This window comes from Pseudomonas syringae pv. coryli str. NCPPB 4273 (assembly GCF_000972175.1).
Lineage (GTDB): Bacteria > Pseudomonadota > Gammaproteobacteria > Pseudomonadales > Pseudomonadaceae > Aquipseudomonas > Aquipseudomonas syringae.
On the sequence record NZ_AWQP01000048.1, the window covers coordinates 112,413 to 170,083 of the forward strand.

Here is a 57,671-nt window from a genome sequence, read left to right on the forward strand (position 1 = left end):
ATCGCCATCCTGCGTACCATCGGCGCCACGCCGCGGCAGATCATGGCGATCTTCGTGGTTCAGGGCACCGTCATCGGCATCGTCGGGACACTGATCGGCGGCATTCTTGGGATTATTGCAGCGCTAAACGTCAGCAGCCTGGTGGGCTGGATCGAGCGGGTCAGCGGTCAGCACATCTTCAGTTCCGATGTGTACTTCATCAGCAACCTGCCTTCCGAACTGCAGGCCGGTGACGTGCTGCTGATCTGCAGCGCCGGGTTTATCCTGAGCTTTCTGGCGACCATCTACCCCGCGTGGCGCGCCGCGCAGATCCAGCCGGCGCACGCACTGCGTTACGAATGACAGAGCCTGAGTCACCTTCGCCGAGGCCGCAGGGCGGCCCGCGAGGGTGGCGGGGCAGCGCGGATTTTCGCTGAAAGCCCCACGCAAACGCTATAAACTCGCCGCGTTAATTCATGATCCAGGTATCGCCATGCATCCCGCAGCCGAACACTCGCCGCTGGGCAAGTCCAGTGAGTACATCGCCACTTACACGCCGTCGCTGTTGTTCCCGATCCCTCGTGCCGCAAAATGGGCCGAGCTTGGGCTCACCGCGCAGACGCTGCCTTATCAGGGAGTCGATTTCTGGAACTGCTACGAGCTGTCATGGCTGCTGCCGTCCGGCAAGCCGGTGGTGGCCATTGGCGAGTTCAGTATTCCGGCCGAATCGCCGAACATCATCGAATCGAAGTCGTTCAAGCTGTACCTCAATTCGTTGAATCAGACGGCTTTCGCGAGCGTCGACCAACTGCAGACCACGCTCGAACAGGACCTGTCGGCCGCCGCGGGCAAACCGGTCAGCGTGCGTATTCGCAGCCTGGCGGAAATCGAAGAAGAAGGTGTCGCGGCATTGCCAGGCCTGTGTATCGACGACCTGGACATCTCGGTCAGCAGCTATGACCGGCCGCAGCCCGAGTTGCTGCGTTGTGATGACTCGCGGGTGATGGAAGAGAGCGTGCACAGTCATCTGCTCAAATCCAACTGCCCGGTCACCAGCCAGCCTGACTGGGGCAGTGTGGTGGTCGAATATCGCGGCGCGGCGCTGGATCATGCAAGCCTGCTGGCGTATATCGTCAGCTTTCGCCAGCACTCGGATTTTCATGAGCAGTGCGTGGAAAGAATCTTCCTCGACCTGCAGCGCTTGCTCAAGCCGGAGAAGCTCACCGTGTATGCGCGCTACGTGCGCCGCGGTGGTCTGGACATCAACCCGTACCGCAGTACTGAAACGCTCGACGTGGACAATCGCAGGCTGGCGCGGCAGTAATATTGTCTGAGGCCCGAGGAGCGAACGCAGAGCGTCCGGAACGGCATCCCCACGCGGAGCGTGAGGAACGACAGGTATCAGTAGTGCTGATGCTCCGCGTCGCACCGCGCATCAGCGGCCGAACGCAGAGCTATCAGAACGGCATCTCCCAATCAGACTCCGATATTGCCCAGCGTCTGCACGATGTTGCGCAGAGTGCCGGCGATGGTCGGATGCTCCAGCTCGAAACGCTCGACGGCCAGATTCACGCCATCAGCCAGGCTGCTGTCCTGCTCGTGGGTGGCCTGTTCCAGCTGAATTTTAGTTTCAATTTGTTGCATGAGCTCGTGCAGGTTTTCCCGCTCGGACTCTGACATCGGCGGGTTATGCTCCAGTTGCTCGCGCAGGGTATTGAGTTGTTCTTGCAGTTCGCGGGCGGGCATGACGTGCTCCTTGATTGATAAGTCTGTCTCATGGACTTCGCCGGAGAGCTAAAGGTCCATGTTCAATCAAGACTAATCCAGTCTGCGCCCGGCTGCATATGTATCAGGGTTTTTCGCCCTTGCTGCGTCGCAGGGCAATGTCGGCCAGGCAGGATTCCAGTTCGCCCAAGTGGTCGATCACCGAGTGCACCCCCAGCGAATAGAGTTTGAGTGTGGCCTGCGCGCGTCGCTGTTCACGTTCGGCATTGCTGAGTGCCTGCCATTGTGAAGGCGAGAGCCCGCACAGCGGTCCGCAGGATGCCAGGCCAATGGTCCACAGCCCGGCGTTCAGCCCGGACTGCAACAGGCGCGGGTCGCCGCTGATCAGTACGCAGCCATCCAGATGGCTGACTTTCAGGGCCATCAATGCCATCCAGCAAGCATCCGGTGCGGGCCAGCCTGCGGTCGGGCGGGGGGCGGGAATCATCCAGTCATTGACCGGCACAGCCAGTGCGGCGCTCACGCTTTCAGGCAGTTCATCGAGCCAGGCGCATGGCATGCTCTGGTCACGCAGCGTTTGCAGAATAGCCTTTGCACCCGGTGTGAACTGCGTGTGCTCATCGCCGGGTGTGCGCGAATTTGCGGCCTGCGCACCGAAGTCCACCAGGCAGCCGCTGAGGCCGAACAGCAGGGCAGGGAAGGTTGGCAAAGGCGTGAGGACCGGGGCGAGCATGGGGATCTCTCTGAAATATCGAGAAACGCTACCGATCTTTTGTGACACTTCGATGAATGTGCGATGACGGAGTTTATCCGGAACCCTTTGCTGACAGACCTGCCTTATTCTCGACAGAAGGCTTTATACTCCCTGTCCTAGCGTGTGGGGGCGTAGCACCCGCGTCATTATTTCGATATCTCGATCAGGAGTGTCAGCTATGCCCGTGACCGGTGCAGGCTTTATCAAACGTTTGCTGCAATTGTCCCTGTGTGCCGGCATCGCGCTGGTTCCGGTGGCCGTGCAGGCCGCTGAAGATGATCCGTGGGAAGGCATCAACCGTCCCATTTTCAAATTCAACGATACCCTTGACGCTTACACGCTCAAGCCGCTGGCCAAGGGGTATCAGTACATCGCACCGCAATTCGTCGAAGACGGTATCCATAACTTCTTCAGCAACATCGGCGATGTCGGCAACCTGGCGAACAACGTGCTGCAGGCCAAGCCTGAGGCGGCGGGCGTCGACACTGCGCGTCTGATCGTCAACACCACCTTCGGCCTGCTGGGCTTCCTCGACGTGGGTACCCGCATGGGCCTGCAACGCAACGATGAAGACTTCGGTCAGACGCTGGGCTACTGGGGTGTGCCGAGCGGCCCGTTCGTGGTCATTCCGTTCCTGGGGCCAAGCACCGTACGTGATGCGTTCGCCAAGTACCCGGACACCTATACCTCGCCTTACCGCTACATCGATCACGTCCCGACCCGTAACACGGCGCTGGGCGTCAACCTGATCGATACACGTGCCAGCCTGCTGTCTGCCGAGCGTATGGTCAGCGGTGATCGCTACACCTTCATTCGCAATGCCTATTTGCAGAACCGCGAGTTCAAGGTCAAGGATGGCAAGGTCGAAGACGATTTTTAATCGCTACTTTGCCTCTGCATGAATCAATAAAGGCGACCCTGGGTCGCCTTTATTATTTTGTAAAAGTGTGAACCGGTTCCGCCCGTTTTCATTTCATCGAGATGATTGAAAGCCCCAGTTTCTGTCCACCACCTTCTTCATCATTCACCCAGACCACCTCGGTTTCGGCTTCAAGCCCCTTGAGCGCAGGATGGTCAGAGTCAATGCGCACGCTGAGTTTGTCTCTCACCTGGAACGAGCGTGGCGCCTGAACCTGCATGCCCGAGCTGGAAAGGTCAATGCATACGGCAGGGATCACCTGACCGGCGTGGATCAGGTTGACGTCTGCCTCGACGCGCATGCGGATGTAATCCCGCTTTTCCTCGTAGTCGCGATCATTTCGACTCATGTACAGTCCTTCGTTTTAGTTGCTGATTTGTGAGTTCTTATAACTCTGGGTGATTTGCGATGTAAAGAGCGCAAAGTGAGGGTAGGAGCATGCTTGAAACACCCGTCGGATGGGAGTACCGTCTGCGCCTTGAAGGGCACCTCTGAAACACGACAGACTTATCAAGTTGTTGCGTGTTATTGCGGAGAGGCTAGAAGCGAATCCAGTAAGCGGGTTCCGGTAATCCCGGGCCGCCTACGCCAACCTGATCTGGCGCCGTTTGCCCCCATGCCAAAAACCAGTGCCAAGCTGCTGATTATCGATGACGACGACGTAGTGCGCGCAAGCCTTGCCGCCTACCTTGAAGACAGTGGCTTCAGCGTTCTACAAGCGAGCAATGGCTTGCAGGGAATTCAGATCTTCGAGCAGGAGAACCCCGATCTGGTGGTCTGCGACTTACGCATGCCACAGATGGGCGGGCTTGAGCTGATCCGTCAGGTCACCGCCATTGCTCCGCAAACGCCTGTCATCGTCGTTTCCGGCGCGGGCGTGATGAGCGATGCAGTCGAGGCCTTGCGCCTTGGCGCTGCCGACTACCTGATCAAGCCTCTCGAAGATCTTGCCGTACTCGAGCATTCAGTGCGTCGTGCGCTGGATCGGGCGCGCCTGCTTACTGAAAACCAGGTCTATCGCGAAAAGCTGGAAAAGGCCAATCGCGAGCTCGAAGCCAGCCTGCACCTGTTGCAGGAAGACCAGGACGCGGGTCGGCAAGTGCAGATGAACATGCTGCCGATCACGCCGTGGTCGATTGACGCATTCAAATTCGCGCACCAGATCATTCCGTCGTTGTACCTGTCCGGCGATTTTGTCGACTATTTCAGGGTCGACGAGCGGCGTGTCGCTTTTTACCTGGCTGATGTTTCAGGCCATGGCGCGTCATCGGCATTCATTACCGTGCTGCTGAAGTTCATGACCACGCGGCTGCTGTTCGAGTCAAAGCGTGGCGGAACGCTTCCTGAATTCAAGCCGTCGGACGTGCTGGGGCATATCAACCGTGGCCTCATCAGTTGCAAGCTGGGCAAGCACGTTACGATGGTCGGCGGTGTCATCGACGAAGAGTCAGGTAAACTGACGTACGCAGTGGGCGGACATCTGCCATTGCCTGTGCTGTACTCCGAAGGGCAGGCGCATTATCTGGAAGGTCGTGGACTCCCGGTAGGGTTGTTCAATGAAGCCACCTACCAGGATCATGAAATCGATCTGCCCGAGTCCTTCAGTCTGACCATGTTGTCTGATGGCATACTGGACTTGTTACCCGGTGATACACTCAAAGAGAAAGAAGCTGTCCTTCCCGAATTGGTCAAGGCGGCTGGCGGCAGCCTGGATGGCTTGCAGCGGGTTTTTGAATTGGCAACGCTAGGGGAGATGCCGGATGATATCGCCTTGTTAGTGTTAAGCAGGAATCTTGAATGAGTACCGGTAGAATCCAGTTCGCCGAGCAGGAAGGCACCTTCGTTCTCAAGTTCGTGGGTGAAGTGCGGTTGACGCTGTGTTCGGCCCTGGATGCGACTATAGAGCGCATCTTCACTGCGCTGAATTTCTCGGCGGTGGTCATTGATCTGACCGAAACGCGCAGCATTGACAGCACCACGCTTGGCCTGCTGGCCAAACTGTCGATTCTGTCGCGCCAGAAAGTAGGCCTGTTGCCGACCCTTGTGACCACTCACGAGGACATTACGCGCCTGTTGCAGTCGATGGGCTTCGATCAGGTCTTCAACATCGTTGACCGGCCTCTGCCGCGGCCTGAGTGCCTGACTGATCTGCCTTCACAGGACCAATGCGAAGAAGTGGTGAAAGCCAAGGTGCTTGAAGCGCACAAGATTCTCATGGGCCTCAACGACTCCAATCGTGAAGCGTTCCATGATCTGGTCAATGCACTGGAAGGTCAGCGCTAGGCACCAGTTGCGTCTGTCTATCTGATCTCAGAACGGCAGGCAGCAAAAAGGGCGACACCTGCGAAGGTGTCGCCCTTTTTCATGTTCAGGCTTTTTTGGCGGAGAGCAGTGCTTCCAGCTTTTCCTGATCGCGAGCGAACTGGCGAATACCTTCAGCCAGCTTTTCAGTGGCCATGGCGTCTTCGTTGGAAGCCCAGCGGAACTGGCTCTCGGTCAGGCTCTGACGCGCTTCGCCGGCGTTGCCCGGTGCAAGCTTGCGTTCCAGAGTGCCGGTGTCTTCGGCCAGCTTCTTGAGCAGGTCGGTGCTGATGGTCAGGCGATCACAACCGGCCAGCTGTTCGATCTGGTTCAGGTTGCGGAAGCTGGCACCCATGACCACGGTCTTGAAGTCGTTGGCCTTGTAGTAGTTGTAGATGCGCGTTACCGATTGCACGCCCGGGTCTTCTGCGCCGGTGTAGTCGGTGCCTGTCGACTTCTTGTACCAGTCGTAGATACGGCCCACGAACGGCGAAATCAGGAACACCCCGGCCTCGGCGCAGGCGACTGCCTGGGCGAAGGAGAACAGCAAGGTCAGGTTGGTCTGGATGCCATCCTTCTCGAGCTTTTCAGCTGCGCGGATACCTTCCCAGGTGGCGGCCAGCTTGATCAGCACCCGGTCACGCTTGATGCCGGCGGCGTCGTACAGACCGATCAAGCGCTCGCTGCGTTCGATCAGGGCGTTGGTGTCGAAGGAGAGGCGTGCGTCCACTTCAGTGGATACGCGACCCGGAACCACCTTGAGAATCTCCTGACCGATGGCGACTGCAAAGCGGTCGCAGGCCAGGCCGATGTCGCCCTTGCTACCGTCGAACGCTTCGCCCAGCATCTTGGCGTTGTTCGCGTCGGAAGCGGCCTTGAGCAGCAGGGAAGGGTTGGTGGTGGCGTCCTCGGGTTCGAGGCTCTTGATTGCGCCGAAGTCGCCGGTGTCAGCAACAACGGTGGTGAATTTCTTGAGTTGATCCAGCTTGGAAGTCATGAGCGTGCTCTGTCCTGTGCGGTTGGATGACATTACCCGAGCGCTGCCGACCACTCAAGGCCGCAGCGTGTACTGCTGCCGATGATAGGCCCTGAGGGACGGCATTGTCGTGAATACCTTTGTCTAGACTGTTTTTGAGCCTCGCACCGACTGCTTGTTCCCTCGATATGAATTTAACGCCTCTCAAGCGGCCTGCACGCTGCGGGATGGGTGCGACTATCAGACTATAGGTCCTGTGAAAGAGGGTTGCTGCATTGAGATGAGCCGGACTCGCAATCGGGCTCGCCTGTGGCGTCGAGCAACGCATTGGGGTAAAGATGCTGTTCAACTCGCGATCATCTGAAGGAACCAGCATGCATTCACGACGCTTCCCCATCACTGCCGCAATCGGACTTTCCCTGGTTTCCATGGGCCTGTTTTCCACTGCTGCCAACGCCGCCGAGCTGTCACCCGATCAGTTGTTGAAAAAAGCCCAGGCCGAACAACCGGCCTACCTCGACACGGTCCGGCAACTGGTCGATATCGACACAGGCACCGGCCAGGCACCCGGGCTGAAGACCGTCAGCGCCATGTTGGTCGAACGTCTCAAGGCACTGGGCGCAGAAGTCTCCACCACGCCGGCAGAGCCTTCGGCGGGGGACAATATCGTCGGTACCTTCAAAGGCAACGGCACGCGGTCTTTTCTGTTGATGGTCCACTACGACACAGTGTTTGGGCCGGGCACCGCCGCCAAGCGTCCCTTCAGACTCGACAGCGAGCGCGCCTATGGCCCTGGGGTGGCAGATGCCAAGGGCGGCGTAGCGATGATTCTGCACGCGTTGAAACTGTTGCAGAATGAGCAGTTCAAGGAGTTCGGTACGCTCACGGTGCTCTTCAACCCGGACGAGGAGACCGGCTCCAGCGGCTCGAAAAAAGTCATCGCCGAACTCGCTCGCCAGCATGACTACGTGTTTTCCTACGAGCCGCCTGACAAGGATGCCGTTACCGTCGCCACCAACGGCATCAATGGCCTGATTCTCGATGTCAAAGGCAAATCGTCACACGCTGGCTCCGCTCCCGAGGCCGGGCGTAATGCCGCCATCGAGCTGGCGCATCAGTTGCTGCAGCTCAAGGACCTCGGCGACCCGGGCAAAGGCACGACCGTCAACTGGACCCTGATCAAGGGCGGGGAGAAGCGCAACATCATTCCATCCAGCGCGTCGGCCGAGGCGGACATGCGCTATTCCGACCTCAGCGAGAGCGACCGCGTACTGGCTGATGGCCAAAGGATCGTGAAGAAGACGCTGGTCGATGGCACCGAAGTGACCCTGCGAATGGAAAAAGGCCGACCGCCGCTGGCCAGAAACCCTGGCTCCGAACAGTTGGCGAAAACCGCGCAGACGCTTTACCAGAAAACAGGCCGAACTTTAGAGCCGATTGCCATGCGTTTCGGTACCGACGCGGGCTATGCCTACGTACCTGGCAGTGCAAAGCCTGCGGTGCTCGAAACCATGGGCGTGGTCGGCGCGGGCCTGCATGCCGACGATGAATACATTGAGTTGTCGAGCATCGCGCCCAGGCTTTACCTGACCGTTGCGTTGATTACGCAGCTGTCGAAGGGCGATGCGACACCCTGAGGGCCTGTGAGGTGAGGGTGGCAAGGCGTGGTCTCCGGTCCGCGCCATCTGTCGAGGTATCGGGCTTTGCGATTGACCTGAGCGCCGATAAACGATTAACTGTATATGTATACAGTTAATCAGAAAAGGCTCGCCTCATGAGTGTTACCTTCCTTGGCCCGTTGTCGGCAGGGGGCATCAAGCTCCCGTTCATATCGCTGTCGTCCGTTGGCGCCAGATCGCCAGTGGTCGAGAAGCATGTTTCCATTGCCGAGCTTTGCGAGGTCCGTGAGCCGCACGCCTACCTGGCCAGGATCGAAGATCAGGGTATGCAAGGGGGCGGCATGTGCAGCGGGGACATGCTGGTGGTCGACCGCAGCCAGTACGCCGAGCACGGTGACATCGTCGTTGCCTCGCTCAATGCACGGCAGATCTGCCGGCGTTTGCACATGCGGGGTGATGTGGTGATTCTGGAATCGCAAAACCCGGATTTCCCGCCACTGCATGTCACCGACAACGATGACCTGATCATCCTGGGGGTGGTGACCTTCAGCCTGAAAAACCTGCTGGAGGGCCGCGCTGCATCATCAGCTCATCGATGAACAGACGCATGTCCTTGCATTGCACGCCGCTGCGTGATCTGCTTCCTACTCTTTGGCTTTTAGCGGAATACCGAGCGCATGCAAGAACGACTTGACCAGTTACGGCTCCCCAAGCCTGTACAGGGAGAAATCAGTGATCTGGTAAGAGCGCTCGACGCAACCAGCACCTGCGCCGACGTGGAAGCCGAAGCGGCGTTGCAGATCGAATACATTCACGGTCTTGAGACCAGCAGAAAGCTGCGTCCAGCCGATGCAGAAGCGCTTTACATCATTTTCGACGACGCAGTTCAGGCTCGTTTACAGGCACTTGCCGATTAGATTCGGTATTCCGCTATCCCCCTGACTGCGTGAACTTTACTTCAGACGTTATCTGTCCGCTTGATCGGGACGGGTTCCCGGCTCACCCTACGAATCTGCAATCAGCGGGCTCACGTTCAGGTTTGAATGGCTATGCGGTTATCAGGCTTCATCCTCGACAACATCGAGCCTATCGTGCGCGAGTGGACCGATTTCGCGCGCACCCTGTCCACCCTCGGCGAGCCTCTGGATACCACAGAGCTGAGAGATCATGTCGAGCAAATGCTGCGGGCTATCGCGACTGATCTGCAAACGGATCAATCGCTGCAGCAGCAGGTCGACAAATCGCAGGGCCACGCCGTTTCGCACGAAGACACTGCGGCGAAAATCCACGCAATCACCCGATTGATGTCGGGCTTCACCATTGACCAGGTGGTCTCGGAGTTTCGGGCATTACGGGCAAGTGTGATCAAGCAGTGGATGTCGCAAGAGGCGCTGGATACTCAGCAGCAGATCGAAGACATGATCCGCTTCAATGAAGCCATAGATCAGGCCCTTGCCGAGTCCATCACCAGCTACACAGGCGCGGTTCAGGCGTCACGCAATATCTTTCTGGGCATCCTCGGGCACGACTTGCGTACCCCGCTAAGCGCCATATTGCTGGGTGCCGACGTGCTGTTGCGCACCCATGATCTGGGCGCGCGGCCAACCAAGGTCGCCTCGAGGATCTATTCCAGCGTGAAGCGCGCCAACCAGATCGTTGGCGACTTGCTCGACTTCACGCGTTCGCAGATCGGCCCCGGTATCCCGCTGAAAAAGACCGAAATAGACATGCAACCCATCTGCGTTCGCATCGTTGAAGAATCGAGTACGGTCCACCCGGAAGCAGACATTCGCCTGACTTCAGACGAACCGGTCATTGGTCGCTTCGATGGTGATCGCCTCGAGCAGGTCTTCTCCAACCTCATCGGCAACGCTATACAGCACGGCAATAGCTCTGATCCCGTTGAAGTGACGCTGGCCGTCTCGGAGAGCGAGCTGCGCTTTAGCGTCCACAACACCGGCAGCCCGATTCCCGAAGACGTGCTTCCGTTCATCTTCAACCCGATGGACCGCTATTCACCCGAAAAGATGACCGACAACGGACCTTATTCAAGCCTGGGGCTGGGCCTGTTCATCGTCGACAGAATCGTCGATGCGCACGGCGGGCGTATCGAGGTGACGTCGAAAGCGGATCTGGGGACTACGTTTGCGGTCGTTATTCCGTTGAATGCGGAGTGAGGTCGCGTAGCGGCGATAGAGTTGCGAGGCAACTGAAGAGCATCCGGATCAGAGCTGCCTGTCCCTGATAACGCGCCCGTCATGGCCTGAAAGTCAGCGCAGGATAATCACACCCTGACGTGCCACACGGATGAGATGCCTGTAGGTGTCCGATCTGCTGCCGTCGGGGGGAAGACGAATGATCAACAGGTCATAAGTATCATCGTCCCATAGACCCATGTCTGCACACCCGTCAAAAAGCCGCATGGCCGGGCTCAGTACCGTCGCCAGGCCTGTCGTTGAAACGGGTAAGTTTTCAACGCCTGCCATCTCAGTTGCCAACTGCTCTGCTTTACCAAACCTCAGCGTCCGCCAGGCCAGACGAAAAGAGCTACGGTTGATCGTCACGCCGTTCTCGAGACCAATAACGGCATTTCGGTTTCTATCGGATATCACATGTATGCTCCATGCAAACACTCGATCCTGGCTAACGCATCACTTCATCGAGCTGATTCAGGCTCAGTCCCGATTGTAGAAAATCCAGTCCCTGTGGTTCTTCCAATCCAAGTAAAACAGTGGAGATCTGCCGGTAGGCGTTACGAAACAGCGAGCTGCCCAGGCTGATCCGGCGAACGCCGACTGTCCTGAGTCTGTCAATCGTCATACCGAAAACAGGCAGGACGTTGAGAGGTTTGCTGAGCGCTCTCTGAATCGCCTCAAGGTCCTCGATCGACTTCACGCCGGGTGCGAACAGACAATCGGCTCCAGCTTCTTCAAACGCGACCAGCCGTTCAATAACCTCGGTCAACGAATACGCGTGCGCTCCAAGCAGATAGTCTGTCCTGGCGGTGACGATGAAATCGGCATCGAGCGCGTGGGCGGCCTCACTGGCAGCGCGCACCCGATCGCACGCTTCTTCGATAGAGAAATACAGCGGGGTGTTCGGGTCATGATAGTCGGATATATCCTCAATGGACGCACCAGCGCAGCCGACGTTCAGGGCTCTTCTGAAATGCTCCTCGACCTTGCCCAGTGTTTTCGCCAGACCATTCTCCAGGTCTGCCGTCACGGGTATGTCCACTGCCCGAACGATGCGCTCAATCGCCGCAAATCGGTCTTCATTGTCCATCGAGGGAGATGAGTCGCGGTAGCCCTGTGCATAGGCAATCCCCGCGCTGGTGGTGCCGAGGCTGGCGTAGCCCAATTGCTGAATGAGGCGCGCGCTTCCCTCACACCATGCATTGGGCATGACGAATAACTCATCGCGTTCATGTAACTTTCTGAATGCCTGGCTGGTGTTCATAGCGCCTCCCTGAATGGCCAAGTATAGTCCTCTTCGCAGCACGCATGATTAAAAAAAAGTGAAGGGGCTTAAAAAAGTTTGAACAGACAACACGCAGCCCCTGTGGAATGCTTTTATCCACTTTATCGCAAGGACGTCGACTGATGAAAAGGATTGCTTCTGCTGCGTTGTTTATTGCGTCCTGTACCACCGCCTTAATGGTGAGCGCGGCGCCACTGCCTGCCAGTTCAGCCGCAAATATAGACGGTGTGGAAGTTCATACCGTCACGCTAAAAACTGACGCGATGAAAATGGCCCTCTGGCGTGATTCGCCGAAAGGGACCCACACTCAAACAATGAAAGAGTCACAAGTTGTTCTGTTTATTCATGGTGCAACCATTTCAGGTAATCTCTCGGCCGGGTACGCTATAGACGGTTATTCCTGGGCCCAAGACGTCGCCAATTCAGGGCGCGAGGCCTGGGTGGTAGACCTGCCGGGGTATGGTCGTTCTGATGATTATTCGGAAATGCGCGAGGCCAGCCCACACGCCAACGGTGAATCGGTGGGCAATGCCAAAAGCCTGGTGCCCGTGATTGATGCCGCCGTCGACTATGTATTGAAGTTTACCGGTGCTAAAAAGCTGACGATTATCGCCACGTCCAGGGGCGCGATACCGGTGGGGTATTACCTGAGCGCGCACGGCGAAAAAGTGGACAAGGTCGTGTTCAACTCGCCCATCGTCCGGCGTCATACCACAAGCCCGGAGATTGTCCGAGGCTTGTTCGGCAGTGCCGAAAGACCCGACAAGAGCTTTTATGAGATTCCGGTCGACAAGCGATTGTCCATGATAGAAGAAGACCGTCCGGCGGGCACCGAGACGCAGCTTGAACAAGGGTTTATAAAAAACTGGCCCGGTGATGCGGCGCTGGAAAGAGCGCATCAAAAGAACATGATTAAAGTACCCGGAGGCTTCGCCCAGGATATCTACGATGCCTGGCATGGCGTGTATTGGGACCCTGCCACAATCACGGTGCCTGTGTTAATCACACGCGGTGATTATGATCATGTGCTGACCACCGCGGCGGATATCGACTGGCTGTACACACACCTGAGCAATGCTTCCAGTAAACGGTACGTGCTGATCGATAAAGGCACCCACGCCATGTTATTTGAAAAAAAGCGTTTCGAACTCTATCGCGAAGTACGGGTTTTTCTGGAAGGCTCATATAACCGATTGTCACTGGCCTGTAGTTTTTGCGGCGGCCGCAACTAAAGCAAGGAGCAGATCATGTTGAAGAAAGCACGCATTGTTAAATTTCCAGGCGTTTTCGACGAGCAGGTATACAACGAGCGGGTTTCACGCAGCGGTTGTTTTCTCGGCAACTCGAAACTGGAGCAGATGGCCAATCAGGGTAAGCTTTCCAATGCTGTTGTCGGCGTCGCAGGCGCAGGGGGTATTGGCGGTGCCGTGGCCCTCGGTCTGGCACGGTTGGGTGTAAGGCATATCAAAATTGCCGATCCCGATTCTTTCGACATCAGCAATATCAACCGACAGTTTGGTGCTTCAGTGGAAACCGTCGGTCGTAACAAGGCATTAGTAGTTGCCGAACTGGTTCACCGGCTGGCGGGTGACGTGAGCGTTGATGTGTTTCCTGAGGGTATACAGAAGCACACCGCTGAAGCGTTTGTGGAGGACTGTGATCTGGTGCTGGATCAAATGGACTTCTACAGCATTGCCGAGCGCTACGCACTGCACAGGGCGTACCGTCACTCAGCCAGGTGCAAAGGCTTGCTGGCATCCTCGGTGGTCGGTTGGGGCGCCAACATCTACAAGTTCGACAAGGCAGGCCTGACGCTGGAGGATTTTTACGATATTCCGGAAGAGGCGCAGATGACACCTGAACTGGTCGAAAGGCTGGTCATGCTTCAAGCCTCTTATCAGCCTCGTTTTCCGAGCATTCCCGATATTTTCAGCTGGATGAAAGAGACAGGAAACGTGCCTATTCTTTCCGTGGCACCGACGGCCTCGCATTACCTGATTCTCTGTCGTTCAGCGCTGATGCTTTGCGACCTGGAGGGCGCACCGTACAGCACCGAACTTCCTCCCATGCCCAAGTATTACTGGTTCGACGGCTCTACGTTCGACAACGGTATTTATGAGTTCGACGGCACGTGGGCAAACCCCGAGGAGCATCGCAAACACTTCAATGTCAATTGAACCAGCTGGCCCCGATCGGGGCCAGCCCTTTGAGGAAGGCGCCGTGAACGAAGTGCTCGATACTCAGGAACGGCACAATATTTCCAGGTTCCTCCTGGCCTCCAGTCTGTGGTTCATTTGTGTGGGGATACAAAGCGTATTTCTGCCCTGGGTACTGATCAGCGTCGTTCATGCATCGGCCTTTCAATTTGGCATCGCCCAGATGTGCCTGATGTTACCGGTGCTGCTGCTGGTGATCTATGGCGGTTATGTTGCCGATCGCAAGCCGGTGCGCAGGTTATTGGTCTGCGTGTACCTGAGTGGCGCGCTGACGGCATTGGTCTTCGCCGTCTGGAGCTACCAGTCCGCAATAACCTACGCCAACGTGCTGGTGTATGCGTTGGCCTTTGGCGTGCTGTCGGCCTTTTGTGCGCCCGCCAGAGAACTTTACTTGAATGTACTGGGCAAGAAACAGTTGCAAAAGATCGTCACTATAAACATCGGGATTGAGTTCGGGATTCAGACAGTGGGTTTCGCCATTGGAGGTTTTGCACCGCAGGTGGGCGTCGGTCTGATGTTCTTGTTGTTGTCGCTTCTGTTCGGGATGTCGTCCCTGGCCGCCTCTTATATTTCGGTGACCACGCCCAGCAAGCCTCATTCCGGCCTGATCGCTGAAACCAGTACCGCGCTGCGGTTTTCCATTCAGCACCCGGTCATCTTCCCGGTACTGTCATTGAACGGCCTGATCGGTGTGTTCTTTCTGGGCTCGTTTTTCGTCATGCTGCCCCTACATATTTCCCGGTTGCCGGGGTACGACGCCTCGTTGTTGGCGCTGTTCAATATCGTGTTTATGGTCGGGTTGATCGCTTCCGTCATTGTCTTGACCGTCAAGGGCGGGATAGAAAATAAATTACGGGCACTGATCAGTTCCTGCCTGCTCGCGTCGTTACTGCTGGCGGTTATCCCGTCCGTGCTCACAGAGTGGATTCTGTTTTTAGGGGTATTGAGTTGGGGGTTTCTGGGCGGTATTGCCCTCAGCATGGGGCAGACGCTGATTCAGGAAAATGCCCCTTCAGGCAATAAAGCTCAGGTGTTAGCGTTACTGATGTTGTTTTTCATGGGGGGCAGTCCGATAGGTTCTTTCCTGCTGGGAACACTTCTCGAGTTCGTTGAAGCGCCCGTCGTAGGTGTCATCAGTGCAGTCGCAATGATTGTTTCAATAATGGCAGTTTCCTATACCTACACGCTATGGAATGCACAACATGAACGGATCGACACTGTCCTTTGACGAAGCCACGTCGAAGGATTTCAAAGGTAACGTGCAACTTGCAAACTCTGATATCGAACTCGCCTTGGTCAAGGCTGTTTGGCAGGAAGTGTACAGCGAGGAGTTAGGTTGGCTGGACGGGGATGACACCGATCCTCGCAATGATCGCTACCATGCCAACTCGGTCTACTTGCTCGCCACTGACGAAGAGGGAGCCGCCGTGGGGGTCATGCGCATGATTATCGACGGGGACCAAGGTCTGCCCATCGACAACTTTGCCGATATTTCCGGGATACGGGCAACCGCGCAAGGCGCGCTGATCGAATGTGCGCGACTCATGGTTCCGGCCAGGCACTGCGATCAGATATTTTCGGCTTACCCCTACGGTATTTTTGCTGCCTTGGTAAAAGCGGCTTTGCAGTATTGCCTGAAAGAAAAAAACTACGACGTCCTTGCCAATTGTTTTATCGATACACCGCACACACCGATCAAAGCACTGGCCCACATGGGGTTCCGTGACTTGAACATTCGCTTTCGAGACGAGTTGCATGAAACGTCAGAGTGTACGGTTCTGCATTTGGACATCAAGGACATGCTGTCGATATTTTACGGGCCCGAGAAAAGCCTGGGCCATTACATCATGGCGCGAGCGTAGTTTAATTTTTCTGGGCAAGGGAAGCAGGCATGAACCCATCAATGGCTATCTACGAGCGTGAGTCGAATGTGCGTTCTTATTGTCGCGACTGTGACGTTGTGTTTGCGACGGCGCAAGGGGCAGTGATCGAAGACGTCGAGGGGCGGCGGTTCATCGACTTTTTTGCGGGGGCCGGATCACTGAACTATGGCCACAATAACCCGCGTTTGAAAAAAGAGCTGTTGGACTATATTCAGCAGGACGGCATCACGACAACCCTGGACTTTCACAGCGCTGCGAAGTCTCGGTTTATCGAACAGTTCGAGCGGATTATCCTCACGCCGCGGGGGATGAACTACAAACTGCAGTTCACCGGGCCCACGGGGACCAATGCAATCGAGGCCGCCTTGAAGCTGGCCCGCAAGATCACCGGACGCACTTGCATCGCTGCGTTTACCCATGCATTTCACGGCGTCACGTTGGGCTCGCTGGCGCTGACCGCCAACGCCGATAAAAGAGCCGTCTCTGGCGTAGAGCTGTCAAACGTCGTTCGACTACCTTATGACGGATTTCTGGGGCGTGACATTGACAGCGCGCATATCATTGAAACGATGTTCTCCTCAGCAGGCGCAGGTTTCGAGCCGCCGGCGGCCATTATTCTGGAAGTTGTGCAGGGCGAGGGCGGTTTGAATTGCGCGCGGCCGCAATGGTTACAGAGAATTCAACAGCTGTGCCGGGCCTCAGGTGCGCTGCTGATCATTGACGATATTCAAGCTGGTTGCGGTCGTACGGGCACGTTTTTCAGTTTTGAATCTGCCGATATATCCCCCGACATCATTTGCCTTTCAAAGTCCATCAGCGGTTATGGTCTGCCGATGTCACTGGTGCTGATAAAACCGGAGCACGATCAGTGGGCGCCCGGTGAGCACAATGGCACCTTCCGTGGAAACAACACTGCATTCGTGACGGCTGCGGCGGCACTGAGCTATTGGCAAGACAACGCGTTCGAGCGCTCGATAGCGCAACGTTCCGCCGTCCTGCGCCTTGCACTGGAAAAAATAATTGCTCATTCACCCCCCGAGGCTGTCCGCATTGTCGGGAGAGGGCTGTTCATGGGATTGAGATTTGGCAACTCACGGCGCGCGAGCAGACTGTCTGCAGAATGCCTGTCCCAAGGTCTGCTTGTGGAAACCTGTGGCCCCTTGAATGAAGTGCTCAAGCTGATGCCGCCACTGACCATCGATCTGCCTGTACTAGAGCGCGGACTGGACATCTTGAAACGTGCCTACCTTTCTACCTTACACAACGAATCATCGCGAGGGATTGCCTGATGGATTTAATGGTTGGAGATACCCGTACATTGTCTGCCCGTGCGTTGGGCAATGAGTTCATCCTGCAAGAGCTTGCACAATTAAGAGACGAACTGATCCAGCAGGTTTTCGATCATCCTTTTCTGGTTCAGTGCCGTGCGGCAAGCATGCCGATAGAGCGGCTGAAGAACTTTCTCGTGCAACAAGGAAAATACAGCCGTTATTTCACGCGGTACATCTGCCAGTTAATGAGTCATCTTGAGGGTGATGAAGATATTCTGGCAGTGTTCGAAAATCTTTTCGAAGAACTGGGTTTTGGTGAAGTCGCCGAACCCACTCATTCGGCTATCTACCGTGAGATGTTGTGCTCCTTCGACCTGAACCTGGAGGCGCACGCCACGCTTCCTTCCACGCAGCACCTCATCGATACAATGATGAACTTTTGCAAACAGCCCAATGGTATTTATGGACTCTCGGCGTTGTGCCTGGGGGCCGAGGCCATTGTTCCTCATCTGTACAGTGACATTGTCACTGGCTTCTCGGGTCAGGGCGTTGCTGCAGAGAGGCTCAGGTTCTTCACGTTGCATATCGAATGTGACGATGGTCACGCGGACACCCTGTTGGCGATTCTGTCGCGTCTGGTGATGGAAAAACCGACTCGTTTTGAAATAGTCCGGCACGCCGCCGTCATGATGATCAAGGCGCGACTTGAGTTTCTCGATAAACTTTGAGGTGAGCATGAATAACCATACTTTTTCGTCCAGTGATTTCGTGCATGTCCCCGCCAGTCTGGCCGTTGGCGAGGACGTGGGCACGCTGTTACATGAAGGCGTCAGAACAACCACGCTGGACGCGTTCAGCAAAACAAGAAAGCACGAAGTTCATGTTGTCGACCTGCCGTCCAGGTCGATAAGCATGACTTTCGGTGCGCTACAGCCGCTGCAAGGGTCGGGCCTGCATCGGCATAACTATGAAACCATCATCTATATTATTTCAGGCACCGGTTTTTCGATGGTAGGAGAGACGCTCGTTGCCTGGACAGCTGGAGACGCCGTTTATATTCCCGTCTGGCGTTGGCACAAACACGTCAATACATCAGAGGACGCAGAGGTCACGTACATCGCCTGTGAAAATACGCCTCTGCTGCAGGCGCTTGGCGTCGCGTTGCGGGAGGAAGCTTCCTGAAAGAAGCTCGGTATCCGTGCAGCGGATGGGAGTCTGGACGTACCGAAGTTTTCATCCGTAAATGAACGGTCAGAAAGATGATCGGAACGTAGAAAATCGATTCAGCCCGCCGTTTTTTAACCCTATTTCCTCTGATGCTCAGGAATACTTTGCGAATACCCGCCAAATGGCCTAACTATAGAGGGAAGGAAAGCCGGGGTGCAGTGGAAAAACCCCGGAGCGGGAAAACACCCGGTCAGCAAAGTCGACCATCCGCTTTGCACCGGGTAAACAGGGAAAACGGATGTCTCGAATCTTTGATGTTGATACGCACCTCTGGCGCACGTTCAAATCGGTGAGCGAAACTCGAAGTATCACGCGGTCTGCGGTTGCGCTGTGCAAAACTCCACCTGCCATCAGCATGCAGATAAAAAAGCTGGAAGCACTTCTGGAACTGAAATTGTTCGTCAGAGGCGACGACGGTTTTCGGCTGACGGTCATTGGCGAAGAAGTATTGGCGGCCGCTGAAAAGATCCTCGCCATGCAGGACAATTTGTTCCGCTTGAAGAACAAGAACCCTGATAGCGAATTGCGTCTAGGCATGCCGGATGATTACGCACTCTTTTTTCTTCACGGGATTGTAAAAGCCCTGTCTCGATCAAACCCTGATCTCAAGATAAAGCTGGTCTGCAAGACGTCGTCGTTATTGATAGACGACGTCGACCAGGGTCGACTGGACATGGCCGTTGTCGCAGTGCCGGAATCTCGGGTCATGGAGCATTCTGAATACATCAGGCGTGAAGAACTGCACTGGATCGGCGATGCCAGGCTGATCAGGGCAGGGCATCCGATACCGTTGGTGCATTTTCCCGATGGTTGTATATGCCGAGAGGTCTCTGTCCAATCCTTGCAGTTTGCCGGGATGGCGTCCGAGATACGATTCACCTCAGAGTCCAATTTTGCCGTTTTCAATGCCATCAGTGCCGGTGTGGGTATTGGCGTGGGCGAGTTATCACTCATTCCGGGCGATACGCCTATTATCACAAGCTCGCTGCTTCCCGCATTGCCCGCCATACGGATGTCTGTAATCTCCAACAACGATCGCATTTCCAGAGCTGTCCTTTCCAGAATAAGCACCAGCGTTGTGAGGAGCGTCAATGCTGTCTGCGAGCAGAATATTCTTGGAAAAACACGCCCGGAAAATGCCTTTGCCGTTGGCGCTTTTTGACAGGTTCAGCTCCTGAGCCTGGAATCCGGCTGCAAATAACCACGTCATCAGGGCTGTCGCTTTCCTGATAAACTATCTGCCTTTCCCGATTGACCGCGTCTCTGCGTGCGGGCCACTGTGTGGTCCCGCGCATCGCTCGATTCAATTGAGCCATTTTCTCGCTGACCGCCTCTCAATGATGCATGTTGTTGAGGCCAGCCAAGGGATGGCGATAACCCGCCGCGTAAAAGACCAATCCACATGAACATCGAAAACAACGAAGCCTCAGAAAACATAGGCGATCCGGTTGCAACAGTGTCCCGCCGCTTCTCCGTCGCCCCGATGATGGACTGGACCGACCACCACTGCCGCTATTTCATGCGCAAGCTCTCAAAGCATGCCTTGCTCTACACCGAGATGGTCACCACCGGTGCCTTGCTGCATGGCGACCGTGAGCGGTTCCTGCGGCATGATGAAACCGAGCATCCGCTGGCATTGCAGCTGGGTGGCAGTACGGCGGCGGATCTGGCTGCGTGTTCGCGTCTGGCGCAAGAGGCGGGGTATGACGAGGTCAATCTGAACGTCGGTTGCCCGAGTGACCGGGTGCAGAACAACATGATCGGCGCGTGCCTGATGGCGCATCCCGAGCTGGTGGCGGATTGCGTGAAGGCGATGCGCGATGCGGTCGGTATTCCGGTCACGGTCAAGCACCGGATCGGTATCAATGGCCGTGACAGCTACGCCGAGTTGTGTGATTTCGTCGGCAAGGTTCAGGAGGCGGGTTGCCAGAGTTTCACGGTTCACGCGCGTATCGCGATTCTCGAAGGGCTGTCTCCCAAGGAAAACCGCGATATTCCGCCATTGCGGTATGACGTGGTCGCGCAGTTGAAGTCTGACTTTCCTGACCTGGAGATTGTGCTCAACGGCGGCATCAAGACGCTGGAGCAGTGCAGTGAGCATTTGCAGACGTTCGATGGGGTGATGTTGGGGCGTGAGGCTTATCACAATCCTTATTTGCTGGCGCATGTGGACCAGCAGTTGTTCGGCAGCACGGCGCCGGTCATCAGTCGTTACGATGCGTTGGAGTCGATGCGGCCGTACATTGCTGCGCACATTGCCAGCGGCGGCAACATGCACCACGTCACCCGGCATATGCTCGGTCTAGGCTTGGGCTTCCCTGGCGCGCGACGCTTCCGTCAGTTGCTGTCGGTTGACATACACAAGGCCGAAAATCCCATGCTGTTGCTGGATCAGGCCGCGGCGTTTCTGCAGGGGCATTGATCGCCTGTGCCGTGCGTTGATCTGAGCTGAATCAAAGGAACCGCTTATTCCAGTAGCGGCGTTGTCGGGCTGCGGTTATGTTGAGCGCATAATCCAACAAGGAAAACGCCCATGCACAAAGTCCTGGTTCCTTTCGACGGCTCCGAGCACGCCATGCGTGCCCTGGGCTATGTCATCGAGTTGTCTGGCGAGCTCACCAAGTCGCTCGAGGTACATATCCTGAATGTGCAGGCCAGCCCTATCGATTACAGCCTTTATCTGGCTCCCGACATGATTGATGGCGTCAAGGCCGGCTTGACCAATGAAGGCAAGCGGGTGCTGGCTGATGCGGTTGCGTTGTTGACTGCTGCTGGTGTGCCGTTTCAGGCCCACGTCGATCTGGGCAACGTGGCCGAACAGGTCGAGGCCGCAGTTCAGCGACTCGACTGCGACGCCGTCGTCATGGGCACCCGCGGGCTCGGCAACTTTGGCGGGTTGCTGCTGGGCTCGGTGGCCACGCGGGTGATCCACGAAGCATCGGTGCCGGTGACGCTGATCAAATAATCACTGCTGCGCCAGCGTGCGCGGCTGGCGCAGCAGTTCGATATTTTCTGCAGGCACCAGCTCGCGCAGCGATTTATACAGCGCGCGGGTCTCCAGCAGGTTCCAGATGCGCAGCATGGTTTCCAGAGCATCCAGCGGTTTGCTGATGAAATCCCGCGCGCCCAGCGCCAGTGCGCGCAGGCGGGTATCGCGTGTCGCGTCGGCGGTCAGGACCATGATCGGCAGGTAGTCATTGGCGGGTATGCGCCTGTTGAGCTGCTCCAGCACCGCGAAACCATCGAATTCGGGCATGTGCAGATCGAGCACAACTAGGTCGGGCTCGAAGCTGTTGAACAGGTCCAGCGTACGCAACGGCTCGGTGCTGCTCAGGACATTGGTCAGTCCCTCGCGGGCAAGCAGTTGCTCCATCAGGTCGAGGTTGGGCCGCTGGTCATCGATGATCAGAATGCGGAAGTCGCCGGTCATGTGGGCTCCGGTAAATACTGGTCCAGGAGGGCAAGGAACACCGGCACCTGGATGGGTTTGATCACAATGGCCGTGGCGCCGGCCTGTTTCAGTTCGCGATGGGCTTTATCACTGGTGTCGGCAGTGATCATCAGCACGGGCGTGTGGGCAGTAGCCGGCAGGTGGCGCAGACGTTGCAGCACCTCAAGCCCCTTGATGTCCGGCAGGTTGAGGTCGAGAAGAATCAGCTGTGGCGCATGCTGGCGCGCCAGATCAAGCCCCAGCTGGCCCTGCATGCTCGACAGCAACTGGATACCAGGCCTGCGTTGCAGCAGCGTTTCAATCAAGGCCATGCTCGACAGGTTGTCTTCGATGCACAGCAGCTTACCGTGATAGGCCGGGCGGGCAGGTGAGCGGACATCAGGCGTTAGCTCGAGAGAGGTGTCAGCTGGACGCGGCAGTTTAGCGGCAGGCGGCTGCACCCGCACAAGCGGCAGCGCCAATATGAATCGGCAGCCTTCGTCCGGCGTGTTCTGTACGGAAAGCGTGCCATGCATCATCTCCAGCATGCTTTTGCTCAGCGCCAGTCCCAGCCCGGTCCCTTCGACGCTCGGGTTGGCATCCAGGCGTTCGAACGGCTTGAACAACTGTCCGATACGCTCCGGCGCAATCCCGTAGCCGGTGTCCACTACGCTGACTGTCACCTGCTCGGCGGTCTGCTCGATTTCAATCCGCACCTGACCGGCGGGCCGGTTGTATTTGATGGCGTTGGACAGCAGGTTCAGCAACACCTGAATCAAGCGCTGGCGATCAGCGACCACGCCGATCTCGTCAGGCAGCACCGGCAAGGGCTTCAATTCGATATTGGCGTCGGCGGCCATCGGCGAGACCAGCACCAGCGCTTCTTCAAGCACGCTCGACAGGGACACGGGCTCGAGGATCAGGGAAACATGCCCGGCTTCGATTCTGGCGATGTCGAGCACTTCATTGATCAGCTTCAGCAGATGCTGGCCTGCCCGCAGAATATGGCCGATTTGCGGACGCTGGCTGGCGGGGGAGTCCATGTCCAGCAACTGGGCAAAGCCCAGAATCGAGTTCAGCGGCGTGCGCAGTTCATGGCTCATGCGCGACAGGAATTCACTTTTGGCGCGGCTGGCGCGTTCGGCTTCCTCGCGCGCAGTGCCCAGGGCAATTTCGGCAACGCGACGATCACTGATGTCACGGGTGATCTTGGAGAAACCGCGCAGCTCGTCATTGCTGTCGTATTGCGCGGTGATCACCACACTGGCCCAGAAACGGCTGCCATCCTTGCGTTGGCGCCAGCCTTCTTCGGTATACCGGCCATTGACGGTGGCCTCATGCAGCGCCATGTCGGGGTGTTGCGGACACTCCTGCTGCAGATAGAACACAGAAAAGTGCTGGCCGATGATCTCCTGCTCCGTGTACCCCTTGATACGTTCGGCGCCTGCGTTCCAGGTGGTGATGTAGCCGTTGCGGTCCAGCGCGAAGATGCCGTAGTCCTTGACGCCTTCGATGATCAGCCGCAAACGCTCTTCGTTGTCGCGCAGTGCGCGTTCACGTTCGGCCAGCAACTGACCGGCTTCGACCAGCCGGGTGCCGAGCTGGCCGATTTCGTCCTTTTCAGGCGGCTGGGGCAGCAGCGGATGCCCGAGCGCCAGACGCTGGGCGTTGCGTTGCACCTGATGCACCCTGGCGACGATGCCTTTGGACAGCATCAGCACGGCAAGAATGGCACCGAAGATTCCGCAGGCTGCGGCCAGCAGGGTCGACAGCAGCAGGCGCTCGCGGGTGGCTGCCGCAGCCTCGGTACGTTCGGCGAGCAGCGCGTCTTCACGCTCGCGCATGATGCCGATGCGTTCGCGTAACTGGTCGAGTACGTACTTGTTTTCGATCAGGATACGGGCGACGGTTTCCTGATCTTCGCTATTCATCGAGCGCAGTTTTTCCAGGCCTTCGACCTTGGTGTTGATCAGCGGCTCGATGTCTTTCAGGTGTTCGCGCATCTGCTCGTCACGCACATTGGTGTTGAGCCGGGCCAGCGCCGCCTCGATCAGCGGTTGCGCGTTGAGGTAGCCTGGCAGGAAGTCTTCCTGGTGGGTCAGCAGGTAGCCACGTACGCTGGCCGCACCTTCTGCGATCTGGGTGTGAAGGGTCTGGATATCGCCTTGGACGAGCAGCACACGCCGTACGTCTTCCTCTGCCCGAGCGGTCTGGCGCTCGGCGATATAGATCAACACCAGCGAGAACATGAGAATCGCCAGTGGCAGCGAAATAGCCACCAGCGCCTTGCCGCGTAGCGGAAGGTCTTCCCAGCGACTGCTGGCGTGTGCGGTCATTGCCAGTCGCTCGTCGATTGGCTCACCAGCCCCAGTGCCACACCGCGTACCGCCGCCTGCGTGCGGTCCGAGGCGCCGAGTTTGCCGATGACCTTTTCCACGTGGGCCTTGGCAGTGCCGGTGGTGATGCCAAGTTTTTCGCCGATTTCCCGATTGCTGAAGCCGCCCGCTACCAAGCCGAGTACCTGACGTTCACGCGGGGTGAGGGTTTCCGGCAGGGCGGCACCACTGGTGTTGCGTTCGGTCATGCGCCGCAGCAGGCGCGCGCTGACGGCGCTGTTCAGTGCTTCTTCACCACGCGCCACCCGTTGCAGGCCGTCGATCACTTCGTCGCGGCTGGCATCCTTGAGCAGGTAGCCCACGGCACCGGCACTGATCGCGGCTTCCAGGTGATCGGTGCTGTCATCCATGGTGAAAATCACCACTTTCAGATCCGGCATGCGCTGTTGGAGAATCCGCGCAGCGCCCAGCCCGTTGAGCACCGGCATGCGAATGTCGAGTATGGCGATGTCCGGTTGCAGTTCCAGGCACAGATCAATGGCTTGCTGGCCGTCGGCTGCCTGGCCGACCACTTCGAATTCCGGATGCCCCGCCAGCAGCGAGACGAACCCGGTGCGCGTCACTTCATGATCGTCCGCCAAAACCAGTCGCACAGTGTCAGTCATGTCATTGCCTTGTCTGCGGTAAAAGGAACGATGGCGCGCAGTCGGGTGCCGTGCCCGGGCCGACTGACGCAGGTCAGACGGCCGCCGAGCAGGCTGGCGCGCTCCTGCATGGCCACCAGGCCCAGTTTCTGGACGCCTTTGCCATTAAACGGTTTTTGGGTGATGAAACCACTGCCGTTGTCTTCCAGCAGCAGTGAAATGTGCTCGTCACTCAGTTCCAGGGCCAATTCTACGCGGCCGGCACTGGCGTGTTTGAGCACATTGTTGATGCCTTCCTGGGCAATACGGAACAGGGCGATTTCCAGGTGGCTGGGCAGGCGGGTCAGGGAGCGCGAGCGCCAGTGCACCGCGACTCCGGCTTCACGCAACCGGTCGGCGTCCTTGTCGACCGCCTGCAGCAGACCGAAATCGTCGAGCACGCTCGGCCGCAGTCCACTGATCAGCTGTCGACCTTCACCCACGCAGTGCTGTGCCAGCTTGAGAATGGCCTGCAGATCGGCGTCCAGTGGCTCAGGCAGCGCCGGACAGCGACCGGCAAAGCCCTGCAATCGCTGGTGCAGACCGGCCAGGGTCTGAGCTAGACCATCATGCAGGTCGTAGGCCATGCGCTTGCGTTCGTCTTCCTGAGCGGTGAACAACTGGCGGACCAGTTCGGACATGGTCTGCTCTCTGACCACCAGCGCGTCGAGCAGCCGATTGTTTTCCAGGTGCGCCGCCAGCAACGTCGCCAGCAATTGCAGCGACTCGATGTCTTCGTTGTCCGGCGCATTGATGCCCACGCTGTTGGCCAGCAGCAGGGTGCCAAATGAGCCTTCGTCGGCGCCACGCAACGGTAACAGCAGCATGCACGGCAGATCGGTATCGGGCCGCTCCAGCCATTGCGGGCCGATGGCCAGCGGGTCGGCAGCGGTTTCAAGCGTGGCGAGGCGTTCGGCACTGCCATGACTGGCGGTGGTCTGCACACCGTTGTTGGCACTCCATTCCAGCAGCAGGCCATGGTCCATGGCCACGAATGCGCACGCACGTTGCAGTACGCACTGGCGCATGGCCTGAGGTGGCAGATGGGTCAGCTCCTGACCGGTATCCACCAGCAGACGAAGACGTGCGGCGCGGCTTTGCGACTGGCGATACTGGTTACGGATGGCCAGTGCGCTTGCCGGATCATGGGGGGGACTTTGCATGGGGTGCTCCAGCGAGGGTTGATGCCCGCGCGGGCATAACAGAAGTAAGGCTATTAGAACTGTATCAGGAGGTGAAGCCTATCTGCCGATCGGCATACACAGTTAACCCCGGTTGGCCGATGGCGAGCCGTGGCGGGGAGGGCAAAGTGGCACTCACTGAATCCCTGAACAGATCCCCGTAGGAGAGTAGCGATGAAAACGAAATTGACCGCCCTGGCCCTGTTGCTGGCTGTAAGTGCACCGATGGTTCACGCTGCTGCCGAGCCGTCCGGCTACACCTACCGCATGGTGGCCGAGACGCCAAGCAATGTGAACGACAAGGAAATCGCCGGTCTGTTTGATCGCTGGAACAAGGCCCTGCAAACCGGAAACTCCACTACCGTCGCATCGTTGTACGCGCCGGACGCTGTCCTGCAGCCTACGGTCTCCAACAAGGTGCGTGCCACTCCGGCAGAGATCAAGGACTACTTCGACAAGTTCCTGGCGCTCAAGCCGATCGGCGAGATCAACTACCGGGAGATTCGTCGCCTGGGGCCGGACGCCGCTGCGGACAACGGTGTCTACACCTTCACGTTGACGGCGCCGGACGGCAAAAAGACCAAGGTGCAGGCACGTTATTCGTTCCTCTACCACCGCGTCGGCAACGAGTGGAAGATTCTCAACCACCACTCCTCGGCGATGCCGGAAGTGCAGCCCGAGTATCAGGTCAGCCGCTGATCCGTCGTCTGCCAGGCTGAAAACAAAAATCCGGAGCCAGTGCTCCGGATTTTTTTGCCTGTCTGAACCCCTCGCAATCAGGCCTCGGCCTGGGCGCCATTGACCTTGCGGCAATGAATCAGCGCATCGCGGATCATGAAGTTGACCAGTGTCGGCGACACACCCAGTTCCTTGGCGATGTCCTTTTGCGGCACGCCGTGGAGGCGGTACATCTCGAACGCATAGCGGGTGCGGGGCGGCAGCTCGGTCAGGGCGTCGGCAATTTTCTCCAGGCTGGAAAAGTTGATGTGCGAGATTTCCGGCGAGGCACCCTGAATCACCACGTTCAGCCCCTCGGCCTCGGGCCCGGTGTATTTCTGTTCCAGCGCCTGTTTGCGGTAATGGTCGATGGCCAGGTTGCGCACGATCTGAAACAGGTAACTGAGCTGTGCCTTGAAGGTGAGCGTGGCCTGCGGTGCCGAGCGCAGTCTGAAAAAGGCATCCTGCACGACGTCTTCGGCGCGCGAGCGGCAACCCACGATGCGGGCCGCAATCTTGACCAGCAGCAGGTAGTTATCGACGAATGCCTGGAGTAAGGGTGAGTCGCACTTACTTGTGATTACGTGTTCCGTCATGGAATTCACCTTGCTGCTTCGACAATGGAGGGGAGGGCCGCATGAAAGGAGCAGCGCCATCACATGGGGCGACAAATTAGCCTTAATGATAATTATTGTCAAATGCGAAAGCCAATCAGCGCACTTTAAAAGGGCGCTTTTGTCCTGCATGTCCTCGCCGCGTGCATCCGCCTAATTATTTGCAGACGCCATCCGTTCTCATTGGTGACAGGCCCGACCACGGTTGCGGCCAGGGAATACCTCAGGAGAACCCCATGCGTTCCGATCACGCGCATCGCCGCTGTTACATCCGTGCCCACAGACGGACGGTTTCGATATGAGCACGCCGGTGAGCCTGACGCTGTTCTGTCTGCCCTATTCGGGGGCCAGCGCGATGTTCTACAGCCCCTGGCGGCGCAAATTGCCAGAGTGGCTGAACGTGCGCCCGCTGGAGCTTCCCGGTCGTGGCATGCGCATGGACGAGCCCTTGCAGACCGACATCGTGCAACTGGCCAATCATCTGGCCGACGAGATCAGTGCCGAACTGGACAAGCCCTATGCGCTGTTTGGCCACAGTCTGGGCGGGCTGCTGGCCTTTGAGCTGGCGCACGCCTTGCGCGAGCGCGGTCTGCCTGCGCCGCTGGCGCTGTTCGCATCGGCGACTGCCGGCCCGGTGCGTCGCGATGTCAGCGAATACGCCACTGCGAAGACTGATGCGCAACTGCTCGACCGATTGCGCACGTTAAAAGGCACCAGCGAAAACGTCATCGCCAACCAGGAGCTCATGCAGTTGATGCTGCCGATCCTGCGCGCCGATTTTCTGCTCTGCGGCAGCTTTGTGTATGGCAGGCGCGAGCCGCTCAGCGTGCCGATCCATGTATTTGGCGGCAAGCAGGACAGCATCAGCGTCGAGCAGCTGCTCGACTGGCAGGAGGAGACCTGCACCGGCTTCTCTCTGGACATGTTCGAGGGCCATCACTTTTATCTGGTCGACGAGCAAACGCAGCTGCTCCGTCTGCTGCGGCGCTATTGCGAACAGCACCTGACCCGCTGGCGCAACAGCGCGTCACGGCAAATGAACCGGGCCGCCGGTTGACCCTGTTTGCCCCACGCGCGGCCTCCTTGCAGGGCGCGCGTCTTTTTTGAAATTCAGATTTTATCTGGCACGCCGAATCTAGCAGGAACCCCATCATGGATGCGTTTGAACTCCCCGACACTCTGGCTCAGGCTCTTCAGCGTCGCGCCTTGCACACGCCGGATCGGCTGGCGCTGCGTTTTCTCACCGATGAGAAAGACCAGGGCCTGGTGTTGACCTACCGTGATCTGGACCTGCGTGCGCGGACCATCGCTGCTGCGCTGCAACGTCAGGCCGTGCCGGGGGATCGGGCGATTCTGCTGTTCCATAGCGGGCCGGACTATGTCGCGGCGTTCTTCGGCTGCCTGTATGCCGGGGTCATTGCCGTGCCGGCTTATCCGCCAGAATCCAATCGTCGCCATCACCAGGAGCGACTGCTGTCGATCATCGCCGATGCCGAGCCGCGCCTGCTGCTGACCGGCTCCGATTTGCAGCCTGCCTTGCTGCAGATGGACGAGCTGTGCGTCGCCGATGCACCGCCATTGCTCTGTGTCGACACGTTGCCTGCTGCCCCGGCACAAGACTGGCAGGGCCCGCAGCTGCAGGCCGACGACATCGCATTCCTGCAATACACCTCGGGCTCGACCGCTCTGCCCAAGGGCGTGCAGGTCACGCATGGCAATCTGGTCGCCAACGAGTTACTGATCCGCCACGGCTTCGGCATCGACGTCAACCCGGACGACGTGATTGTCAGCTGGCTGCCGCTGTACCACGACATGGGTCTGATCGGCGGCTTGTTGCAGCCGATTTTCAGCGGCGTCCCGTGCATCCTGATGGCCCCCGCGTACTTCCTCGCCCGGCCGTTGCGCTGGCTGGAAGCGATCAGTGAATACGGCGGCACCATCAGCGGCGGGCCTGACTTCGCCTACCAGCTGTGCAGCGCGCGGGTCAGCGATTCGGCGCTGGAGCGTCTGGACCTGAGTCGCTGGCGCGTGGCGTATTCGGGCTCCGAGCCGATTCGCGAAGACAGCCTGAGAGCATTTGCCGAGAAGTTCGCCAGTTGCGGCTTCACGCCTGACAGCTTCATGGCGTCCTACGGCCTGGCCGAAGCGACGCTGTATGTGGCCGGAGGCAAGCGCGGCAAGGGTATTCCATCGTTGCGCCTGGACGCGCAGGCGCTGGCGCGCAATGTCGTAGAACCGGGCGACGGTCTGCCGGTCATGAGCTGCGGCACGGGCCAGCCAGGGCATGGCGTGCTGATCGCCGACCCGATCAGCCTGCAGGTGCTCGGCGAGAATCAGGTTGGCGAAGTCTGGGCCAGCGGGCCAAGCATCGCCCATGGTTACTGGCGCAACCCGGAAGCCACCGCCAAGGCGTTCGTGCAGCACGCCGGGCAGACCTGGCTGCGTACCGGCGACCTGGGTTTTCAGCGTCACGGCGAGCTGTACATCACTGGCCGCCTGAAGGACATGCTGATTGTTCGTGGCCACAACCTGTACCCACAGGACATCGAAAAGCTCATCGAGCGTGACGTAGATGTCGTGCGCAAAGGCCGGGTGGCGGCGTTTGCCGTCACTCAGGACGGTAGCGAAGGCATCGGCATTGCTGCTGAAATCAGTCGCAGCGTGCAGAAAATCCTTACGCCGGACGCGTTGATCAAAATCATCCGGCAGACCGTGGCCGAGGCGTTTCAGGAAGCGCCGAGTGTCGTGGTGCTGCTCAATCCGGGCGCGTTGCCCAAGACCTCCAGCGGCAAATTGCAGCGCTCGGCCTGCCGCACGCGTCTGGCCGACGGCAGCCTGGACAGCTACGCGGTGTTTCCTTCGAGCGATGCCACTCTTTCAGGCTGTGCCCCAAGCAGCGGCTCGGACCTGCAAGCGCAGATCGCCACAGTCTGGTGCGAGCAGTTGCAGTGCGAGCAGGTCAGTGCCGACGACCATTTCTTCCTGCTGGGCGGCAACTCGATCATCGCGACCCAGGTCGTGGCCCGCCTGCGCGAAACGCTGGGGATCGACCTGAACCTGCGACTGCTCTTCGAAGCACCGACACTGGCGGCCTTCGCGGCACAGGTCGAAGCGTTGCAGACCGCCGCATCGCAAGGCGACAGCCAGACGCAGAGCGCCATCGCGCGATTGCCCGGCAATGAGCATCTGCCACAGTCCATGGCCCAGAACCGTCTGTGGTTCCTCTGGCAGCTCGACCCGCACAGCAGCGCCTACAACATTCCCGGCGGGCTCCATCTGCGCGGTGAACTGGACAGCACTGCGTTGCGCACCAGCTTCCAGCGCCTTATCGAGCGCCATGAATCGCTGCGTACGCGCTTCTACGAACAGGACGGCGTGGCCCTGCAACGTATCGACGCGCCAAGTGAATTTCACCTCGACACACTCGATATCAGCGATCTGCCGAGCGCCGAGCGTCAGGCACGGGCCGTGGTGATTCGCGAACAGCAGGCGCGCTTGCCGTTCGATCTGCAACATGGCCCGTTGCTGCGCGTCACGTTGCTGCAACTGGACGAAGAAGAGCATCAATTGCTGGTCACGCTGCACCATATCATTGCCGATGGTTGGTCGCTGAATGTGCTGATCGACGAGTTCTCGCGCCTCTATGCCTCGGCTGTTCAGGGCCAGACGCTGGAGCTGGCACCATTGCCGCTGCGTTACGCCGATTACGGCCAATGGCAGCGCGAATGGCTGGCGAACGGCGAGGCCGAGCGCCAACTGGCTTACTGGCAGCAGCAACTGGGTGATGAACAGCCAGTCCTGACGCTGAACGCTGACCATCCGCGTTCGGCCCGCCAGCAGCACAGCGCCTCGCGCTACAGCCTGCGCTTGACTGCCGAACTGAGCGCCGCCGTGCGCAACACCGCGCAAGCCTGGCAATCGACGTCGTTCATGTTCCTGCTGGCAGGGTTTCAGACCCTGTTACATCGTTACAGCGGGCAAGCCGACATTCGCATCGGTGTGCCCGGCGCCAATCGGCCACGCCATGAAACCCAGGGCCTGATCGGCTTCTTCATCAACACCCTGGTGCTGCGCGCAGAGCTGGACCCGCGTCTGCCATTCTCGACCCTGCTGGCCCAGACCCGGCAGGCGGCGCTTGAAGCCCAGGCCCATCAGGACGTGCCGTTCGAGCAACTGGTCGAAGCGTTTCCGCAGGCGCGCGAGCACGGTCTGTTTCAAGTCATGTTCAACCACCAGCAACGCGACCTCGGCGCGCTGCGTCGTCTGCCGGGGCTGCTGGCCGAAGAGCTGCCGTGGCACAGCCGCGAGGCCAAGTTCGATCTGCAACTGCATAGCGAGGAGGACCGCAACGGCCGCCTGACGCTGTCCTTCGATTACGCTGACGAACTGTTCGAGAACGACACCATCGTGGCCATGGCTCGGCACTATGTACGTCTGCTGACGCAGGTCAGCCAGCAGGCCCAGCTCGCGCTGGGTGATGTGCAACTGCTCAGCGCCGAGGAGCAGGAGCAACAGGCGCAATGGAGCGCCGCGCCTTGCACGCCGGCCACGCTGTGGTTGCCTGAACGGCTGGACCGCCAGGCGCGGCAGACCCCGGAACGTATCGCACTGGTGTGGGAGGGCGGCAGCCTCGACTTCGCCAGCCTGCACGCGCAGGCCAACCGCCTGGCGCATTACCTGCGCGACAAGGGCGTTGGTCCGGACATCAAGGTGGCGATCGCCGCCGAGCGTTCGCCGCAGCTGTTGATCGGGCTGCTGGCGATCCTCAAGGCAGGCGGGGCTTACGTGCCGCTGGACCCGGACTATCCGATGGATCGACTCGCCTACATGCTGCAAGACAGCGGGGTCGAACTGCTGTTGACCCAGAGCCATCTGCTGGGCGACCTGCCGAGCGCCGAAGGCGTGTGCACCGTCGCCATGGATACGCTGCACCTGGACAACTGGCCGGTCAGTGCGCCGCGCCTGAATCTGCACGGCGACAACCTGGCGTACGTGATTTACACCTCCGGCTCGACTGGTCAGCCCAAAGGCGTCGGCAACACTCACGCGGCCCTGGCCGAGCGCCTGCAATGGATGCAGGACACCTACGCACTGGATGAAAGCGACGTGCTGATGCAGAAGGCACCGATCAGCTTCGACGTCTCGGTGTGGGAGTGCTTCTGGCCACTGATCACCGGCTGCCGTCTGCTGCTGGCAGGCCCTGGCGAACACCGCGACCCGCAGCGCATCGCGCAGTTGATCAATACGTATTCGGTCACCACGCTGCACTTCGTGCCGCCGCTGCTGCAACTGTTCATCGATGAGCCGCTGGCGCAACAGTGCAGCAGCCTGCGCCGTCTGTTCTCCGGCGGCGAAGCATTGCCCGGCGAGCTGCGCAACCGGGTGCTCGAGCAACTGCCCGGCGTACAACTGCACAACCGCTATGGCCCGACTGAAACCGCGATCAACGTCACCCACTGGCAGTGCCGGATCAGCGACGGCCTGCGCTCGCCGATCGGCCGTCCATTGGGCAATGTGCTGTGCCGCGTGCTGGACAGCGAACTGAATCCGCTGCCACGCGGGGTGGCCGGGGAGCTGTGCATCGGCGGCATCGGTCTGGCGCGTGGTTATCTGAGGCGTCCCGGGTTGACTGCCGAGCGCTTTGTCGCCGATCCGCTGGGGCAAGCGGGTGAGCGTCTGTATCGCACCGGGGACCTGGTACGCTGGGCCGCCGATGGCGCGCTGGAATACCTCGGTCGTCTGGATCAGCAGGTCAAACTGCGCGGTTTCCGCGTCGAACCACAAGAGATCGAAGCCCGTTTGCTGGCCCAGCCAGGCGTAGGCCAGGCAGCCGTGCTGCTGCGTGAAGCCGCTGCCGGGCCGCAACTGATCGGTTACTACACCGCCGAAGCAGGGCAGAACGTCGAGGCTGAGCGGATCAAGTCGGCGCTGGCTCTGGAACTGCCGGATTACATGGTCCCGGCGCAGCTGGTGCGCCTCGACAGCATGCCCCTGAGCCCGAGTGGCAAGCTGGATCGCCGCGCCTTGCCCGAGCCACAATGGCAGACTCGCGAACACGTCGAGCCGCAGACGGATCTGCAAAAACAGATCGCCGCTGTCTGGCGACAGGTGCTGGGCGTGCCGCGTGTCGGCTTGCGTGATGATTTCTTTGAGCTGGGCGGGCACTCGTTGCTGGCCACGCAGATCATTTCCCGCGTGCGTCAGGCGTGCGACATCGACCTGCCGTTGCGGGCGCTGTTCGAAACCAGCGAGCTGGGCGCGTTTGCCGCACAGGTTGAGGCCATTCAGCAGTCCGGCGCACGCAGCAGCCTGCAACCGATTGCCCGTGTCGACCGCAGCCAGCCGGTGCCGTTGTCCTACTCCCAGCAGCGCATGTGGTTCCTCTGGCAGATGGAACCGGACAGCCCGGCCTACAACGTCGGCGGCATGGCGCGCCTGAAAGGCGTGCTGAACATCGAGTGCTTCGAGGCAGCGCTGCAAGCTTTGATCCTGCGCCACGAAACCCTGCGCACCACGTTCCCGAGCGTCAACGGCGTAGCGTGCCAGCAGGTCAGCGAGCAGTCCGGCCTGCGCGTGCAGTGGCAGGATTATTCTGCGTTGCCCGCCGAGGCTCGTCAGCAACGCATTCAGGCACTGGCCGACAGCGAGGCGCACCAGCCCTTCGATCTGGAAACCGGACCGTTGCTGCGCGCGTGTCTGGTCAGGTCAAGCGACCTTGAGCATTACTTCGTCCTGACCCTGCACCACATCGTCACCGAAGGCTGGGCGATGGACATTTTCGCCCGCGAACTGGGACAGCTTTACGAGGCCTTCCTCGAGGGACGACTTTCGCCGCTGGAACCACTGGCGGTTCACTATCTGGATTACAGCGTCTGGCAGCGGCAGTGGATGGAAGCCGGCGAACGCCAGCGCCAGCTCGATTACTGGACCGCACAGCTGGGCAACGAGCACCCATTGCTGGAGCTGCCTGCGGACCGACCGCGTCCGCCGGTGCAAAGCCATCAGGGCGAACTGTATCGCTTCGACCTGAACGCCGACCTGGCCACGAAAGTTCGTGCATTCAATGCGCGCAACGGCCTGACCCTGTTCATGACCATGACCGCCACCCTGGCGGTATTGCTCTACCGCTACAGCGGCCAGAACGACTTGCGCATCGGCGCGCCGGTGGCCAACCGCATTCGTCCGGAAAGCGAAGGGCTGATCGGCGCGTTCCTCAATACCCAGGTGTTGCGCGTGCAGCTTGACGGGCAGATGAGCGTCGCCCAGCTGTTCGAACAGGTTCGCCACACGGTGATCGAAGGCCAGTCGCATCAGGACCTGCCGTTCGATCATCTGGTCGAAGCCCTGCAACCGCCACGCAGCGCAGCCTACAACCCGCTGTTTCAGGTGATGTGCAACGTGCAACGCTGGGAGTTCCAGCAAAGCCGCGAACTGGCGGGCATGACTGTCGAGTACCTGGTCAACGATGCGCGAGCCACCAAGTTCGACCTCAATCTGGAAGTCACCGAACTGGACCACCGTCTGGGTTGCTGCCTGACCTACAGCACCGATCTGTTCGACGAACCGCGCATCGCGCAGATGGCCGAGCACTGGCTTAACCTGCTGCAGGCGCTGCTCGCTGATCCACAACAACGCCTGAGTGAATTGCCGCTGCTGCAGGACACAGAGCGTCAGCATCTGCTCGACAGCCTCGGCGTCGAAGCGGGTGAACAACGGCTCGACCAATGCATTCACAGCCTGTTCGCCGAACAGGCACAACGGCGGGCAGACGCGCCGGCGCTGACGTTCGACGGGCAAACTCTCAGCTACGCCGAGCTGGACGCCAAGGCCAACCAACTGGCCTGGATGCTTCGCGAACGCGGCGTCGGCCCGCAGGTTCGCGTCGGTCTGGCGCTGCCGCGTTCGCTGGACATGGTCGTCGGCCTGCTGGCGATTCTCAAGGCCGGTGGCGCTTACGTGCCGCTTGACCCTGAATACCCGCTGGAACGCTTGCACTACATGATCGAAGACAGCGGCGTCGGGCTGCTGCTGAGCGATCGTGCCCTGTTTACCGCGTTGGGCGAGTTGCCTGAGGGGGTGGCCCGCTGGTGCCTGGAAGACGATCAGCCGCTGCTGGAGTCTTTTTCGTCCGATGAACTGCCGTTTATCAGCCTGCCGCAGCATCAGGCGTACCTGATTTACACCTCCGGCTCGACCGGCAAACCCAAGGGCGTGGTGGTGTCCCATGGTGAAATCGCCATGCATTGCCAAGCGGTGATCCGGCGCTTCGACATGCGCCCTGACGACTGTGAGCTGCATTTCTACTCGATCAATTTCGATGCCGCTACCGAGCGTCTGCTGGTGCCTTTGCTCAGCGGTGCGCGCGTGGTGCTGCGTGCTCAGGGGCAGTGGGACGCCGAAGAAATTTGTACGCTGATTCGTCAGCAGCAGGTCAATATTCTCGGCTTCACGCCCAGTTACGGCAGCCAGTTGGCGCAGTGGCTGGCGACCCAGGGCCAGACCCTGCCGGTGCGCATGTGCATCACCGGCGGCGAAGCGTTGACCGGCGAACACCTGCAACGCATCCGTGCGGTGTTCCAGCCCGAGCTGTTATTCAATGCCTACGGCCCGACCGAAACCGTGGTCATGCCGCTGGCCAGCCTGGCCCCGCAGCAACTGGAGGACGGTGAAGCCAGCGTGCCGATCGGTCGCGTGGTCGGTGCAAGGGTGGCGTACATTCTCGACGCCGATCTGGCGCTGGTGCCCCAGGGCGCGAGCGGCGAGCTGTACATCGGCGGAGCGGGCCTGGCGCAGGGCTATCACCAGCGCCCCGGCATGACTGCCGAACGCTTCGTGGCCGATCCATTCGCCAGCAATGGCGGACGTCTGTATCGCACCGGCGATCTGGTGCGCCAGCGCGCCGACGGTTTGGTGGAATACCTGCGGCGTATCGACCATCAGGTGAAGATTCGCGGCTTCCGCATCGAGCTGGGTGAAATCGAAACCCGCTTGCTGGAGCACGAAGCCGTTCGCGAAGCCATCGTGCTGGCGATGGACTCGCCGTCGGGCAAGCAGCTGGCGGGCTATCTGGTCAGCGACGTGGCCGGGCAGGGCGACGAGCAGCAGACGCAATTGCGTGAAGCGCTCAAGTCGCACCTCAAGGCGCAACTGCCGGACTATATGGTGCCGACCCACCTGATCCTGCTCGACAGCATGCCGCTGACCGCCAACGGCAAACTTGACCGCCGTGCCTTGCCTGCACCAGACCCGGAGCTCAATCGTCAACACTACTTAGCGCCCGCCAGTGAGCTGGAGCAACAGTTGGCGGCAATCTGGTGTGCGGTGTTGAACGTGGAAAAAGTCGGCCTCAACGATAACTTCTTCGAGCTGGGCGGCGACTCGATCCTGTCGATTCAGGTGGTCAGCCGTGCGCGTCAGCTAGGTACACATTTCAGCCCGCGTGATTTGTTCCAGCACCAGACCGTGCAGACCCTGGCCGCCGTGGCGACCACTCGCGAGCTGATTCAGGCCGAGCAGGGCCAGCTCGACGGTTCTTCCGGCCTGACGCCGATTCAACACTGGTTCTTCGACACGCCGATCCCCGAGCGTCAGCACTGGAATCAGTCGTTGCTGCTGGAGCCGCTCAGCGCGCTGGACCCGAACGTCCTTGAGCAGGCGTTGCGTGCGCTACTCGAGCAACACGATGCCCTGCGCCTGAGTTTCACCGAGCATGAGGGCACGTGGCAGGCAGAACACCGCGCAGTGTCCGCCGACACCACCCTGTTGATTCAGGCGCAGGTCAGCGACATGGCCGAATGCGCAGCCTTGTACGCCGACACCCAGCGCAGTCTCGACCTGCAAGACGGTCCGCTGCTGCGCGCCTTGCTGGTCGACGGTCCGCAGGGCCAGCAACGGTTGCTGATGGTCATTCATCACCTGGTGGTCGATGGCGTGTCATGGCGTGTGCTGCTCGACGATGTGCAAAACGCCTATCGTCAACTGCGCGACGCGGCGCCCGTGCGCTTTGCGGCGAAGACCAGCGCCTTCCGCGACTGGGCCGCGCGTCTGCAGGCCTATGCAGGCAATGAATCGTTACGTGAAGAGCTGCACCTGTGGCAGCGCCAGCTGGGCGGTCCTGCGACGAGTCTGCCGTGCCATAACCCGCAGGGCGGTCGGCAGAATTGTCATGCGCAGACGGTCAGCGTGCGCCTGGATGCCGAACGTACCCGGCAACTGCTGCAACAGGCGCCGAGTGCCTACCGAACCCAGGTCAACGACCTGCTGCTGACCGCGCTGGCACAGGTGGTCTGCCGTTGGAGCGGGCAGTCGTCGACCCTGATCCAGCTTGAAGGTCACGGCCGTGAAGACCTGTTCGACGACATCGACCTGACCCGCACGGTGGGCTGGTTCACCAGCGCCTATCCGCTGCGCCTGACGCCAGCGCCGGCTGCCGATTCGGCACCGGGCGACTCGATCAAGGCGATCAAAGAGCAACTGCGCCAGGTACCGCACAAGGGGCTGGGCTATGGCGTGCTGCGCTACCTGGCCGACAGCGCCAGCAAGGCTGCCATGCAGGCACTGCCGATGGCGCCGATCACCTTCAACTACCTAGGCCAGTTTGATCAGAGCTTCGCTGACGACGCGCTGTTCCGACCGCTGGAAGAGTCGCCAGGCGCGGCCCACGATCCGCAGGCGCCGCTGCCCAACGAACTCAGCATCGACAGTCAGGTGTATGGCGGCGAATTATTGCTGCGCTGGACCTTCAGTGCCGAGCGCTATGAACCCGCTGCCATCGACGCGCTGGCGCAGGATTACCTGGCCTGCCTGCAGGCGCTGATTGCCCATTGCCTGGCCGATGGCAGCGGCGGCCTGACGCCGTCGGACTTCCCGCTGGCTGCTCTGGATCAGGCGCAGCTCGACGCGCTGCCGGTTCCGCCAAGCCACATCGAGGACGTCTACCCGCTGACCCCGATGCAGGAGGGCATGCTGCTGCACACCCTGCTCGAGCCGGGCACCGGGCTGTATTACATGCAGGACCGCTACCGCATCGACAGCGCCCTGGACCCGCAGCGTTTCGCCCAGGCCTGGCAAGCGGTCATCGCCCGTCACGAAGCGCTGCGTGCCTCGTTCTGCTGGAACATCGGCGAGACCATGCTGCAGGTCATTCACAAACCGGGCAGCACGCCAATCGAGTATCTGGACTGGCGTGAGGTGCCGGCGGAGCAGCAGGAGCCGCGCTTGCAGGCCCTGCTCAAGTCCGAGCGCGAAGCCGGTTTCGCGCTGCTCGATCAACCGCCGTTCCACCTGCGCCTGATCCGCGTCGACGAGGCGCGCTACTGGTTCATGATGAGCAACCACCACATCCTGATCGATGCCTGGTGCCGCTCGCTGCTGATGAACGACTTCTTCGACATTTATACCGCGCTGGGCGAAGGCCGCGATGCGCAACTGGCCCCCGCACCGCGCTATCGGGACTATATCGGCTGGCTGCAACGCCGAGGCCTGACGCAGGCGCGTGACTGGTGGCGAGACAACCTGCGCGGCTTCGAGCGGCCCACGCCGATCCCCAGCGACCGGCCGTTCCTGCGTGAACATGCCGGCGACAGCGGTGGCATGGTGGTGGGCGACTGCTACACCCGTCTCGATCAACGCGACGGTGCGCAACTGCGCGAACTGGCGCAGCAGCATCAACTGACCGTCAACACCTTCGCCCAGGCGGCGTGGGCGCTGACCCTGCGGCGCATGAGCGGTGATCGCGACGTGGTGTTCGGCGTTACCGTGGCCGGGCGGCCGGTGGAACTGCCGCAGATGCAGCGCACGGTCGGGCTGTTCATCAACACCATCGCCTTGCGTGTCGGCATGCCGGCTGACGATCAACGTTGCAGCATTCGCCAGTGGCTCAGCCAGTTGCTGGACAGCAACATGCAACTGCGCGAGTACGAATACCTACCGCTGGTGACCATTCAGGAAAACAGCGAGCTGCCCAAGGGCCAGCCACTGTTCGACAGCCTGTTCGTGTTCGAGAACGCGCCGGTCGAGGTCTCGGTGCTGGACCGTGCGCAAAGCCTGAATGCCACCTCGGATTCCGGTCGCACCCACACCAACTACCCGCTGACCGCAGTCTGCTATCCGGGCGATGACCTGGGCCTGCACCTGTCCTACGACCAGCGCTATTTCGACGAATCCACCGTGCAGAGCATGCTCGGTGAGTTCAAGCGCCTGCTGCTGGCGCTGGTCGAAGGCTTTCATGGCGACATGGCCGAACTGGCGCTGGTCAGTGAGCAGGAGCGCGCTTTCCTGATCGACGGCTGCAATCAGAGCGACCATGCTTACCCGCTGGATAAAAGCTATGTCGAACTGTTCGAAGCGCAGGTCGCGGCGCATCCGGAGCGCATTGCGGTCAGTTGCCTGGAACGCCAGCTCAGCTATGCCGCGCTGAATATCGCCAGCAACCGTCTGGGCCATGCCCTGATCGAGGCTGGTGTCGGTTTCGATCAGCCGGTTGCCTTGCTGGCCGAGCGCGGCGTTGAACTGCTCGGCATGATCATCGGCAGCTTCAAGGCCGGTGCCGGTTACCTGCCGCTGGACCCGGCGCTGCCGAACTCGCGTCTGAGCGGCATCATCGACCAGAGCGCCACGCCGCTGCTGGTGTGCAGCGCTGAGTGTCTGGAACAGGGCAGGGCGTTACTTGATGCGCTGCCTGAGTCGAGTCGACCGCAGTTGCGGGTCTGGGAAAACGTGCAGCAGAGCGATTCCGCGCAGCACAACCCTGGTCGCTACAGCGCGCCGGACAACCTCGCTTATGTGATCTTCACCTCAGGCTCCACCGGGCTGCCGAAGGGTGTGATGGTCGAGCAGCGCGGCATGCTCAATAACCAGTTGAGCAAGGTGCCTTACCTGAGCCTGAGCGAACGCGATGTGATCGCCCAGACCGCCTCGCAGAGTTTCGACATTTCGGTCTGGCAGTTCCTTGCCGCGCCGCTGTTTGGTGCTCGGGTGGACATCGTGCCGAACGACATCGCCCGCGACCCGCAGGCCCTTTTGGCGCATGTTCAGGCGCAGCGCATCAGCGTGCTGGAAAGCGTGCCTTCGCTGATCACCGGCCTGCTCGCCGAACCGCAGGCAGCGCTCGACAGCCTGCGCTGGATGCTGCCGACCGGTGAAGCCATGCCGCCGGAACTGGCCAGCCAATGGCTGCAACGTTACCCGCAGATCAGCCTGGTGAATGCCTATGGTCCGGCCGAGTGTTCCGACGATGTGGCGTTCTTCCGGGTCGATGCGCAGTCCACTCGCAGCGCTTATCTGCCGATCGGTTCGCCGACCGACAACAATCGTCTGTACCTGCTCGACGATGCGCTGGACCTCGTGCCGCTGGGTGCCGTCGGTGAGCTGTGCGTAGCCGGTGCCGGTGTCGGTCGTGGTTATGTCGCTGATCCGCTGCGCACCGTGCCGGTGTTCGTGCCGCATCCGTTCGGTGCGCCGGGCGAACGTCTGTACCGCACCGGTGACCTGGCGCGGCGGCGCAAGGACGGCGTGCTGGAGTACGTCGGCCGGGTCGATCATCAGGTGAAGATTCGTGGCTATCGCATCGAGCTGGGCGAAATCGAAACCCGTCTGCTGGAGCATCCGGCCATCCGTGAGTCCGTGGTGCTTGACGTCGACGGCCCATTGGGCAAGGTACTGGCGGCCTACCTGGTGCCGCGCTCCGCGACGCAGGATCACGAGGCCCTGCGTGACGAGGTGAAAAACCACCTCAAGGCCAGCCTGCCGGACTACATGGTGCCGACGCATCTGGTGCTGCTGGAGGCCATGCCGCTGACCCCGAACGGCAAGCTCGACCGCAAGGCCCTGCCTGAGCCGGACGTCAGCCTGGCGCAGCAGGATTATCTGGCGCCACAGACCGAAATGGAGCAGCAGCTGGCGACGATCTGGGCCGATGTGCTCAAGGTCGAGCGCGTGGGTATTACCGACAACTTCTTCGAGCTGGGCGGGCACTCGCTGCTCGCGACCCAGGTGGTGACCCGTGCGCAGAAGCGCTTGCAGCGTAACGTGCCGTTGCGGGCAATGTTCGAGTTCAATACCGTTCAGGCGTTGGCGCAGCACCTGGAAAGCCTTGGCGGAGCACAGGTCGACGAGCAGAAATTCGACCGTCTGGCGGACTTGATGGCGGAACTGGGAGGGCTCTGATCAGCCTCTCGTCGGAGCGACGGGGCTGCGGATAAAAAACTCGTTACCGGGTGTAAATCCGCAGCTCGCTGGCGCGTTTTCAAAGGACCGAACACACACCTGAGGCGGCATGCACTGACGCCCATGCTTCGGGTCATTCAAGCCGCGTATTGAGGGTTGCACAGATGTCAGTCGCTACCAGGTTTATCGATGATCAGCCGACACGGGTTGCCCCGGCTGCGGCTGAGACGCTCTACCAGTTCGACGAATCGCCACTTCTGGCCCGACAGAGTCGCCAGGAGTCCAACGCACGCAGCTACCCGCGACGCATACCGCTGGCGCTCAAACGCGCCAAGGGTATTCACATCGAGGACGTCGAAGGGCGGCGCTTCATCGATTGCCTGGCAGGCGCGGGCACCCTGGCGTTGGGGCATAACCATGCGGTGATTATCGAAGCGATCCAGCAAGTGATCGCCGACGAGTTGCCGCTGCACACCCTTGACCTCACCACGCCGGTCAAAGATCAGTTCGTTCAGGACCTGTTCGGCCTGCTGCCCCCAGCGCTGGCCGATGACGCGAAGATTCAGTTCTGCGGCCCGACCGGGACCGATGCGGTGGAAGCCGCGTTGAAGCTGGTGCGTACCGCTACCGGACGCAGCACGGTGTTGTCATTTCAGGGGGGGTATCACGGCATGAGCCAGGGCGCGTTGAGCCTGATGGGCAGCCTGGGGCCGAAAAAGCCGCTGGGTGCGTTGCTCGGCACAGGCGTGCAGTTTCTGCCTTACCCCTACGATTACCGCTGCCCGTTCGGGCTTGGTGGCGAACAGGGCGTGCGCGCCAACCTGCATTATCTGGAAAACCTGCTCAACGACCCGGAAGCCGGCGTGCAATTGCCCGCAGCGGTCATTCTTGAAGTGGTGCAGGGCGAGGGCGGAGTCATCCCTGCTGATCTGGACTGGCTGCGCGGCGTGCGACGTATCACCGAAAAGGCCGGCGTGGCGCTGATCGTCGATGAAATCCAGAGCGGTTTCGCACGCACCGGCAAAATGTTTGCCTTCGAGCATGCCGGGATCATCCCGGACGTGGTGGTCATGTCCAAAGCCATCGGCGGCAGCTTGCCGTTGGCGGTTGTGGTCTATCGTTCATGGCTGGATACCTGGCTGCCAGGCGCTCACGCCGGGACCTTTCGCGGCAATCAGATGGCCATGGCTACCGGTTCTGCCGTCATGCGCTATCTTCAGGAGCACTCCATTTGCGAACACGCGACAGCCATGGGCGCGCGGCTGTCCGGGCATCTGCGTGCCTTGCAGCGTGACTTCCCGCAACTGGGCGATATTCGCGGGCGCGGCCTGATGCTCGGTGTCGAGCTGGTCGACCCATCCGGTGCGCGTGATGCACAGGGTCACCCGCCGCTATTTGCGCGTCTGGCCCCACTGATCCAGCGTGAATGCCTCAAGCGCGGGCTGATCCTGGAGCTGGGCGGTCGACATGCCAGCGTGGTACGTTTTCTGCCACCGCTGATCATCACCGCCGAGCAGATCGACGAAGTGGCAGAGATCTTTGGTCGTGCGCTGAACGCCGCTGTCGCCCAGGTTTAATTTTTCGACGTAGTGATACGTTCAATCCCTATAGCTGCCATGAATTGGCACGGCAGCCCTGAACACAATGGAGAGCAGCAATGACTTCAGTATTCGATCGGGAAGACATCGTCTTTCAAGTTGTAGTCAACCACGAAGAACAGTATTCCATCTGGCCCGACTACAAGGCGATCCCCAACGGCTGGCGCACCGTGGGCAAAAGCGGCTTCAAGAAAGAATGCCTGGCCTATATCGAAGAAGTCTGGACCGACATGCGCCCCCTGAGCCTGCGCCAGAAAATGGAAGCGCAGACGGCCTGATTGACGGTCTGCGCGGATACTTCGATTATCGTGCGACGCTCCGCGTCGCATGCCTTTCCGGACGCTCTGCGTCCTCTCTACGACGTAAAGCGTCGCGACCTGCATTTCCCACGCTGGAGCGTGCCGAACGATAATCTCACTCCTTACCAGCCAGCCCCCCGATAATTCCCTGAATATCCCCCTGCAACTCCGCCAGCGGGTCAGCGCCATCGATCCCCAGCACCAACAGCTTGCTACCAGCCGCTTCAATGGCGGTCTTGACCGGCGCGGGTGGCTGGCGGTGATCGAGCACCAAGGCCACGTCGTTATCCTTCAGGGTCGCGCTCAATTTGCTCAAGGCTTCCGGCGTCCATTGCTCGTCCGTCAGCGCCTGAGTGTCGATCAGTTCCAGATTCAGCCCGCTGATCAAATAGCTGAAGCGATCCGACAGGCTCACCACACTCAAATTATCGGCACCGGCCAGCGCGGCCTCGCTGCTGGCGCTGAGCTTGAGTAGCTGCTGCTTGAACGCCGCCAGGTTGGCCTCGATTTTCGGTTTGGCGGCCGGTGCCAGGCGCACCAGATCTGCTGCCAGCACATCGGCCATACGGCCCATGTTATTGCTCGCCAGCCACGGCTGACTGTTCAATCCGTCAGTGCCCTGACCCGGCTGTACGGCGATGCCCGGCAAGCTGCCGTCCACCGGCCGTGCGGCGTCGATCTCGACGATACGAATATTGCTGCGCCGTGCATTGGGGTAAAGCGGGTCATCGGCCCAGATCGAGCGCAAGCCGATCACCGCGTCGGCGTTGTTCGCCAGCCCGCGCAAGGCATCGGCACCACGCCCGGTGAAATACGCCGTCTGACGCGAGCCTGGAAGGTTGGCCGCTGCAGCCCGCTGCAGCACCACACCGCTGTCCTTGAGCAGTATCTCGCCCAGGCCATAGGTAATCGGCAGGCTGGCCAGCACTCGCACCGGTTGCGAACTGTCGGTTTTGCTCTCGGCCGCCTGCAAGCTGTTGCTGAACAGGCCGGTCATGATCAGCGCGAGGGTCAAGGTACGTAACGTAGGCATTTATCCAATATTCCCTTTCAGGCTCGGCAGCGTGCCGCGAGCGATGGCGGCGAGGGCGAACGCCATGCCCGCCACCAGAATGATTGCCGCGCCGGACGGCACAGGCAGGTCGAAGACGATGGGCAGCAGGATGCCGCACAGGGTGCTGAGCGTCGCAATGGCCACTGAAATCCAGAAAAAGCCCTTGAGCGACTGGCTCAACAGGCGCGCCGCCGCCGCTGGAATCACCAGCAACGCACCGACCAGAATCGCGCCGATGACTTTCACCGCCGCGACCGTGATCAGCGTCACCAGAATCACGAACAGGTAATCCAGCGTCTTCACCGCCACGCCGCGCACAGCCGCCAGTTGCGGGTTGAAGCTGGCCAGCATGATGCGGTTGTACAGCGGCAGGCTCAGGCCCATGACCAGCGAACCGACGATCAGCAGCACCAGCAGGTCGTTGCCGTTGACGGTCAGCACCGAGCCGAACAGCACGTTTTCCAGAATGTGCACGTTGATCTTGCCGGCCAGCACCAGCAACAGGCTCGCGCCCAGTGCCAGGGAGACCGACAGGAACACGCCGATCAACGTGTCCGGTGCCAGCCCGGTGCGGTTGCGCAGGTAATTGAGTACGATGCCGAACAGCAGGCAATAGCCGAACAGGGCGCCATAGGGGCCGGTGTAGGGTTCGCCGAGCAGAATGCCGATCGCCACCCCGGTCAGTGCCGCATGGCCCACGGCTTCGGAGAAAAACGCGAAGCGCTTGACCACCACCAGCGTGCCCAGACCGCCCAGCACCGGGCCGATCAACAGCCCGGCGAGCAGGGCGTTGACCACGAAACCATAGGCCAGCGCCTCGGGCAGGTAACCGGAAGAGGCGAGGCCCTGAATGAACAGGCGAAAGGTTTCGTAATCCATTACGCGATCCTCCCGGCGCTGCTATCCGTCGTGCGCGGGTGCGCGGAAAACAGGGTCAGCAGCCGCTCCGGGGTCAGCGCGGTGGCGGCCGGTTCGTCGAACAGGATGCGTCGGTTGAGCCCCGTGACCTGATCGGCCAGACGCCTGACGGCATCCAGATCATGCTCGATCCACAGGACCGTGACCCCGCTTCGGCGCCAGTCACCCAACAACCGCTCGAACACCTGAATACCCGCCTCATCCAGCGCCGACATCGGCTCATCCAGCACCAGCAACTGCGGCGCAGGAATCAGCCCCTGCGCCAGCAGCACGCGCTGCCGTTCGCCACCGGACAGCGCGCCCATGCGCCGTTTGCGCTTGTCCTGCATCCCGACCCGTTCCAGCGCCTCGCCAATCGCTGCCGCGTAGTGCTTCGACAAGCCCAAAAACGCCGGGCGTCGCTGACACATCGCAGCCATGAAATCGTCGACGGTCATCGGCAGGCCACGGTCGAACTCCAGCGCCTGCGGTACATAGCCAATCAGTCCTGGAGCGGCAGGCCACAGCAGGCTCAATTGGCCCTGATGCGGTGTCTGCCCGAGCAGGGTCTTGATCAGCGAGCTTTTGCCACCGCCGTTCGGGCCGACCAGTGCGTGTACGCTGCCGGCGCGCACATTGAAGTGAACCTGATCGAGAATCGTGGTGCGCCCGAGGGTCAGGCTGACCTGCTTGAATTCGATGCCCGGCCCCTGGCTGACGATATCGAGTTGCGGTGCAGCCGTCATGCGCCCGACTCCTGAATGGCCCGTACCACCGTGTCCAGGTTGCCGGCCATCTCCTTTTCGTATTTGTCGGCGGTGTATTCGCCATAGGAAATATGCGACAGCGGGTACAGCCGAACCCCGGATTCACGCTGAATGGTCTCGACGTAGGTGGACGGGAAATCCATCTCCGAGAAGATCACCTTCACGTCCAGCTCACGCAGTTGGTCGATGGTTTTTTTCAACTGGCTCGGGCTCGGCTCGATGCCATGCGCTGGTTCAACCACGGCGGTGACTTCCAGGCCGAATTCGCGCAGCAGGTAGTCGTAGGCGGCATGCACCGTGGCCACGCGCAGGTCGGCATTGGGTGCCTTGGTCAGTTTGGCGAGCGCATCGGCGCGCATCTGGCGCAGGCGCTTGCCGTAGGCGCGGGCGTTGGCGGTGTAGGTTTTGGCATTGTCCGGGTCCAGCTTGCCCAGCTCGCGGGCGATATTGTTGACCTGCGCAATGGACGCACTGATCGACAGGAAAGTGTGCGGGTTGACCACTTTGCCGGCACCTCGCGCCGCCACCCCGGTGGCCGCCAGCAACGGCACATCGGCGTTCGCCTCGATGGTCTTGATGTTCGGCGTTTCACTGGCGGCGATCATGCGGTCGGCAAAATCATCATGGCCAACGCCGTTGAGCACGATCACGTCCAGCGAACCGATGCGCTTGATGTCCTCGGCGCGCGGCTCATAGGCATGCGGGTTGAAGCCCGCCGGGATCAGCGGCACAACGTCGGCCTTGTCGCCGACAATATTGCTCACGTAGCTGTAGTAAGGGTGCAGGGTAATGCCGATGCGCAGGCGTTTGGCCGGTTCGGCGGCGAAGCTGGACGGTGCCAGCAGGGCGACCATCAGCCCCGTCAGCAGGCCGCGCAGCAAGGGACGGCGTTTGAATGAAATAGGCATGGGCAAGCGGTCTTCTTTCAAAGGAATGCGGAGTTTCAGTGCGGGTGCTGACGGGTCACGCCAGCATCGAATTGCGCGACGACCTGTTTCCAGCCTGAATCGATCAAGGCCTGGTCACTGAGGTCGCTGACAGCCGCCAGCGAGGCGTTGCGGTTGATCCAGATGTCCGGCTGCTCGCCGGAATCGACACGCATCAGAAACGAACCGGCCACGCTCGGCGTCCGGCTCAGTCCCAGGTAGGACTGCTCGATCATCTGCCAGGCATGGTCGCCACGGCTCACCGAACTGGCATCCCTGGCGAACGGCGCAAAGCCTTCATCGCCCAGTTGCTCTGGGGTGATCGGCGTCTGTTGCTCGCTGGCCAGCAGGCGAATTTCGTCGAGGGTCACGCGCAGGTCGGCGTAAATGCCTTGTTCCGCAGCGCTCAGGTCACGTCGTGCGTCCAGTTGATGGCTGGCGACGCTGTGCGTTTCCTGAGTATAACGGTGCAGGCTGATCACGCCGGCAGCGCTGCCAAGGATCAGCAGGCACAGCAGCAGGACGTACAGGGTTTCATGCCCGGCGCCTGCCGGACGGACGATGTGTCGGGTTGGTGTGCTCATGGGGCCTGGATGTCCGCCTGATCGATTTCCACCACGTGACCGGGACCGGCGTCGAACAGCACGTAAAACTCGGAGGCGGGGCGTTTGAAGGTCACCGTCGAGTCTTCGCCGAGCTTGCCGGGCACCAGGATGGTTTCGTCGTAGCCGATCACGTCCAGGGTCACACCCGGCGCACCACTGCCGTCGGAAAAACCGCCGGTGCAGCGGATCTGCTCGGTGTCGATCTGTTTGCATTCGCACATCGGGTTATGCGCCAGGGCGTTGCTGCTCAGGCCAAGCAGGCACAGGGCACTGGCCGTCAGCCAGCGCAGGGAAGGGCGGGCACTCATGGTTGGGCTCCTTGTTTTTTCAGCCACGCCACGGTGCTGGGCGAAGCCTGTTGCAGGGGGATGGAAGTCTGATGCACGGCGCCGTCCCAGCCTTCCATGGTGATCCAAAGCTCGGCGTCGGGATCGGTGTTTTGCGCGATCTGCATGAAGGCGCTCATGCGGTAGCCGCCACCGAAGAAAATCACCCCGGCGGTGCGCAGGCTGCGCGGTTTGCCGATGCGCAGATAAGTGGCCTTGACTCGGTCGATGCAGGCGTTGCACAGCGCCGCGTTGAAACTTTTCATGTAGCCCGATGGGCCGGAAAGGCGCGGCGCTTCGTTGCGGTCTTCTGCCAGGCGCAGGCTCCACGGGCCGACCTGAATTTCGCCGACTTCGCGCTGGCCAAGGCCCTGATCGCCACGATCCAGCGCGTTGTCGGAAAAGTACTTGGGCATGAAACCCAGCGGGATCAGCACCAGCAGCACGTTGATATGGAAGCGCCATTTGTGCCAGAAACGACTCAGTGACGATGCAGGTTGTGTAACAGCGGCGGCCTTGCTCACAGGCTGTTCTCCGGGGTGCGGGTCGCCAGCGGCGAGGGCGAGGTGTTTCGTGGGGTTGCAGCGGCCGTTGCCGGGCGGGTTCGGGTTTCACGCTTGAGGGCGTTGAGCGTCGCCAGTGCAGTACGCTTGCTCCAGATCAACAGGCCGCTGAGCACCATCATGCTCAGCAGCAGGCCGAAGAACGCCCAGATCAGCTTGATCCAGATGCCGCCGAAATCGCCGGTGTGCAGGGGGCGCATGGACTCGGTGACGAACTCCAGCTTGTTGCGGTCCGACAGCAGGTGCGAGGCGGCAATCTCGCCGCTGTACGGGTTGATTTCTGCGGTCTGGAACATCAATGGATACCAGCTGCGTCCACCCACCTGCATGTTGCTGTAGGCATTGAACGGCGGTGTGATGAAGCTGGCTTCCAGGCCCGGAATCCGCTCCCTGGCGATTTCCACGGCACGCTCCAGGCTGATGGTCGGCGCGGGTCTGCCGTCGGCAGTCAGCGGCACGGCGCTGTGCGGGATGATCGACGCGACCTGGGATTTGCTGGAAATACTGATCTGGTTGTCGCCCAGAATCGCCTGGATCAGAAACCACGTGCCGGTAATGGAAATCACCGCAATGAACCAGATCGACCAGACGCCGCTGAGGCGATGCAGGTCGCCCCAGAAAATGCGCGGGCCCTGGCTGAAACGCACGGGCTTGAAAAAGCCGCGCCAGAATTTCTTGTAGACCACCAGCCCGGTCACCAGTGAGGCCAGCAACGGCAGGCCGAGAATCGACACCAGATACCAGCCCCACGAATAACCGTTGGTAAACGGCACCAGCCACCAGCCGTGCAGCGCGCGGGTGAAGCGGCGGAAGTCGAACGACGGGGTAATGCCCTGAATCACCCCGGTGTAAGGGTTGACGTAAGCCGGGACCGAACGCCCGTCGGGGTAGGTGATGAACACGCTCAAGGCGAAGTAGTCGCCGTCCGGCTGCATGATGGTGCCGACGATCAGGTCCGGTTGGTTGCGTTCGATGGTTGCGCGAATCTGTTCGAAGTTCAGGCGCTGGGCGTCGTCGGAAGGGCGGTTGTCACGCATCTCCGGGTTGGCCAGCCACATGATTTCCTTGCTGACCACGGCCAGCGTGCCGGTCACACAAACGATCAGCACGAAGAACCAGATCGGCAGGGCCAGCCAGCTGTGGACGAGAAACCAGATTTTTGAACGGGACTTCTTCGACATGGATAAACAATCTCGATTCACGATGTGGAGCGGCCGCAGGGCGGTCCCCTCTGTCTGTACGCGCGGGCGGTATAAAAGCCTCGCATTAAGTTAAAGACGAATGAGAACTGAATTCCTATAGGAATTTTTTGCGTTTAAATGCAAAAAATTGTTTCAGCGCCGCGGTACACCTCCGCATGCCGCATGAATAGGGCGGTACGGCTAATTTTCCAGCAGCGCAGTACGTTCAATCTGGACATTGGTGTTGCGCCAGGCCGCAGGGGCTCGGGCGCTTTTGCCATCAAGGGAGAGACATCATGAGTCATGCGTTGAGTTTGGATATCCGGCCGTTGCTGGCAGGGGCGGGCAGCTTGCCGATGCTGGTGCAGGCACCCGAGCCCGGTCTGGACTTGATGGAAGCGCTGGGCGAACTCAAGCCGTTGGTCGCCGGGCACCTGTATAGCGCAGGCGGGATTCTGTTTCGCGGCTTCGAGGTGGGCGGTGCGGAAGCGTTTCGCGAGTTCGCCGCCGGTTTCGGCGATCCGCTGCTCAACTACGAGTTCGGCTCTACACCACGCAGCAACGTCACCAAAGGTGTGTACACCTCGACCGAGTACCCGGCGCACCAGAGCATCCCGCTGCACAACGAGCAGGCCTACACGCTGGAATGGCCGATGAAGATCTGGTTCTACAGCATGATCGCGGCGCAGACAGGCGGCGAAACACCGATCGCCGACAGCCGCGAAATCTACCGACGCATTCCTGCGCGCATTCGCGAGCGCTTTGTCGAAAAAAAACTGATGTACGTGCGTAACTACGGCAACGGGCTCGATGTGGAATGGAGTCAGGTGTTCAACAGCGAAGACGAGCGCGTGGTCGAAGCCTACTGCCGGGCGCACAACATCGAGTGCGAATGGAAAGATGACGGCGAACTGCGCACCCGGCAGATTTGCCAGGCGGTATCGCGCCACCCGGTGACCCACGACACCGTCTGGTTCAACCAGGCGCACCTGTTCCACATCTCCAACCTGCAACCGGAAGTGCGCGAAACCCTGCTCGACGTAGTGGACGAAGAAGACCTGCCGCGCAACGTCTACTACGGCGACGGCTCGCCCCTCGAAGAAACCCTGCTGGACGAAATCCGCGGCGTACTCGACGAATGCACCGTCAGCTTCCCATGGCTGGAAAACGACGTCCTGATGCTCGACAACATGCTCACCGCCCACTCCCGCGCACCCTTCACCGGCAAACGCAAAGTGGTGGTCGCCATGGCACAGGGGCATTCGGATAAGTAAACGCCGTCAGATCATCGTGCTAACGGAGCGTAGGCACGATAGTCACGTTTGAGCGAGTGGGACGATAAGTGTCCAGCTATTGATTATCGTGCCTGCGCTCCGCGTAGGCATGCAGTTCTGGACGCTCCGCGTCCTCTCTTGAGTGCGCAGTGCAATGCAGAGCCGCACCCCTCGACAAACCTTTCTAAATATTTCCTCGCCAATTCGTTCTTGTTGATACGACCCCGCCCGACGGTCAGCCCCACTCAGCAAGGATCGACCCATGAACCCCGAACACGCCCAGAAACTCGCTCGCCGTTTTGTCGAGTTACCCCTTGAAAAACGCCGCTTGTTCCTCGACGGCATGCGCAAGGAAAACATGGATTTCTCGCTGTTCCCGATCCCTTCCTGTGCCGGGCTGGCCGAGCGTGACGGTCTGTCCTATGCCCAGCAACGCATGTGGTTTCTCTGGCAACTGGACCCGCACAGCGCGGCCTACAACCTGCCGATGTCGGTGTGCCTGAACGGTCCGCTGGAACTGCCTTTGCTGGAGCGGGCCTTCAGTGCGCTGGTCGAACGACATGAAAGCCTGCGCACCACCTTCGGCCAGGAGGGCGACCGGGCGTTTCAGCGTGTTGCGCCGCCAGCGCCAGTGAGCATCCGCCTGACCGACCTGAGCGCCTTGCCGCCCGAGCAGCGCTGGGCCAGTGCGCGTCAGGCCATGGCCGAACAGGCCGCGCAAACCTTCGATCTGCAGCGCGGGCCGCTGTTCACCGTGCAGGTGCTGCGTCTGGCCGAACAGGAGCACCTGCTGCTGCTCAACCTGCACCACATGATCACCGATGGCTGGTCGATGAACGTGCTGATCGACGAATGGCTGCGCGGCTACGACGCGCTGCTGGCCGGTAAACCGCTGCCTTTTCAGCCGCTGCTCGTGCAGTACCGCGATTACGCGGTCTGGCAACGCAGCTGGCTGGAAGCCGGTGAGCAGGCGCGTCAGCTGGACTACTGGCGCAGCCACCTGGGCGAAGAGCATCCGCTGCTGGAGCTGCCCACCGACCGTCCACATCCGGCCTTGCCCAGTCACGACGGCGCTCGCCTGGAGCTGGCACTGGAACCCGAGCTGCTGCGCAACCTGAAAAGCCTCGCGCAACGCCAGGGCGTGACCCTGTTCGTGGTGCTGCTGGCGACCTTCAAAAGCCTGCTGCATCGCTACAGCGGGCAGACCGACATTCGTGTCGGCGGCCTGATCGCCAACCGCACCCGCAGCGAAACCGAAGGGCTGATCGGCTGCTTCATCAATACTCAGGTACTGCGCAGTGAAGTGACGGCGCAGACCCGCTTCGTCGATCTGTTGAATATCGTGCGCGACGCCTCGACCGGTGCCCAGGCGCATCAGGAGCTACCGTTCGATGCGATCATCGACGCCCTGCAGCCGGAGCGCAGCCAGAGCCATAACCCTTTATTTCAGGTGATGTTCAATCACCAGCCGGTGGTGGCCGACCTGCTCGACAAGCAATTGAGCGGCGGCCTGCGCGTGGCCAATCTGCCCGCCGAACAACAGGCACTGGCGCAGCGCTCGCACGCCGCCGCCAGCGACCTGATGCTGGCCACCAGCGGTGAAGGCGAGCAGCTGCATGCCGCCTTCACCTACGCCACCGACATTTTTGACGAGTCGACCATCGCTCGTCTGGCCGGGCACTGGCGCAACCTGTTGGCTTCTGTCTGTGCCGACCCGCTGCAGACCATCGCCGAGCTGTCGATGCTCTCGGCCGACGAACACACGCAACTGCTGGATGTCGACAATGCCACCAAAGCCGACACCACAACTCCCGCGCATCGCCAGTTCGAGGCACAAGTACAGCGCACGCCGCAGGCCCCGGCACTGATCCTCGCCCGTGAAGGTCAATCGCCGAGCCTGAGCTACACCGAACTGAACCAGCGCAGTAACCGTCTGGCCTGGCAGATGCGCGAGCAGGGTGTCGGTGCGGACGTGCTGGTCGGCGTGGCGCTGGGTCGTTCGCTGGACATGCCCGTGGCGCTGCTCGCCGTGCTCAAGGCTGGCGGTGCCTATGTGCCGCTGGACCTGAATGCGCCGCGCGAACGCTTGCGTCATGTAGTCGAGGACAGTGGCGTGAAACTGCTGCTGACCCATAGCGATCAGCTGACCAGGCTGCCTGAATTGGCTGACATGCAATGCCTGTGCATCGATCGGATGAACAGCGAAACCGCCAGCGTGCAAAACCTCGACGGCCCGATCGATCCGGCCAGTCTGGCCTACGTGATTTACACCTCGGGATCGACCGGGCGGCCCAAAGGCGTGGCGATCAGTCATGCGGCGCTGGCCGAGTTCGTCACCCTGGGGGCGAGCTACAGTGACCTGCGCGAAGGCGACCGGGTCCTGCAGTTCGCCACCCACAGCTTCGATGGCTTCGTCGAGCAGTTCTACCCACCGTTGTGTCGCGGTGCGGCCGTCGTTCTGCGTGACGAGCGCTTGTGGGACAGCGCCACCTTCCATCAGGCCATCGCCGAGCACGGCGTGACCCTCGCCGACTTGCCCGCGGCCTATTGGCTGACGCTGGTTCAGGACTTCGCCGCCAGCCCGCCCGCGCATTACGGCGCGCTACGGCAGGTGCATGTTGGCGGCGAAGCCATGGCCGTCGAGGGTCTGCGCCTGTGGCACAAGGCCGGGCTGGGGCATGTACGCCTGCTCAATACCTATGGCCCGACCGAAGCCACCGTGGTGTCGAGCATCCATGATTGCAGCACGCTGACCCCGCAGCAGGTGTCCTGGCGCGGCGTGCCGATTGGCCAGGCGCTGGCAGGACGACGCCTGTACGTTCTCGACGATCAAATGAACCTGCTGCCGCAAGGTGCGGTGGGCGAGCTGTACATCGGCGGTCCTGGTCTGGCGCGGGGTTATCACGCCCAGCCCGGTCTGAGCGCCGAACGTTTCGTCGCCGATCCGTTTGTCAGCGGTGAGCGCCTGTACCGTACCGGCGACCGCGCCCGACTGCGTGCCGATGGCGCTGTCGAGTACATCGGCCGGGTCGATCATCAAGTGAAGATTCGCGGTTTCCGCCTCGAGCTGGGCGAAATCGAATCGCGCCTGCAGCAATGCACGGGCGTGCGCGAGGCCGTGGTGCTGGCCGTCGAACTGGCGGGTAGCACGCAGTTGGTCGCCTACGCGGTGCCGGACGTTGCCGCCTCCACAGAGGCCGAACAGTTGGCCCTGCGCCAAAGCATTCGCAGCCAGTTGCAAGCCTTCCTGCCGGATTACATGGTGCCGACGCACATGCTGCTGTTGCCCGAGCTGCCCCTGACGCCCAGCGGCAAGCTGGACCGCAAGGCATTGCCTGCCCCCGACGCAAGTCAGTTGCAGGCGCGTTATCGGGCGCCGCACAGCGAGGTGGAAATCTGCCTGGCGGCCATCTGGGCGGACGTCCTGCATGCGCCCCAGGTGGGCCTGGACGATCACTTTTTCGAACTGGGCGGGCATTCGTTGCTCGCCGCGCAAGTCATCGCCCGGATCAAGACGCAACTGGGCATCAGCCTTCCGCTGCGCACCCTGTTTGAAAAACCGCTGCTCAGTGAGCTCGCCGTCGAAGTGGCAGCGCTGACCGACAACAGCACGGACAACGACTGGAGCGACATGGACCAGTTCATGGATTCACTGGAGGAATTCGGCGCATGACCGGGACCACTGCTGCACGCATCGCGAAACGTTTTGTCGGCCTGTCGCTGGAGCAACGCCAACAGTTCCTCGCCCGGTTGCGCCAGGAAGGCAAGGATTTCAGCCTGTTGCCGGTGCCGGTCAGTCGGCATGATGTCAGCGCCATTCCGCTGTCCTTCGCTCAGCAGCGCCTGCTGTTCCTCTGGCAGCTCGATCCCTCGAGCGACGCGTACAAGATGACCACCGGCCTGCGTCTGCGCGGCACGTTGAACGAGTCAGCGTTGCGCCGTGCATTCGATCACCTGATCGAGCGCCACGAGGTGCTGCGCACGGTGTTTCACACTGATGGCGATCAGGCACAGCAAGTGCTGCTGCACGACCAGACAGTCGCGTTGGAGAGCATTGATCTGGCCGGTCTGGCCGATGTCGAACTGCGCGATGCCGAGCTGGCGCTGCAAGTGGCCACCGTCACGGGCCAGGCGTTTGATCTGCGCACGGGGCCGCTGCTGCGCGCGCACCTGTTTCGCCTCGCGGATGATGAGCATGTGCTGATCGTGAGCATGCACCACATCGTCTCCGACGGCTGGTCGATGGACGTGATGATTCAGGAGTTCGTGCACTGCTATCAGGCGTACTGCGAAGGCCGCGAGCCCGCGCTGCCGGAACTGCCGCTGCAATACGCCGATTATGCGATCTGGCAGCGTAGCTGGCTGGAGGCGGGCGAGGGCGCACGTCAGCTGGACTACTGGCGTAACCAGTTGGGTGACGAACAACCGCTGCTGGACGCCGCACCGGATTTCCCGCGTCCGGCCACGCAGAGCCATCAGGGCGAGCACCTGCGTTTCGATTTCGGTGTAGATCTGTCGCGGCGGCTCAACGCCTTTGCGCGCACGCAGGGCATGACCCTGTTCATGCTGGTGCTGGCCGGCTTTTCGCTGTTTCTGTCGCGCAAGGCCGGGCAGCGCGATATCCGCATCGGCGTGCCGAATGCCAACCGCGGTCGCGCGGAAACCGAAGGGCTGATCGGCTTCTTCATCAATACTCAGGTTTTGCGCTGCCAGGTGGACGAACGCCTGAGCTACCTTGACCTGCTGGCGCAGATTCGCGACACCTCGTTCGGTGCGCAGGCACATCAGGACGTGCCCTTCGAGCAACTGGTCGATCAACTGGCACCCGAGCGCAGCCTGGGCCACAACCCGCTTTTCCAGGCCAAGTTCAACCAGAACGTGGTCCTCAAGCAGAAAACCGCGCTCAGGCTGGCCGGGCTGGAGGTCAGCGAATATGCCTTCGACAAACAGGGCGCGCATTTCGATCTGGCGCTGGACATCACTGACGACGGCACACTGATCCACGGCGACATGGCCTACGCCAGCGACCTGTATCGACGCACCACCGTCGAAGGTTTCATCCCGGAACTGCTCGCGCTGTTCGAAACCCTGCTCGACGCGCCGCAGGCACCGCTGTTCAGCCTGGGAGCACTGGCGGTCGAGCCGAGGCGCGACGCTCGCGAACCCGCGCTGCACATGCTGCAACTGTGGGACCGACAGGTCGAACGGCAACCTCATGCCCAGGCAGCCCGCTGTCTGGAGCGCACGCTGACCACGCTGCAACTGGAGCAGGCCGCCAATCAGTTGGCCCATCACTTGATCCGCATGGGCATCAGCGAGGGCCAGCCGGTCGCAGTATTGATGGAGCGTTCGCTGGACTGGCTGACGGCCGTGCTGGCAATTTTCAAGGCCGGCGGCGTGTACATGCCGCTGGACGTCAAAGCCCCCGATGCGCGACTGCAACAGATGCTGGTCAATGCGCAGGCAAGAGTATTGCTGTGTGCCGAGGGCGATGTGCGGCAGACGTCGCTGGGTGTTGCCGGTTGTCAGGGCCTGACCTGGACGCCTGCGCTGTGGCAGGACCTGCCTGTCAGTCGCCCTGACACCCGGCCTTCAGCCGATTCGGCGGCCTACGTGATTCATACCTCCGGCTCGACTGGCCAGGCAAAAGGTGTGCTGGTCAGCCAAAGCGCGCTGGCCAGTTACCTGCGCGGCCTGCTGGAACAGCTGCAACTGGCACCCGAGGCGAGCATGGCGCTGGTCTCGACCATCGCTGCCGACCTCGGCCATACCGTGCTGTTCGGCGCGCTGTGTTCGGGACGCACGCTGCACGTGTTGACCGAGGCGCTGGGTTTCGATCCGGATGCCTTTGCGGCCTACATGGCCGAGCATCAGGTGGGCGTGCTGAAAATCGTCCCCGGTCATCTGGCCGCGCTGTTGCAGGCCGGCCAGCCAGCCGACGTACTGCCGCAGCATGCACTGATTGTCGGCGGCGAAGCCTGCTCGCCAGCGCTGATCGAGCAGGTGCGTCAGCTCAAGCCGGGTTGCCGGGTGATCAACCACTACGGGCCGAGCGAAACCACTGTGGGTGTGCTGACTTATGAGGTGCTGATGTCGCCCGGCTCGCTCCCACAGGATGTATGTGTATCCACTGGGGTGCACGCTGGCGACCCTCTGCGCAGCGTGCCAGTCGGCACATCGTTGCCTGGGGCCAGCGCCTATGTGCTGGACGACGTGTTGAACCCTGTGGGCACTCAGGTCGCCGGTGAGCTGTACATCGGCGGCGACAGCGTGGCGCTGGGCTATATCGGCCAGCCTGCGCTGACCGCCGAGCGCTTCGTGCCGGACCCGTTCGCGGGCGACGGCACGCGCGTCTACCGCAGCGGCGACCGCATGCGCCGCAATCATCAGGGCCTGCTGGAATTCATCGGCCGGGCCGACGATCAGGTCAAGGTGCGCGGCTATCGCGTCGAGCCGGCAGAGGTCGCGCGGGTGCTGCTAGGCCTGGCTTCGGTGGCGCAGGTCAGCGTACTGGCGTTGCCCGTCGATGACGATCAGACCCGCCTGCAACTGGTGGCCTATTGCGTCGCGGCAAGCGGGGCGAATCTGAATGTCGACAGCCTGCGCGAGCAACTGGCTGCGCGCTTGCCGGACTACATGGTGCCCGCGCAGATCATGCTGCTGGACAGTCTGCCGCTGACCGCCAACGGCAAGCTCGACAAGCG

Annotated in this window: 46 protein-coding genes (2 of these 46 cut by a window edge); 27 read left to right on the top strand and 19 right to left on the bottom strand. The window is 60.6% G+C overall.

Features of this window, described 5'->3' with window-relative positions:
* Positions 1–342, top strand: the 3' portion of a protein-coding gene (locus tag P406_RS19465; protein WP_004410275.1) for a lipoprotein-releasing ABC transporter permease subunit. Its footprint begins 903 nt before the window's first position; the window shows 342 of its 1,245 coding nt (coding positions 904–1,245); its start codon lies beyond the left edge, outside the window; it ends in the stop codon at positions 340–342.
* A gap of 130 nt (positions 343–472) precedes the next feature.
* Entirely contained in the window at positions 473–1,303 is an 831-nt protein-coding gene (queF, locus tag P406_RS19470) for an NADPH-dependent 7-cyano-7-deazaguanine reductase QueF (RefSeq protein ID WP_046237073.1), read from the top strand.
* A gap of 152 nt (positions 1,304–1,455) precedes the next feature.
* Here queF and P406_RS19475 read toward each other — a convergent pair whose 3' ends face one another.
* Positions 1,456–1,725: a DUF4404 family protein gene (locus tag P406_RS19475; protein WP_003315072.1), complete on the bottom strand. Its 270-nt coding sequence runs from the start codon at positions 1,723–1,725 to the stop codon at positions 1,456–1,458.
* A 103-nt stretch (positions 1,726–1,828) separates the two neighbouring features.
* The gene (gene pcrP / locus P406_RS19480) at positions 1,829–2,437 is read right to left on the bottom strand and encodes an HAD superfamily inactivated hydrolase PcrP (RefSeq protein ID WP_003415907.1); all 609 of its coding nucleotides are present in this window, start codon (positions 2,435–2,437) and stop codon (positions 1,829–1,831) included.
* 199 nt (positions 2,438–2,636) lie between these two features.
* On the opposite strand from pcrP, the gene P406_RS19485 reads away from it, so the two are divergent.
* On the top strand, positions 2,637–3,338 hold the full coding sequence (locus tag P406_RS19485; protein WP_046237074.1) for an MlaA family lipoprotein: 702 nt from the start codon (positions 2,637–2,639) through the stop codon (positions 3,336–3,338).
* Between the two features lie 88 nt (positions 3,339–3,426).
* Here P406_RS19485 and P406_RS19490 read toward each other — a convergent pair whose 3' ends face one another.
* The gene (locus P406_RS19490) at positions 3,427–3,726 is read right to left on the bottom strand and encodes a PilZ domain-containing protein (RefSeq protein WP_004410282.1); all 300 of its coding nucleotides are present in this window, start codon (positions 3,724–3,726) and stop codon (positions 3,427–3,429) included.
* Positions 3,727–3,993: 267 nt separating this feature from the next.
* Here P406_RS19490 and rssB point away from each other — a divergent pair, with 267 nt between their 5' ends.
* Positions 3,994–5,178, top strand: a complete 1,185-nt coding sequence (gene rssB, locus P406_RS19495) for a two-component system response regulator RssB (RefSeq protein ID WP_003407019.1) — start codon at positions 3,994–3,996, stop codon at positions 5,176–5,178.
* Positions 5,175–5,660 (top strand): anti-sigma factor antagonist RssC, encoded by a 486-nt coding sequence (gene rssC / locus P406_RS19500; protein WP_003315067.1) that lies wholly within the window; start codon positions 5,175–5,177, stop codon positions 5,658–5,660. Before rssB ends, rssC begins: the two co-directional genes overlap by 4 nt.
* A gap of 85 nt (positions 5,661–5,745) precedes the next feature.
* Here rssC and tal read toward each other — a convergent pair whose 3' ends face one another.
* Complete coding sequence (gene tal / locus P406_RS19505) at positions 5,746–6,675, bottom strand: transaldolase (RefSeq protein WP_004410285.1); 930 nt, start codon at positions 6,673–6,675, stop codon at positions 5,746–5,748.
* A gap of 353 nt (positions 6,676–7,028) precedes the next feature.
* On the opposite strand from tal, the gene P406_RS19510 reads away from it, so the two are divergent.
* The 4 genes from P406_RS19510 to P406_RS19525 all read left to right on the top strand — a co-directional run bounded on the left by P406_RS19510 (position 7,029) and on the right by P406_RS19525 (position 10,450).
* The gene (locus tag P406_RS19510) at positions 7,029–8,291 is read left to right on the top strand and encodes a M20/M25/M40 family metallo-hydrolase (protein ID WP_046237075.1); all 1,263 of its coding nucleotides are present in this window, start codon (positions 7,029–7,031) and stop codon (positions 8,289–8,291) included.
* A 137-nt stretch (positions 8,292–8,428) separates the two neighbouring features.
* A complete protein-coding gene (locus tag P406_RS19515) occupies positions 8,429–8,872 on the top strand; it encodes a LexA family protein (RefSeq protein WP_046237076.1) in 444 nt (147 codons plus the stop codon).
* 78 nt (positions 8,873–8,950) lie between these two features.
* Positions 8,951–9,190 carry a hypothetical protein gene (locus P406_RS19520; RefSeq protein ID WP_046237077.1) on the top strand — a complete coding sequence of 80 codons (240 nt, stop codon included), beginning with the start codon at positions 8,951–8,953 and terminating at the stop codon, positions 9,188–9,190.
* A gap of 132 nt (positions 9,191–9,322) precedes the next feature.
* A complete protein-coding gene (locus tag P406_RS19525; RefSeq protein WP_046237078.1) occupies positions 9,323–10,450 on the top strand; it encodes a sensor histidine kinase in 1,128 nt (375 codons plus the stop codon).
* Between the two features lie 93 nt (positions 10,451–10,543).
* Here the strand turns inward: P406_RS19525 and P406_RS19530 are convergent, their stop codons facing one another.
* Positions 10,544–10,885, bottom strand: coding sequence for a hypothetical protein (locus P406_RS19530; protein WP_029572001.1), 342 nt, complete (start codon positions 10,883–10,885; stop codon positions 10,544–10,546).
* Positions 10,886–10,916: 31 nt separating this feature from the next.
* Positions 10,917–11,732: an isocitrate lyase/PEP mutase family protein gene (locus tag P406_RS19535; RefSeq protein ID WP_046237079.1), complete on the bottom strand. Its 816-nt coding sequence runs from the start codon at positions 11,730–11,732 to the stop codon at positions 10,917–10,919.
* Positions 11,733–11,875: 143 nt separating this feature from the next.
* Between P406_RS19535 and P406_RS19540 the strand changes: the two genes are divergently transcribed.
* The 10 genes from P406_RS19540 (at position 11,876) to P406_RS19585 (ending at position 21,315) form a co-directional block, all read left to right on the top strand.
* The gene (locus P406_RS19540) at positions 11,876–12,985 is read left to right on the top strand and encodes an alpha/beta fold hydrolase (RefSeq protein ID WP_082100870.1); all 1,110 of its coding nucleotides are present in this window, start codon (positions 11,876–11,878) and stop codon (positions 12,983–12,985) included.
* A gap of 15 nt (positions 12,986–13,000) precedes the next feature.
* Entirely contained in the window at positions 13,001–13,930 is a 930-nt protein-coding gene (locus P406_RS19545; protein ID WP_046237081.1) for a ThiF family adenylyltransferase, read from the top strand.
* Between the two features lie 43 nt (positions 13,931–13,973).
* Positions 13,974–15,197 (top strand): MFS transporter, encoded by a 1,224-nt coding sequence (locus P406_RS19550; RefSeq protein ID WP_082100873.1) that lies wholly within the window; start codon positions 13,974–13,976, stop codon positions 15,195–15,197.
* A complete protein-coding gene (locus P406_RS19555; RefSeq protein ID WP_046237083.1) occupies positions 15,172–15,831 on the top strand; it encodes an acyl-homoserine-lactone synthase in 660 nt (219 codons plus the stop codon). The genes P406_RS19550 and P406_RS19555 overlap by 26 nt, the downstream gene beginning before the upstream one ends.
* 29 nt (positions 15,832–15,860) lie before the next feature.
* Entirely contained in the window at positions 15,861–17,141 is a 1,281-nt protein-coding gene (gene ectB / locus P406_RS19560) for a diaminobutyrate--2-oxoglutarate transaminase (RefSeq protein WP_046237084.1), read from the top strand.
* The gene (locus P406_RS19565) at positions 17,141–17,851 is read left to right on the top strand and encodes an iron-containing redox enzyme family protein (RefSeq protein ID WP_052739346.1); all 711 of its coding nucleotides are present in this window, start codon (positions 17,141–17,143) and stop codon (positions 17,849–17,851) included. Before ectB ends, P406_RS19565 begins: the two co-directional genes overlap by 1 nt.
* 7 nt (positions 17,852–17,858) lie before the next feature.
* Entirely contained in the window at positions 17,859–18,305 is a 447-nt protein-coding gene (locus tag P406_RS19570; protein WP_024649019.1) for a cupin domain-containing protein, read from the top strand.
* Between the two features lie 283 nt (positions 18,306–18,588).
* The gene (locus P406_RS19575) at positions 18,589–19,512 is read left to right on the top strand and encodes a LysR family transcriptional regulator (protein WP_046237085.1); all 924 of its coding nucleotides are present in this window, start codon (positions 18,589–18,591) and stop codon (positions 19,510–19,512) included.
* 240 nt (positions 19,513–19,752) lie between these two features.
* Positions 19,753–20,772, top strand: a complete 1,020-nt coding sequence (gene dusA, locus P406_RS19580) for a tRNA dihydrouridine(20/20a) synthase DusA (protein WP_046237086.1) — start codon at positions 19,753–19,755, stop codon at positions 20,770–20,772.
* Positions 20,773–20,883: 111 nt separating this feature from the next.
* Positions 20,884–21,315 (top strand): universal stress protein, encoded by a 432-nt coding sequence (locus P406_RS19585; protein WP_003415966.1) that lies wholly within the window; start codon positions 20,884–20,886, stop codon positions 21,313–21,315.
* Here P406_RS19585 and P406_RS19590 read toward each other — a convergent pair whose 3' ends face one another.
* From P406_RS19590 to P406_RS19605, 4 genes are read right to left on the bottom strand one after another with little or no spacing between them, the layout of a single operon-like run.
* Complete coding sequence (locus tag P406_RS19590) at positions 21,316–21,780, bottom strand: response regulator (protein WP_003406975.1); 465 nt, start codon at positions 21,778–21,780, stop codon at positions 21,316–21,318.
* Positions 21,777–24,116: an ATP-binding protein gene (locus tag P406_RS19595; RefSeq protein ID WP_046237087.1), complete on the bottom strand. Its 2,340-nt coding sequence runs from the start codon at positions 24,114–24,116 to the stop codon at positions 21,777–21,779. The genes P406_RS19590 and P406_RS19595 overlap by 4 nt, the downstream gene beginning before the upstream one ends.
* Entirely contained in the window at positions 24,113–24,781 is a 669-nt protein-coding gene (locus P406_RS19600) for a response regulator (RefSeq protein WP_004410300.1), read from the bottom strand. Before P406_RS19600 ends, P406_RS19595 begins: the two co-directional genes overlap by 4 nt.
* Complete coding sequence (locus tag P406_RS19605) at positions 24,778–25,962, bottom strand: sensor histidine kinase (RefSeq protein ID WP_046237088.1); 1,185 nt, start codon at positions 25,960–25,962, stop codon at positions 24,778–24,780. The genes P406_RS19600 and P406_RS19605 overlap by 4 nt, the downstream gene beginning before the upstream one ends.
* 192 nt (positions 25,963–26,154) lie before the next feature.
* Here P406_RS19605 and P406_RS19610 point away from each other — a divergent pair, with 192 nt between their 5' ends.
* Positions 26,155–26,679, top strand: a complete 525-nt coding sequence (locus P406_RS19610) for an SgcJ/EcaC family oxidoreductase (protein WP_003406965.1) — start codon at positions 26,155–26,157, stop codon at positions 26,677–26,679.
* 77 nt (positions 26,680–26,756) lie between these two features.
* Here P406_RS19610 and P406_RS19615 read toward each other — a convergent pair whose 3' ends face one another.
* Positions 26,757–27,293, bottom strand: coding sequence for an RNA polymerase factor sigma-70 (locus P406_RS19615; RefSeq protein WP_003319375.1), 537 nt, complete (start codon positions 27,291–27,293; stop codon positions 26,757–26,759).
* 316 nt (positions 27,294–27,609) lie between these two features.
* Between P406_RS19615 and P406_RS19620 the strand changes: the two genes are divergently transcribed.
* The 4 genes from P406_RS19620 (at position 27,610) to P406_RS19635 (ending at position 43,353) form a co-directional block, all read left to right on the top strand.
* The gene (locus P406_RS19620; protein WP_004410308.1) at positions 27,610–28,368 is read left to right on the top strand and encodes a thioesterase II family protein; all 759 of its coding nucleotides are present in this window, start codon (positions 27,610–27,612) and stop codon (positions 28,366–28,368) included.
* A 95-nt stretch (positions 28,369–28,463) separates the two neighbouring features.
* Complete coding sequence (locus P406_RS19625; RefSeq protein ID WP_046237089.1) at positions 28,464–41,477, top strand: non-ribosomal peptide synthetase; 13,014 nt, start codon at positions 28,464–28,466, stop codon at positions 41,475–41,477.
* A gap of 164 nt (positions 41,478–41,641) precedes the next feature.
* A complete protein-coding gene (locus P406_RS19630; protein WP_046237090.1) occupies positions 41,642–43,054 on the top strand; it encodes an aspartate aminotransferase family protein in 1,413 nt (470 codons plus the stop codon).
* 80 nt (positions 43,055–43,134) lie between these two features.
* A complete protein-coding gene (locus tag P406_RS19635) occupies positions 43,135–43,353 on the top strand; it encodes an MbtH family protein (protein ID WP_003304661.1) in 219 nt (72 codons plus the stop codon).
* Positions 43,354–43,489: 136 nt separating this feature from the next.
* Here P406_RS19635 and P406_RS19640 read toward each other — a convergent pair whose 3' ends face one another.
* From P406_RS19640 to P406_RS19675, 8 genes are read right to left on the bottom strand one after another with little or no spacing between them, the layout of a single operon-like run.
* On the bottom strand, positions 43,490–44,407 hold the full coding sequence (locus P406_RS19640) for a metal ABC transporter substrate-binding protein (protein WP_046237091.1): 918 nt from the start codon (positions 44,405–44,407) through the stop codon (positions 43,490–43,492).
* Entirely contained in the window at positions 44,408–45,307 is a 900-nt protein-coding gene (locus P406_RS19645) for a metal ABC transporter permease (protein ID WP_004418348.1), read from the bottom strand. It lies immediately after the preceding gene.
* On the bottom strand, positions 45,307–46,071 hold the full coding sequence (locus tag P406_RS19650; protein WP_046237092.1) for a metal ABC transporter ATP-binding protein: 765 nt from the start codon (positions 46,069–46,071) through the stop codon (positions 45,307–45,309). The genes P406_RS19645 and P406_RS19650 overlap by 1 nt, the downstream gene beginning before the upstream one ends.
* Positions 46,068–47,000, bottom strand: a complete 933-nt coding sequence (locus P406_RS19655) for a metal ABC transporter substrate-binding protein (protein WP_046237093.1) — start codon at positions 46,998–47,000, stop codon at positions 46,068–46,070. The genes P406_RS19650 and P406_RS19655 overlap by 4 nt, the downstream gene beginning before the upstream one ends.
* 35 nt (positions 47,001–47,035) lie before the next feature.
* Positions 47,036–47,602: a DUF6162 family protein gene (locus P406_RS19660; protein WP_046237094.1), complete on the bottom strand. Its 567-nt coding sequence runs from the start codon at positions 47,600–47,602 to the stop codon at positions 47,036–47,038.
* The gene (locus P406_RS19665) at positions 47,599–47,931 is read right to left on the bottom strand and encodes a hypothetical protein (RefSeq protein ID WP_003406932.1); all 333 of its coding nucleotides are present in this window, start codon (positions 47,929–47,931) and stop codon (positions 47,599–47,601) included. The genes P406_RS19660 and P406_RS19665 overlap by 4 nt, the downstream gene beginning before the upstream one ends.
* Positions 47,928–48,473, bottom strand: a complete 546-nt coding sequence (locus P406_RS19670) for a PA2404 family protein (protein WP_003409767.1) — start codon at positions 48,471–48,473, stop codon at positions 47,928–47,930. The genes P406_RS19665 and P406_RS19670 overlap by 4 nt, the downstream gene beginning before the upstream one ends.
* Positions 48,470–49,693: a PepSY-associated TM helix domain-containing protein gene (locus P406_RS19675; RefSeq protein WP_003409769.1), complete on the bottom strand. Its 1,224-nt coding sequence runs from the start codon at positions 49,691–49,693 to the stop codon at positions 48,470–48,472. Before P406_RS19675 ends, P406_RS19670 begins: the two co-directional genes overlap by 4 nt.
* Before the next feature lie 296 nt (positions 49,694–49,989).
* On the opposite strand from P406_RS19675, the gene P406_RS19680 reads away from it, so the two are divergent.
* The 3 genes from P406_RS19680 to P406_RS19690 all read left to right on the top strand — a co-directional run.
* Positions 49,990–50,967: a TauD/TfdA family dioxygenase gene (locus P406_RS19680; RefSeq protein ID WP_024959262.1), complete on the top strand. Its 978-nt coding sequence runs from the start codon at positions 49,990–49,992 to the stop codon at positions 50,965–50,967.
* A 262-nt stretch (positions 50,968–51,229) separates the two neighbouring features.
* Positions 51,230–54,640: a non-ribosomal peptide synthetase gene (locus tag P406_RS19685; RefSeq protein ID WP_046237095.1), complete on the top strand. Its 3,411-nt coding sequence runs from the start codon at positions 51,230–51,232 to the stop codon at positions 54,638–54,640.
* A protein-coding gene (locus P406_RS19690; protein ID WP_046237096.1) for a non-ribosomal peptide synthetase crosses the window boundary here: on the top strand, positions 54,637–57,671 show its 5' end (the start). The gene runs 4,834 nt beyond the window's last position; the window shows 3,035 of its 7,869 coding nt (coding positions 1–3,035); the start codon lies at positions 54,637–54,639; its stop codon lies off the right edge, out of view. Before P406_RS19685 ends, P406_RS19690 begins: the two co-directional genes overlap by 4 nt.

Excerpts from the sequence above, each read along its gene's own strand:
- P406_RS19650 (WP_046237092.1), bottom strand. The coding sequence starts at position 46,071 with ATGACGGCTGCACCGCAACTCGATATCGTCAGCCAGGGGCCGGGCATC.
- P406_RS19485 (WP_046237074.1), top strand. The coding sequence starts at position 2,637 with ATGCCCGTGACCGGTGCAGGCTTTATCAAACGTTTGCTGCAATTGTCC.
- P406_RS19595 (WP_046237087.1), bottom strand. The coding sequence starts at position 24,116 with ATGACCGCACACGCCAGCAGTCGCTGGGAAGACCTTCCGCTACGCGGC.
- P406_RS19615 (WP_003319375.1), bottom strand. The coding sequence starts at position 27,293 with ATGACGGAACACGTAATCACAAGTAAGTGCGACTCACCCTTACTCCAG.
- P406_RS19645 (WP_004418348.1), bottom strand. The coding sequence starts at position 45,307 with ATGGATTACGAAACCTTTCGCCTGTTCATTCAGGGCCTCGCCTCTTCC.
- P406_RS19660 (WP_046237094.1), bottom strand. The coding sequence starts at position 47,602 with ATGAGCACACCAACCCGACACATCGTCCGTCCGGCAGGCGCCGGGCAT.
- tal (WP_004410285.1), bottom strand. The coding sequence starts at position 6,675 with ATGACTTCCAAGCTGGATCAACTCAAGAAATTCACCACCGTTGTTGCT.
- P406_RS19610 (WP_003406965.1), top strand. The coding sequence starts at position 26,155 with ATGAAAACGAAATTGACCGCCCTGGCCCTGTTGCTGGCTGTAAGTGCA.
- queF (WP_046237073.1), top strand. The coding sequence starts at position 473 with ATGCATCCCGCAGCCGAACACTCGCCGCTGGGCAAGTCCAGTGAGTAC.
- rssB (WP_003407019.1), top strand. The coding sequence starts at position 3,994 with ATGCCAAAAACCAGTGCCAAGCTGCTGATTATCGATGACGACGACGTA.
- P406_RS19490 (WP_004410282.1), bottom strand. The coding sequence starts at position 3,726 with ATGAGTCGAAATGATCGCGACTACGAGGAAAAGCGGGATTACATCCGC.
- P406_RS19680 (WP_024959262.1), top strand. The coding sequence starts at position 49,990 with ATGAGTCATGCGTTGAGTTTGGATATCCGGCCGTTGCTGGCAGGGGCG.
- P406_RS19475 (WP_003315072.1), bottom strand. The coding sequence starts at position 1,725 with ATGCCCGCCCGCGAACTGCAAGAACAACTCAATACCCTGCGCGAGCAA.
- P406_RS19540 (WP_082100870.1), top strand. The coding sequence starts at position 11,876 with ATGAAAAGGATTGCTTCTGCTGCGTTGTTTATTGCGTCCTGTACCACC.
- P406_RS19510 (WP_046237075.1), top strand. The coding sequence starts at position 7,029 with ATGCATTCACGACGCTTCCCCATCACTGCCGCAATCGGACTTTCCCTG.
- P406_RS19565 (WP_052739346.1), top strand. The coding sequence starts at position 17,141 with ATGGATTTAATGGTTGGAGATACCCGTACATTGTCTGCCCGTGCGTTG.
- P406_RS19520 (WP_046237077.1), top strand. The coding sequence starts at position 8,951 with ATGCAAGAACGACTTGACCAGTTACGGCTCCCCAAGCCTGTACAGGGA.
- P406_RS19605 (WP_046237088.1), bottom strand. The coding sequence starts at position 25,962 with ATGCAAAGTCCCCCCCATGATCCGGCAAGCGCACTGGCCATCCGTAAC.
- P406_RS19665 (WP_003406932.1), bottom strand. The coding sequence starts at position 47,931 with ATGAGTGCCCGCCCTTCCCTGCGCTGGCTGACGGCCAGTGCCCTGTGC.
- P406_RS19600 (WP_004410300.1), bottom strand. The coding sequence starts at position 24,781 with ATGACTGACACTGTGCGACTGGTTTTGGCGGACGATCATGAAGTGACG.
- P406_RS19575 (WP_046237085.1), top strand. The coding sequence starts at position 18,589 with ATGTCTCGAATCTTTGATGTTGATACGCACCTCTGGCGCACGTTCAAA.
- P406_RS19525 (WP_046237078.1), top strand. The coding sequence starts at position 9,323 with ATGCGGTTATCAGGCTTCATCCTCGACAACATCGAGCCTATCGTGCGC.
- P406_RS19635 (WP_003304661.1), top strand. The coding sequence starts at position 43,135 with ATGACTTCAGTATTCGATCGGGAAGACATCGTCTTTCAAGTTGTAGTC.
- P406_RS19685 (WP_046237095.1), top strand. The coding sequence starts at position 51,230 with ATGAACCCCGAACACGCCCAGAAACTCGCTCGCCGTTTTGTCGAGTTA.
- P406_RS19590 (WP_003406975.1), bottom strand. The coding sequence starts at position 21,780 with ATGACCGGCGACTTCCGCATTCTGATCATCGATGACCAGCGGCCCAAC.
- P406_RS19625 (WP_046237089.1), top strand. The coding sequence starts at position 28,464 with ATGGATGCGTTTGAACTCCCCGACACTCTGGCTCAGGCTCTTCAGCGT.
- P406_RS19585 (WP_003415966.1), top strand. The coding sequence starts at position 20,884 with ATGCACAAAGTCCTGGTTCCTTTCGACGGCTCCGAGCACGCCATGCGT.
- P406_RS19555 (WP_046237083.1), top strand. The coding sequence starts at position 15,172 with ATGAACGGATCGACACTGTCCTTTGACGAAGCCACGTCGAAGGATTTC.
- rssC (WP_003315067.1), top strand. The coding sequence starts at position 5,175 with ATGAGTACCGGTAGAATCCAGTTCGCCGAGCAGGAAGGCACCTTCGTT.
- ectB (WP_046237084.1), top strand. The coding sequence starts at position 15,861 with ATGAACCCATCAATGGCTATCTACGAGCGTGAGTCGAATGTGCGTTCT.
- P406_RS19620 (WP_004410308.1), top strand. The coding sequence starts at position 27,610 with ATGAGCACGCCGGTGAGCCTGACGCTGTTCTGTCTGCCCTATTCGGGG.
- P406_RS19570 (WP_024649019.1), top strand. The coding sequence starts at position 17,859 with ATGAATAACCATACTTTTTCGTCCAGTGATTTCGTGCATGTCCCCGCC.
- dusA (WP_046237086.1), top strand. The coding sequence starts at position 19,753 with ATGAACATCGAAAACAACGAAGCCTCAGAAAACATAGGCGATCCGGTT.
- P406_RS19535 (WP_046237079.1), bottom strand. The coding sequence starts at position 11,732 with ATGAACACCAGCCAGGCATTCAGAAAGTTACATGAACGCGATGAGTTA.
- P406_RS19545 (WP_046237081.1), top strand. The coding sequence starts at position 13,001 with ATGTTGAAGAAAGCACGCATTGTTAAATTTCCAGGCGTTTTCGACGAG.
- pcrP (WP_003415907.1), bottom strand. The coding sequence starts at position 2,437 with ATGCTCGCCCCGGTCCTCACGCCTTTGCCAACCTTCCCTGCCCTGCTG.
- P406_RS19630 (WP_046237090.1), top strand. The coding sequence starts at position 41,642 with ATGTCAGTCGCTACCAGGTTTATCGATGATCAGCCGACACGGGTTGCC.
- P406_RS19655 (WP_046237093.1), bottom strand. The coding sequence starts at position 47,000 with ATGCCTATTTCATTCAAACGCCGTCCCTTGCTGCGCGGCCTGCTGACG.
- P406_RS19675 (WP_003409769.1), bottom strand. The coding sequence starts at position 49,693 with ATGTCGAAGAAGTCCCGTTCAAAAATCTGGTTTCTCGTCCACAGCTGG.
- P406_RS19640 (WP_046237091.1), bottom strand. The coding sequence starts at position 44,407 with ATGCCTACGTTACGTACCTTGACCCTCGCGCTGATCATGACCGGCCTG.
- P406_RS19515 (WP_046237076.1), top strand. The coding sequence starts at position 8,429 with ATGAGTGTTACCTTCCTTGGCCCGTTGTCGGCAGGGGGCATCAAGCTC.